Here is a 57,551-nt window from a genome sequence, read left to right as displayed (position 1 = left end):
GCGGGCTTCGACATAGACGTGCGAGCGCCGGACGAGAGTCGGATCGAGTTCGCGGGCGTCGAACCCATGAGATCCGATGGCAGCGACGACCGTCTCGTCCGACACGAGGTCACTGCTGAAGAGCGGAGTTGCTGAGGAGGTGGCACACAGAACTAGGTCGGCTCCCGCAACGTCAGAGGCTGAACCGGCTCGAATGCGACCACCCTCGGGTCGTGCATCGATGAACCGATGAGCCTTGTCCTGGGTGCGTCCGACGACGACTATGTCCTCGAGTGTGAAAACTGCTGCGAATGCATCAATATGACGGTGAGCCTGCGGACCCGTGCCGAACACCACGAGGCGCCCGACTGACGACCTGCCATCGCGATGCGGTCGGCGCCGTTCCAGCAGGTGTGAGACGGCAAGTGTGGTGACCGACGGGGTTCGGATCAAGGTCAGTTCGACCCCGTCCAACGTAGCGAGCGGGGCGAGGGTATCCGCATCGAACAGAACATACATACCCTGAATCTTCGGAAGGCCCCGAGAAGGGTTCGACGGTGCGAGTGTGAGCACCTTCGTCCCGCAGTACCGCCCCGCAGCGGTGGGCATGATCAGGAATTCTCCGTCAGGTAGCGAACTGAACAGTCGAGCGCTGTCGCGTTCCGGGTCATAACCTGAACGGAGGACTGCGCCAATGTGGCGGACAGCAGTGGGTGTGTCTACCAGCGTGGAAATCGACTGTGCGTCGAGATGGATCACGGTGACCTTTCGAAGCTTATGGGCAAGAGCGACCACTCCCAAGGCTTCAGGCTACCCGACATGGCATGTTATCGGTAACACTTTACATGTGTCTGGGGCACCCAGCAGGTCGTCGCGACGGAGAACCAGATGCTGAACTCGATGTGCTTGGCGCGCCCGGCGATGCGCGAACTGTCCTTCTCTGCGCGTCCCCAGTCTGGTCCTGTTCGCCGTCGGCTCGCGGTGGATCGGCGGCGAGGCATAGGTGGTCAGGGTCGTCTGGAGGGGCAGATCGGAGAAGGCTGCGTGCCGCATCGCGGACGCGTCCCGGTCGGCCGGGCTATCCGCCGCCGACGCGGGAGAACCGTGTGGCGAGCCGGTGCGGTCCGAATCGGACCGGGCGGGTGCCGCTCTGATCACAGCAGGTCAGATTTCCCATATTGGTGTTACAATTTGGGACAAGAGTTCGGGAAGGGGTGGGTATGACCGTCACCGATATCAGAAGTGCTCTCGCTGCCAATTCCGCGCGAGAGCACCTCCTGCGGCTGGACCGACTGCGGCTGATCGGCAAGGCGCAGAACGAGGGTTTCACGCTGCGCCAGATCGCTGATCTCCTGGAAATCTCGGCAACGCAGGTCCACCGGCTCGCGCAACGGGTCCTGCAGCAGCCCGGCGAACTCGAGCGAACCCCGCAGGAGGTGATTTACCAGCGCTCGGCCGGGGTGATCACCGATGACGAGATGATGGACACGCTGGTGCACTGGAACTACACCTACGGCTATGTCCCCACCGAAGGCGACCAGCGGGTGGACGCGTACGCCAAGGGCAGCTGGGACGAGGTGCGGCGGGCGTATCGGCGGGGTTTGCTCGCCGACGACGAGTGGGACGTCCTGTTCGATGCCACCCGCACCGCACGGCAGGCGCAGCGCGCTGCGGCCCGGCGGTGAGCGTGGCGGGAGAACCACTGCGCGAGGTGGTTTCTCGGCAATTGGTGCACCTGGGGGAGCACGGGCAGCCGCTGCACCCTGACAGTGGCCGGAGCACCCTCGACCTGTACGCGAATGATCGCCGGCGAGACCGGACGCTGCAGGAGGTCATCGAGTGGTACCTCGACCTCGCGGAGCCCGATCGCGACGGGCACTGCGCCGCGGTAATTTCTGCGGGGCCACCGGGGGCCGGCAAGTCGACGGCGCTGCGTGAGCGTCACCTGGTCGATACCAGCTACCGATATCTGGACGCGGACATCGTCAAGGACGAACTCCTGCGCCGCGCCATCGCGGACGGTCACTACGCGGACCTGCTGTCGACGACGCTCGCCGATGCGCACCCCATAGCTCCCCGGGAGCTCGCGGCCCTGGTCCACGCCGAATCCACCGAAGTCATCGACGACGTCCGCGAGGTGTGCCTGCAACGACGCGAGAACGTCGTCATCGAAGGCACCCTGCAATGGGGTCCGCTCGGGGACATCCTCATGGCCCAGCTCAGTGAGCACGACTACACCGACGTGCGCATCGTCGACGTCGAAGTACCGGCGTCGATCGCCCATGAGCAGGCGGTGCGTCGGTGGTGGGAGGGCCGGCTCCGGGGGATCAGCGGGCAGGACCGGATGGGTGGCAGGTTCACCCCGCCCGCGGCGATCGCACGGCTCTACGAAAACGGTCCGGTGAGCCGGTGCGCAGCCCACGCCCGCGCGGCGTTCGAAAGTACGCTCGCAGCGGCGATCACACAGGTCACCCTCATCCACATCGACCGCAGACTCGGCGCCGAGCCGTTGGTCTCGCGGCGTGTCGAGGGCAAACTGGTCGAAGGACGATAGCCACCGGCCCGTGCCGCCAGGGTCGGGGCATGCGCCGAGGCGCCGAGCGCGCGCGAGGAAAGGCCTGGACACAGGGCTGTCGTCGAGTGGTGGGGTGAGGTCTCGCAGTTCGTACTGCAGTCGTCGGTGTGGCCGAACACTGCAGGGTCGTCGCGACGCCGCGAGATGGGTCTGATTCGCCGTGTGGGCTGCACCACTGGGATGACTGTTCCGTGAGAGGAGGTGACGCTGCCCGGCGCGTCGGGGAGCGCTCACCCAGGCGTCGACTTACGTTGACCAGCCGGGCATTCGGTTCAGTGCAGGGACACAAGAACTACAACGGCTACCACCACGACGGCGGTGAGTTCGATGGCACCGAGGATCAGTGCGGCAACGGCGAGAGACGATCCGGTTTCGTATTCGCGTCCGCCGGTCTCGACGTAGCCGATCGCACCGAATACCAGGGCTGGAATGAACAGGCCCGTCAGGGCGCAGAACAGTGCGACGATCGCGCACAGGTTGGTGCGTTCGACCGTGTCGATGCGGAGATCCGTGTCGTCGACTGCGACCACCGGGCACGCTCCTGTCGTTGGTGTGTTGGTGCTCGGCCAGGGGACCGGTCCGGCACAGGCTGCCGGCGCCGTGCGTTGTCAGGGTCCGGGTGCCCAGGTACCGGTCCCGGTGCGACCGTTGCTGACGCAGAACAGATCCTGACCTTCGGGGGAGATCGCGATCCCGGTGGCGGCGGGGTTGCAGCTCTGCCCTTCGGCGGCTTGGCCGATGATCGGCACGGACCTCACCCAGTGTGGGCGGGTGGATCCGGCGTAGGTGCATTTGAGGAAGGTGCCGTCGGCGGAGGTGGCGTGGTTGTCGACGGATGTGTCGCAGTCCCCGGTGACCGTGGGGGATGTGGTGGGCTCGGGCTCGTCGACGGTGGTGGTGGCTTCGGGCTCGGGTTCGGTGGTGGTTGCCGCAGCGGGGGGGAACGAGGGCGGGCGGGACCGCGGACGCCGGCGTGAGGTCCTGGGCCTGCGCCGAGGGGAGGGAATAGCTGGTGGCCGGCGACGAGTCCGTGACCGCGTCCGAGAGGGAGGCCCCAGCCGAATGCAGGATCGTCCCGGCGGCAAGTGCCTCCAGGATCCCCAGGATGAGTGCCGCGACCGCGATGGTCCGCCCGGCCGGTCGCCAGAACGCGAGAATGCCGAAGACGATCGCCACGGGGAACAACCCGAGCAGTGCGGCGACGAGAGCGATGACCGCGTACGGGTTGATCGGGGCATGGTTCGGCGACGGTGTCGGCCGCCTTGGACAGGTCGACGGTCATCGGCCACCGATCCGTGTGTGAGCGGCACGGTCACGTTCGACGGGGAAGCTGCTCATCGGTCACCTCCGGTCGCAATGTGGGAGGCGACGGCACCCCTCGGCGCCGATCGTAGGGCGGATTGCGGTGTGCGCAGGCCGCGGGTGCCTGATGTTCATTTACGTGAATGGCACAGTCGGAAAAGGGATTGTGGTGTTCCCTGCGTCTGCAGGAATGCCGGATCGCGGCGGCCGGTACAGCGAAGCCGTTCCCGTGATCGCGTCACGACTCTGGGCGTCCGCCGTATCCGGCCGGACGTGCGCGAAGGTCCCGGTGCCCGCCCTGTTCCGGCGGCGGCTGCGCGAACGGGTCGTTCGCGGGGCCGGGTCCGGGGAACAGCCCGGGTGGGGATCACGGTACGAGTTGCACGCGCACTGTCACGTCGGCGCGATTGCCGGCCCGGTTGCGGCGTCTGCCGGCCAGTTGTTTCTGCTCTGGAAGTATTGGGTGGCTTCGGGTTGGTCGGTGTATTCGAGGAGGTTGCCGACGTGGGCGGCGAGGACGTCGCGGACTTGGGCGGGGGTGGCGAAGAAGAATTCGCGGCGCAGGTTGGCGTGGTTGAGGCGCTGCCCGGTGAACGCGGTGTGCAGTGCGTTTTCGAGTGTGATGGCGTCGTCGGAGAAGTAGAGGGCGTGGGTGTCGAAGGGGAAGGGCACTGAGGCGCTGCCGAGTTCGCGGACCCGGTCGGTGGGGTCGAGGCGCCGGGTCATGCCGATCTTGACGACGTTGGGGCCGAAGGCTCCTTGGTTGCTGATGACGTAGACGTAGCCGGCGCGGATGTTGGCTTGCCGGTAGTCGTTGTCCTCGATCGCCCGGTCCAGGTCGGCGAGCTTGTCGAGGATCCGCTGCTTCTCCTGCGGGTCGGCGGCGTCGAGGGAGGTGAGCACGTTCTGGTAGTGGGCGCGTTCTTTGTCGAGTTTCTCGCGTTGGGCGGCGAGTTCTTGTTCGACTTTGCGTTCTTCCCGGAGGCGTTCGCGTTCGGCACGCTGGGCTTCCTTCTCTTCCTGCACCTTCATCATGTAGTCCGCGGTCAGTTCGAGCTCACGGATCCGCAGGGCGTGATAGGCGTCGGCGACGTGCATTTCCATCATGTCGCCGAGCTTCGCGATCGTCGTTGCTGCTTTGTCGAGGCGTTTGATCGCGGTGGCGAGGTTGCCGGCGCGGATGGTGCGCACGCAGATGTCGGCTTCCGCGTTGTAGGCACGCAACATCAGCTTCGACAGGTCCGCGGTCATCTTGCGGCCCTTGGCGAGGGAGTTGTTGAAGCTGAACATGTTCGAGGAGGCGATCGCCTCACCGCTGATGACTGCCTCCTTGATCGCGGTCTGTATGTCGGTGAGTTGGTCGCGGTACTGGGCGGCGTTCTCGAGAGGGTGATGGTAGGTGTAGATGCCGACTTCCTGCAGCACCAGGCGATCGTCGGTCTCCACGATGCCCGGATCGGTACCGCCGCCCGTGGGCGCGAGGCCGCGGACGGGCTGCGCGCCGGCGCGGTGGGCGTTCTCGGTCGCCTGCGCGAGGTCGCGTTCGAGGCCGGCGATCCGGTCGAGCAGGGTATTGGCCTCGCGTTCTTTGACAACGAGCATCTCGCGTAAAGCTTTGATGGTGACGCTGGGATCCGGACTGGTCATCGGATAAACCCTTTCCGTCGGTTAGCCGCGGACGCCGCGGGTGTGGGCGACCGGAACCAGGTCGTGCGGATTCTTGGACACCCCGGCACGCAGGTGGTCCAGGGTGGCGCGGGCCTCGACCCGAGAAAGATCGAGGCGGGTGAAGGTGTCACGGTCGGTGGCCAACTGCACCAGGGTGATGGTGGTGTCGTGCCCGGTGCCGGGGTCGATCGCTCTGGTGCCGAGTTCCATCGAGATCGTCGCGATGATGCCGTCTCGGTCGGCCTCGAAGATCTCGTGCACCGATCGGATGGCCACTTCGGAGACCGCTTTGGCGTAGCGGTCCTTGCGGGCCTTCGCCGTCAGCGGGGTGCTGGTGATCGAGTCACTGGCCTTGACGTACTTGAACGCCTTCTCCGCCGGGAGGGCAGCCGGGTCTGGGACGGTGACGGTCAGCCGCAGTTCCCGATCCGCCGGGTCGAACGCGAAGTCGTGTTCGACGGGGAAGCAGTCCGGGTACACCGAGTTGCCCAGGACGATGGACACGTACTCCTCGAGAGCCCAGGGCTCGCGCTCCTGCAACGCGACCATCAGCCGCTCGAGGTTCACATTCGCCGACAGCACCGCTTCCCGGCGCTCGTGGCATTCGCGCTCGTACTGCTCCTGCGCGGCCTGCAGTTTCTGCGCACGCTCGGCCTTGAGCCGCGCATATGTGTGCTCGTTCTCCGCCTCGACCCGGTTGCGGTCGGCGAGCAGCTGCTGCCAATGATGGTGCTGCTGCCAGAACAGCGCCTGGGCGTCGGAGATCGCGGCCGCATGCTTCTTCTTGCCGCCGAGCGCCGCCCCGAGCCCGGTCGGTGCCGGGGGTTCGGTGTAGACGGGTTCGGGCGGGTAGGGCAGCGGGTCGGGGCGCGGGGTCGGGGTGGTCAGGTCCGGGCGGTCGAACGGCGGGTGTGCGATCTGCTGGCGCAGCGTCGCCAGGTCGACGTAGTCGTCGACCGCCAACGTCGCCGACAACAGACCGTCGATGGCCTCGGCGTACTCCGCCAATTCGGTGTTGAGCCGTTCCACTTCCGCGATCCGGGCCTGTTCGTGCAGCCGGGCGCGTTCCTTCGCCGCATACGCGGACTCCGCCGCCGCCTGCCGGGCACTCGCAGCCTGGGCACGTTCCCATTCCCGTTGCGCGCGCTCCGCTTCGCGGACAGCACGCGCATGCGCCTGGGCGGTCGCCCGCTGCTGCTGGCGCTTGCGTTGCTCAGCGAGCCGCGCCTGGTGTTGCATCTCCGCGAAGAATCCCCGTCGCCTGGCCATACCAGTGCCCCCTTCAGTTGAACAGCGCGTCGACCCATTGCAGGCCGTGGATGTGAGCTTCGCAGCTCATGGTGCCCGGCACTGCGTGAACGCGTAGATGATTGATATCAAACCGCCAGCGGGGCACTGCATTGTCGATCGAACAACCGACAAAGCAACCCCGAGGCGCTGTCAGACCTTGCCCGGAGACCACAAAACGCTCAGGGCAGTGCGACTGGCTGACTACGATTCGATCAGCAATATGTGAGGAGCGAGGTGTGTGATGGAATACATCACGACTCCGGAAGCGGCGGACACGGTTGCCGCTGCCCGCATGCGCGAGTTCGGCTACACCGATGCGCGAGTGACCGGCCGCGGCGCCGATGACGGTATGGATGTCATGTCCGATCGTGCGGTGGCGCAGGTCAAGCAGGAGAGCTACCAAACAGGCCGGCCCGCGCTGCAGCGGCTGTACGGTGCCCGCGGTGACGATCGTTCCCGCGACCTGTTGTTCTTCTCCGCGGCAGGGTACTCCCGGCAGGCGGTGGCCTACGCAGACACCGTGGGTATCGCCCTGTTCACCTACGACGTGCTGGGCAACATCGCCGCAGCGAACCCGGTGGGACGTCTGGTGGAGGAGTTGGCCGCTCAGGAGTATCCGAGCGAGACCGTGACTGCTGTCTCAAGCACTCTCCCGTCGAAGAAGGTCGATCGGCCGTCGCCGCCGGCGGGCGGGCCGTCGCCGTTGTCCGCAGTGCTCGTTGCCGTGCTGCTGGCGGAGATCGCGGTGTTGATCGGGTGGTACGGCTCGAGCTGGGGCGCCGTCCTCGGGGTTTTGTTTGTCGGTGCCGCCGGCTTGTTCTGTGCCGCTACCGGATACGGCGCTCATCTTCAGTGGAAGGCGGCCACACCGCGCGTAGGAAGAAAACAACTGAGGATCGAAGATCCTGATCGGGATCTATCTCTCGTTGTGGTCTCCTGCGGGAGGCTGGGTGTTCGTGGCCGAGGACGGCATGCGGCCCTACGGCGTGGTGATGTTCACGCTCGTCGGCGTGTTCGTGTGGGCGGTGCTGTGCGACATCCGTGAACGTCGTTATCGCACAATCGCGACCGCGTCCAGGTCACTCGGTAAACGGATCTGGCCGGGTCGGGTGTGAACCGCCGCTCCGAGCCCCGAGTCGTTGCCGATCTGACGAGATTGGGAAGAGCATATAGGCTGCGTAGCAAATTCATTCACGCAAAGTAATGACAGAACTGCTCAACTGTAGGGTCGGAATCATCAGTCCGCTCGGGCGACGAATAGGCGCGCAGGGTCTGCTTGACTACGCCGTATGAGGACGTTGTTCGCGGCCGGCGCCGCCCTTGCATTGTCCCGGTCGCCGTTCCCCGGGTGCTGGCCGAGCTGAAGAAGCGGTGGCAGGTGGTCGAAACCCGGCGGGCCGGCCACGCCGCCCGGAACCCGGGATTGGGTCTGGGTCAGTCGATTCGGTATTTCACCGACCGGCTCGATGCCGCGACGGTGACGCCGGAGGCACTCGGCGAATGCCGCCAGCAGGTCGCCGCACTCGACCAGGTGATCATCACCGGGAAGGACCTTCCCGAACGCGCGCACCCGGAAGCCGAGAAGCTCGACCTTCTCGCCCGCTACCTGGAGGCACGCTGCCGCGTGCTGGCTCTGGCGTGGCCCCGCCCGGGTGAGCCGGGGCTGGCGGCGGCCACCGGAGGAAGCCGAAACAGCGGTACTGCCGGTAATGCATCGTCCGCCGGTGGTGGCGGTGCGCCGATCATGTGGGGACGTGTCGTTCCCACTGGTCACAGTGCATATTGTCCGCGGTGGTTCAGAGGTTCCAGAGCCCGAGCAACGCCGTCCGCAGGTTGGGGGAGGCGATCCGGTGGTCGACCCGGAGCCGAGGGTTGGGGTGCCCGAGGTCGGCCAGGGTGTGTTCGGCGTCCGGCACCGGGATGGGGCGAGGTCGGCTCGGCTGCACAGCAGGTGCCCGACGGCGCCGTTGCTTGGAGTTCGGGATTGTCAGGGTGGGGGTGTGAGGTGGGCCCATGCCGTGCGGACGGTGCGGAGGGCATCGGGTGCGGTGATGGTGAGTCGGGTTTGGCCGGCGAGTTGTGTGTGCCATTCGTTGTCGCTGGGCGGTCGGGTGAAGACGTAGGCGCCGGGGTTTTTCCCGGTCGGCCCGTGTTTGCGGAACAGTGCGGCGGTCTCGGGGTTGATCGCACCGATGTTGGTCAGGGCCCACAGGTCCCAGAGGTCGCGGGCGGCGGCGCGGTCGCACCAGGTGGCGGTTTTGGATGCGGCGAACGCCGCAGGGTCGGCACGAGCAGCCGGGCGGGTGGGGCGTCGCTGTAGCGCTGGATGAGGGTACGCGGTTCGGTGGGCCAGAGGGTGCGGTCGGTGGAGGCGAGGAGTTGGATTTTCACCGCGAGCCCGCCGCTGGTGCGCAGGGTGGCGGCGTCCACACTCGACCCGGCGCTGAGCGGGGGCGCCCATTCGAGGCGACCGTACGCGCGTTGCACCGCTCTCGGGAGCGCTTTGTCGAGGTCGGCGGCCAGGGTGCTGCGTCGTGGGTCGAGGGCGATGAGGTCGATGTCCTCACTCAATCTTCCGTCGGGGAGGTGGGTGCGGGCGAGGGCGGTGCCGCCGATGAAGTGGAGCCGGTCGGCGAAATGATCACTGAGGTAGCCCAGGAGCAGGGAGATGAGGTGGTCTCGCTCGACCTGTTCGGGGGCGACGCCGAACAGGTCGGCAACACTATCGCGTTCGTCGAGGTTCACGAGGCTGCCTGCACCCACGTTTCGGCGCGGCTGAGGGCTGCGGTCAGCCCCTGCTCGGCGGCCAGAGTGCTGAGGCGTCCGTGGTCGCTGCGCCGGTAAAGGCGGGTGATGGCGGCGGGGATTTCGTTCTCGGCATCGCCGAGGGCCGGCCACCGTGCCAGGTCGAGAACGGTCTGTTCCGGGGTGGTCACCAGCGCCGGCCCGAGCGGGGTGTCCACCCGTTCGGCGTCGAGTTCGGGGGTGTCGCGGCGGAGGAACCGGATGGTGGCGGTCCGGTCGGTGAGGGTGATGGTCCGGTGTCGGCGGGGGACGGCGACGACCGCGGTGGCCAACGCCCGGGGGATCACGTGGTGGAGGCGGGCGGCGCTGATGCCCATCACGATCGCGTGATCGGGTCCGTAGATCGCGGCGGCGATTCCGGCGGCGGTGGCCTCCAGGTTCGGGATCCACGGGCGCCCGGCCTGTTCCGGGGGGACCACGATGTAGTAGCCGGGGGCGGCGCGGTGCAGGACGCCGCGTGTGACCAGGCGGGCGAGTTCGGGGCGGGGGTGGGCGTAGACGTCGGTGGCGTCTTGGGGACGGAAGGTGCGCAAGGGGCGGCGGGCCAGCGCTGTGGGTACGGCGGTGCTGTGCGCGACTGCCATGACCCCACCTCCTCTGTGTGTGCATTTCGTAGGGTTAGAGCCTACGAAATGCACAGAACGAAAGCAACGGGGTCAGGGCCCGCAGGGCGCCGTCGCGCACCGACTCGATCACCGACGCCCCCGCCGTCGACTTATGCCTGTGCGGATGGATCTGGCGGAGATCTTCGACCAGAGGCGCTCACCGAGCAGCTAGCGGAGCTGATCGCTGCGCATCGCTCCGGTGGACGCAGTGTCGGCAGGGGAGTGGAGCGAGTGCCTCACCGGCACTGTCCGCACCGGAGGATCTGCCCACCTCCGCCGGCGAGGAGCCCGTAGGTCGCTGCCGGTCTGCGAGCTGACTGCTGTGAAAAACATTTACGCAACGTCTCGCTCAAACCTCGAGGTCAGCATACTTTTGCTCTGCAAAGGATCGTTGCAGTGCCTGGACCGTGGATTCTGTGCAGGTGGGGACGGAAAAGTCCGTGACGGGCCGGCGCCGGGTTGGCCTCGGTAGCGACGTCGTCGCCATCGAGGCGGTGGCACGCTGGCAGCATCCCACGCCCCATCGCACCGGCCGAGTTCATCGGGGTCGCCGAACCCACCGGCCTGATCGGATTACTGGGCCTGTGGGTGCTGCGGACCGCCGCCGCGCAGGCCGCGGGTTGGCCCGTCCGCACCCCGGTGACTGCGGGGTCAATATCAGCTCACAGCAACTGCACGACCCGGCGTTCGCCAACGAGGTCACCGAGATCCTCGCCGCCGCCGGACTTCCCGCCGAATCGGCTGGGTTTCGAGATCGCCGATCGGTGTGGGCCGCCGGTATCCTCTCCGCACTGCGCGCGGCCGGAATCGCGATCCTGCGCGACGACTTCGGAACCCCAGCTCCCTCGCCCATCTCACCAGCTACCCGGTCTTCGAATCCTCAAGATCGCCGACACCTACACCGCCGCCCTGCCCTGCCCGCGTCCGAGGTGCCCGCCTTCCTCTCCACCGTGGCCTCGCCAGGCGACCGCATCACCGAGCGCCGGGCCTGACCGGACCTGCCGCGCACTACAGGCTTCAGGCGACCGGGTTCGCGCGCCGGCGCCGGAAATCTGATTGACCTCGCCGACCTCGTCGGGCCTGGCTCAACCGATCTGATACACACAGGATGACGACCTGTTGTCGCAGTCTTCCTGGTCATGCAGCACGCGTGATCCTCACGAACCTGTAGGAATCCGCAGCGCAGTCGTTGTGCCGTAAGGGATGCGCGGGTTCGTGCGGGGCCGGCTGCCCTCTCACTTGTGGGTCGAGGCGGTCTTTCGGTCTGTGTCTGCGGCCGTCCGTTCCTGCCCCTCCATCGCAACGATGTGCCGCTGTAGCTCGACGGCCATGTCGCTGTTGCGCACGAGTTGCTGAACCAGCCGGTGGAGGTCGTCGAACTCCTGAGCCGAAATACCCCCGAACTGAATGTCATTCACGCGGGACTGGATGGGGGCGAGGCTTGCCAGCGCTTCCCAACCTTTATCTGTGATGGTGATGGCGGCGACACGGGAGTCCTCGGCGCTGCGCTCTTTCCGCAGGAGCCCGAGCTTGCTCAGCGAGTTGGTTTCAACCGACACGTGGGTCGGCGTCACCTGCAGATGTTCGGCGATCTCTCGGATGAGGATCTGTCCGTATCGGCGACCCAGGTGCGCGGCCGCAACCAGGACGGTGTAGTTCGACGGTGTCAATCCGATCACCCGGGCGTGTCCTGCTCGGACTTGCTGGTGTCGGGCACTGAGCGCCATCAGCCCGTGAACGAGTTCCCGAAACTTGAGGTCACTACCGTCTCGCAGGAGTTCCTCTCGGTTGATGGTCAGCGGTGCGTGCTCGGGCTGAGAATCTGGTGCAGGTCGGTCTGCCGGCGTGTCGACCCGCATCTTCTGGGGTTTCACTCTCTCCTGAGCCTTCATTCGCGCGCCCTCACTGTCTGGTAATCAACTGCTCTGGTAATCACGGCAAGCTTCCGTTCGCGGGTACCCACGATCCGGAATCACTCACAAGCTTACGTAAGACGTTGACACATTTCGACCGGGTGCGCCCCGGGCGAATTTCCCGGCGTGGCACGGATGAAGGCTGCGCTCAGTCCTCGCCCGGGGCGCCGTGGTGTTGATCCTGCAGCATCGCCGCGTACCGCTCAGGGTGTCGTGTGCGCATCACAAGGGTGATAACCACACCTCCGAGGAAGGTGGCGGGGATGACCGACAGGATGACGGCGTTCACGGTGGACGAGGCGGCAGTGAGGATGTCGAAGTTCTCGACCATGAGTACCGCGGCGATGCCGAGGGCGGTCGCTGCGATGGTCGGCGCGATCAAACTGCTCCACAGTGATGTTTTGGCGCTCGGCCAGCGCCGGTAGTAGACGATGACGGCGACCGAGCACAGCGCTTGCAGCAGGGTGACGGAGAGGATCGGCCAGCCGCCCACCCACAGGAACAGGTTCAGGTAGGGGTCGAGGCCTGCTACGGCGAAGACGACGACCACCACGACGGACAGTCCGGTCAGCAGGAGACTGGCCGCGGTCGGCGACCCGTGCCGAGGGTGGCGGGCCGCCAGGCGTGCCGGAAGCAGCCTTTCCCGCCCCATGGTCGCGTAGTAGCGCGCCGCCGCGTTGTGAAACGACAGGATCGCGGCGAGGGTGCTGGTGAGTAGAAGCGCTTCCATCGCTTCGGCAGCTGGCTTGCCCGCGTACTGCTCGGTGGCGATGAACATCATTTCGGTCGGGCTGTTGGTCGCGACGTCGATGGCGCCTGCCGCACCGAAGGCGACCACGCCCACCCAGATCATGAAGGCATAGAACACTGCCAGGAAGCCCACCGCGATGAGTGTTGCTCGGGGGATGGTTCGGGTGGGGTTCTTCGTCTCTTCGGCGTAGATCGTCGTGGATTCGAAGCCGATGAACCCGCTGAAGGCGATGACGAGCATGGCGCCGATTCCAGCGCTGGTTACCAGGTTCGAGGGTTCGAACGGGTCGACGGTCAGGCCGTCCGGGCCGCCACCGGTGAGGATGACCGGAACGGCGAGCACCAGCAGCACACCGATCTCGGCGATCAGTGCGACACCGAGGACCTTCGCGCTGAGGCTGATCTGCCGGTATCCGAGCAAGCCGACGAGCGCGACGATGGCGAAGGAGTACAGGTACCAGGGAAGGTCCGCCCCCGTCCAGCGCTGGACTGCGGCGTCGGCGAAGGCGCCGAAGATCCCGGCCTGGGAAATCGTGGAGCAGCTGTACATCACGGTCGCCAGAAGCGCAGCACCACCGCCCAGTGGACGCCCGAGCGCCTTCCCGATGTAGGCGTAGAAGCCGCCGGGAAGCTTGACGGTGACGGCCAGCCTGGTGAAGCCGACCGCAAAGATGACGAGCACGATGCCGGCAATCAGCTGAGCGAGAGGCGCCGAGATTCCTCCGAACGCGATTCCCAGCGGGGCGATTCCTGCGACGACGAGCAGGGGGCCTGCCGCGGCCACGACGAAGAAGGCGAGCTCGAGCGTTCCGATGGTTCGGCGCGGTCCGGGGCCGCGGGTTGTCACCGTGTCCGGGGAGTCGACGCTCGCCGTGGGTGTGTGTTGATCGGGCATCACGTCAACTCCACCGCTCGGGTCCGCGTCGGGGGAGTCACGGAGCGTTGGACCGTTTCGCCGGCGGCGAGCGCGGCAACGAGTGTCAGCATCGCGAGCACGCTGACGTAGATCGAGATCGCATGCGAGGTTCCGAATGCTGCATAGAGCATCACGCCGATCATCGGGGTCAGGCCGCCACCGAGAACCGCTCCGATGTTGAAACCGATGGCGATACCGGAGTAGCGGACCTCGGTGTCGAAGAGTTCGGAGAAGTACGCACCCTCGACGCCGGAGAAGGCCCCGTGGATCGCCCCGGCGAAGACGACGGCCACGACGACGCCGGCGGTGTGGTGGCCATCGACCATCGCGAACATGAAGAATACGTAGGGGACCGTGACGATCGCGGCCGCGCAGAAGATCGGGCGCCGTCCCACCTTGTCCGAGAGCCAACCGGAGAAGGGTACGACGAAGGCCTCGACGACCGAGTTGAAGAGCAACGCAACAAGTATGAGGCCGGTCTCCATACCACCGACGTCGGTCGCATACTGCAGGATGTAGATCGCAAAGACGTAGTATCCGGCACTGGATCCGACGCGGAAGCCGGCCGCAATGAGCAGTTCGCGCCGGTATTTGGTCATCAGGATCGTGAAGGGCAACTTCCGCACGGCACCGGCGTTGGCCTGCTGCTGCTGCTCGAATGCCTTGGTCTCACCGATCTTCAAACGGATCCACAGGCCGATGATCAGCAGAATCGCCGAGAAGGCGAACGGGATGCGCCATCCCCAGGACAGGAACTGCTCTTCGGACAGGACCCCGGAGAAGATCGCCAACATCCCGGCGGCGAGCAGATTGCCCAACGGGGGTCCGAGCTGGGGAAAGCTCGCCCAGAATCCACGCCGGCGCGGATCGACATTCTCGGTCATCAGCAGGATGGCGCCGCCCCATTCGCCGCCCATCGCGAAACCCTGGACCACGCGGAGCAGCACCAGGAGGACCGGCGCCAGGACGCCGACTGCACCGTAGGTGGGCAGCAGGGCGATGAGAAAGGTCGACAACCCCATCAGCGTCAGGGCCACGACCAGTGTTTGCTTGCGGCCCAGCCGGTCACCGTAGTGGCCGAACACGGCGGCGCCGATCGGTCGGGTCAAGAACCCCACCGCAAAGGTCGAGAACGCCATCAAGGTGGAGATGAAGGCGTTGTCGCTCGGAAAGAACTGCGTGTTGAACACCAGTGCTGCGGCCGTTCCGTAGAGGAAGAAGTCGTAGTACTCGATGGTGGTGCCCATCAAGCTCGCAACAACAAGGCGCGACTTGGGTGTCGCGGTCTCGGGTTGATCGGGCCCGGAGGTCAGGGGACTGGTCATCAGCGCTCCGTTCGGCATAGAGATTGGGGAAGGGGGAATGGTCTGCCGAGATCGGCGGAGGGATGCGAGGGTGACTCGCAGCCCGGGCTTCCGGCAGGTCGGTGGAGGCGCGTCTTCGCGCTGTCGCGAACTTTCTCGGGTAACAGATTTTAGGGAAGTTACTTACGCACCTGAGATATGTAAGTAATTTACGTAGTGATGTTATATGGATCACCACCGGGCTGTAAAGGTGGCGCGTCGGACTGACCGGAAAGTGCGGCTCGTGCGTGGCCTCGGCGACGACCAGGAGCGGCCTGTTCGGCCGTGGAGGCAGGCGACGCCCCCGGCCGAGCCGAGGTGCAGTGGTGCACCGGGTTGCGTGGTGGCAGGTGGGCCTGAGCCAGGCGGCGGGTTCTCGCGCGACGCGGCAGCTACGCGCGGCGAGTGGGCGCAGCGTGATTGCCGATCGTGCGTTCGTCGCGGCGCCGTATGACGTGGTGGTCGGGACCCAGGCCGGCGGAAGCGGGCACCGGGTCGGCGAGCAGGTGCCAGACGATGACGAGGATGCGAGCGGGGGCGACCGCGACGAGCTCCCTGCCCCGTTCGAGGAAGCGCCGGCAGCATTCACCGGGGAAGGCGTCGGTCTCGGCGGTGGCATTCGCGGCCCCGCCGAGCGGGTGAGCACCGCACATTTGGCCGTGGATCCTTCGCTGCGGTCGATCGAGGATGCGAATCGGGAACCTGCATCTGCGTCCGGCGGTTCGCCTCGGGTAGGGCCACCAGGGGCTGCTCGATACGGGTGGTGAATATGCCGACCGGTGCGGTCACCGCGTCGATCTGGTCGAGCAGCATTCGCGCGGGCGCGGCGTGGTGGCCGTCGAATCGGCCGGTCAATCACCAGGGCGGCGCACTCGGGTCGCATCTTCCCCGCGCGGCCGGCCCGCCCGGCGAGCCGTCGAGGGTCGCGTTCGCCGACGATGAGCGCCTCGACCGCGTCCCGTATCGACCGAGTGTCCCTCTTCGCGGCTCGAGGACACCCTGATCAGGGCGTCGATCAGGGCGTCCTCGCCGATGCCGGTGCCGGGCGCGTTCACCGGTCAGGTCGATCCCGGCGCCGGGTGTTCTCGCGCAGCCTACGGATGGGAGCCACGAACTCCTCGGATGCGCGTCAGCGGGGCGTAGCGTGCGACGATCGCAGCGGGAATACCTCGATGGCGGCTGCAGCGCTGAGCAGCCGCAGATCGTCGAACTTGCGCCCGACGAGCTGTGCGCCGATCGGAAGCCCGGTGATCGTGCTGGCGATCGGGATGCTGATCGCCGGCATCCCCAACAGGTCGAACGGCAGCGTGGCCCGAAGAGCGGAACGTGCGCGGCGCTGCTGGCCACCGACATCGAAGGATGGGGAACCCGGCGGCCGAGCGGCAGTCGGTGCGACGGGGGCCAGGAGAACGTGGAAGGGGGCGATGGCTGCAGTCACCGCGCGGCGGAGTCGTTCGACGAGGTCGTTCACCTCGACATAGCGGGCGAGATCCCAGTTGTCGGCTGCGGTGAGCCGCGCACGCAGGACCGGGTGGAGTTGGTGCTGATGTCCCGCGATCACAGCGCGGAAGTAGGCGGATCCTTCGACGCTGTACAGGATCTCGGTCATCTCGTCCCAGTCGATGAGGGCGAGTTCGGGGATCTGCAGATCGCTGACGGTGTGGCCCCGCGCAGTGAACATCTCGGCTGCACTGTGCAGGGCCGCGTCGGTCTCGACGTCGGTGCCACCGAACTGCTGCGGTCCCAGCACGCCCACGGACAGTCGGCCCGTCGCGGGCGTCGGTGCTTCGTGTGCGACCGGGACCTCGGCGTACCAGTCGAGTCCGTCCGGTCCGCGTATCACCTCGAACGCCAGCCGCGCATCGGACACGGTGCGGGCCATGGGACCGACGTGTGCGAATCTGTCCAACGTACGAGGCCAGTGCCCGGTGAGCGGGACTGTGCCGTGCGTCGGTTTGAATCCGACAATCCCGCAGTAGTGGGCGGGGAGCCGGATGGAGCCGCTGAGGTCGCTGGCGAGTCCCAGGGGTGAGAGGTGCGCTGCGATGGCGGCCGCTTCGCCGCCGCTCGAGCCGCCCGGGCTCAGCGAGAGATCGTGCGGATTCCGTGTCGATCCGAAGAGCAGATTCTCGGTCTCGGTCCACAGGGTGAACTCCGGAAGATTGGTCTTTCCCAGCAGGATCGCACCCGCATCTCGCATGCGCTGGACCGCGGTGGAGTCGGTGTCCGGGACGTGCTCCGCGAAGAGTTTCGAGCCGCGAGTCGTCGACAGGCCGGCGGTGTCGAAGCTGTCCTTGACCGTGAAGGGCACACCGTGAAGCGGTCCGGTGGCCGAGCCGTCGCGCAGAGCCGCATCCGCCACCCGCGCGTTCTCCCGGGCCGCGGGGTCGAGGCGAATGATCGCGTTGAGGGCAGGGTTGAGTTCTTCGATTCGCGCGAGATGCGCGTCCATGACCTCTGTCGCCGACAGAGCGCCGTGTGTGATGTGCGTCGCGAGATCGGTCGCGGACAACTCGACGATGGGGTCGTTACTCGGCATGGGGCTTCCTCACACTCATTCGTCCGACGGCACTGTGACCGACCATTCGCGCAGTCGTAGGTCTCCGATGACGTTTTCGATCACGTAGGGATCTGCGTGGACGAGCTGCCAGGCGGCGGCTTCGTCGGGTGCGCGAAAGATGATGACGCCGCCGGTCGCGTCGGTGAAGGGTCCGCCCATCACGACCTTTCCCTGCTTGTGGAGATTCGCGATGTACTCGATGTGAGGGTCTCGAAACGTGGGGCGCAGATCGCGTCTGTCGTAGGCGAACTGCAGCAGGAACGTCGTCATGATGTCGACCCCTTCGGCGGCGTCTGCAGACCGGTGTGGACCGAAACGCTGCGGGGATCCCCACTGCTTGCGCTCGGGCAGGTCGACACCGCCACCAAGCAGGGTTCTTCGGCCAGGAAGGTGATCCGGTCGCCTGTGACCGCGGCCGACGGCGCGAATCCCAGCGCGCCGTGCGCATCGATTCCGGTGCGCATGAACAGGTTGAAGGGATCGTGGACGTCACGTTCACTGAATCCGTACGCGACGATGGCCGCGGTCAGGTTCTCGAAGCATCCGTTCGAGTCGAGCCCGTACCGGCGGCTTCGGTATGGGCGACTGCAGGGCGGATAGAGGATGTCGTGCCCGTGCAACGACCGGTCACTGTCGTAGTCACGTTCGTGCAGGGTGTCGAGTGTGATGGTGAGCAGCGCCCGCTCGTGCGGCGAGTTGGAGATCAGTTGATGTCCGGTCGTCAGCCTGGTGCCGTGCCGCATCCGAGTGTGCGACGCGGAGAACCGTTCACCGTGCCGCTCCGTTCCGAAGACGAGCATGTCGAGGACTTGGGGCCCGTCGTCGAGGATGACGGACAGCGTCTGTCCCGCTGCCAGTGGAAAGGCTTCGGAACTTGCCGGTGCCAGCTTCACGGTGTACCCCACGGGTTGGTCGTCTTGGTACGTAGTCACTTGTCGCCCGGTTCTGTCTCTGCTGCTGCATGGTCGTTGGAGATGTCGAGCACCAGGCTCTTGAGCTGGGTGTAGTGCTCCACCGCCGCCGATCCTAGTTCGCGGCCCAGGCCCGACGATTTCATGCCGCCGAACGGAACGGTGTGGTGGAAGATGCCGTAGGTGTTGGCCCACACCGTTCCGGCCTGGACGCGACGCGCAACACGATGGATGCGGCCGATGTCCCGTGACCACACTCCCGCGGCCAGACCGAAACTGGTGTCGTTCGCGACCGCGATGGCGTCGCGCTCGTCGGTGAAGGGCAGCACGCTCAGAACTGGGCCGAACACTTCTTCCTGGGCGATGGTCGATCCACGACGCACGTCGGTGAGGATGGTCGGCGACACGTAGAAGCCATTGTTCTGCGGGATCGGTGGGCCTGTGATCGGTTCTGCACCTTGGAAGACGGCAGTCGCCAGCAGAGACTCGATTCGGTCCCTTTGGTCCCGGGATATGACGGGTCCGATGTCGGGTTGGTCGAGCATTCCGTGCCCGATCACGAGATCCCCGGTTCGGCGGGCGAGTTCGGCGACGAACTCGTCGTGAATGGTGTCCTGCACGAGCAGGCGGCTTCCGGCGACGCACAGCTGCCCGCTGTTGGTCCAGATCCCGCCGAGCACGGCGTCGGCCGCGGACGTGAGGTCGGCGTCGGAGAACACGATGTGCGCACTCTTGCCGCCGAGTTCGAGGCCGAGTTTCTTGAGCGAGTCGGCCGCGGACCGCATGATCGACTGGCCGGTGCGCGTCGAGCCGGTGAACCCGATCTTGTCGACGTCCGGATGGCCGGCCAGGTGCTGGCCTACTGTTCCTCCACCGATGACCACGTTGACGACACCGTCGGGTACGCCGGCCTCGGCGACGAGATTGGCCAGGTACACCGTCGACAGGCTCGCGAGCTCGGATGGTTTGATGACGGTCGTGTTCCCGAACGCCAACGCGGGGGCGAGCTTGTACATCAGGATGGGAAGCGGGTAGTTCCACGGAGTGATGGCCGCGCACACACCGATCGGCTCTCGGACGGTAGCGGCGAAGAATCGTCTCGGCGCGGGCACCACGGTGCCCTCGGCCTTGTTGGCCCACCCCGCGAAGTAGCCCAACACCGCGATGGCCTCGTCGACGTCTTCGGATGCCTGATCGAGGGGTTTGCCGGTATCGAGGGACTCGAGTTCGGTGAGCGTGCGATGGTGACGTTGCATGAGGCCGACGAGAGTGTGAAGAACAGCTTCTCGTTCGTCGGCGTCTTTCTCGGACCATCGTCCGTCATCGAACGCGGTGCGGGCCGCCCCCACCGCGGCATCGACATCGTCCGCTCGCGCTGCGGGGGCGGACGCGATCGTCAGGCCACTGCCTGGGTCGATTACATCGACGATCTCCTCGGCGTGACCGGGTTGGGACCGGCCGTCGATGAGAAGGGACAGCGGTTGTCCGTCGATCCAGTTGAGGGTCGGAGCGCTCAGCGCGTCGCGAAGACGCTCACGAAGAGATGTGGTCATGGTAGGTATGCCTCGTCTGACGGGGGGATGTGGTTGCCTGCGAACTCGATGATCGAGCGAGCACGTTCGCGCCGCTCCATCGCACCGAGGGCTTCCTCGACGCCGTCGAGCGCAATGCGATGCGTGACAAGGGAGTCGATGGGAAGACGGCCCGCCAGGTAGAGCGCTTCGAGCCGGGGGAAGTCCACTTCGGGAACCGAGGCGCCGTAGTTGCAGCCGATGATTCGGTGCCCGGAGATCGGGTCGATCTGCACCCGCGGCGTGGACGATCCGATCCCCACGACCACTCCGGTGCCACCGGCGACCAGGACCTCTGTCATGAGATCGAGCGTCTCCGGCCTGCCGACGGCATCGAACACGTACTCGACGCGCCTGCCGTCCGCCGCCGCGCGCACGGCACGCGCCACTCGCGCGGTGTCCTGCCCGCTGCTCACCGTGTGTGTCGCACCGAGCTGCCATGCCAGTTGGAGGCGGTGGAACTCCAGGTCGACGGCGATGATCGGATGGGCTCCCGCGGCGGCGGCCGCCATCACCACCGACAGTCCGACCCCTCCGCAGCCCAGAACAGCCACCGAGTATCCGGGTTGGACCCGGGCGTTGTTGAACACCGCCCCCGCACCGGTGGCGACGCCGCAGCCGATGAGCGCTCCGACGTCGAATGGAAGGTCATTCGACACTCGGACGGCGGCGGATTCGGGTACCACGACGCGCTCACTGAAGGTGCCGAGTCCGAGCATCTGCCTGATCGGCTTGCCGTCCTTCGACAATCGGGTGGTCCCATCCGCGAGCAGGTGCTCTTCGGTCCGCTGCTGTGTGCAGGCCCAGCCCCTCCCGACCTGGCACTGACGGCAGCGCCGACACGGCGCCACCCACGACAAGACCACGTGGTCACCGGGTTTGAGGGTGGTCACTCCGTCACCGACCCGTTCCACAATTCCCGCACCTTCGTGGCCCAGCACGGTGGGCTCGGTGATACCCCACTCACCGCGGCGCGCATGGAGATCGGAATGGCAGACGCCACTGGCAACGATGGTCACGAGCACCTCGTCGCGTCGGGGCGGCTCGAGGTCGACGATCCACTCTTCGAGGGGTTTGTCCGCGCCGAGATGGACCAGCGCGCGCGACCGCAGGGGGTTGGTGCCGGTGATGGACTGTGTCTGGGGTGTAGCCATATCAGAGCCTTCGTCAGAGCCGTGCAAACAATGGTGTACTCAGTCGCGCAGGGCGGTCGGGCTAGGCCTCAGCGCAACCGTCACACTCTTGAGCTGGGTGTAGTGGTTGAGCGCTTCGATGCCCTTCTCGCGGCCGTATCCGCTGGCCTTCTGGCCACCGAAGGACGCCTGCACGGCTGCGGTCGACCACGTGTTCACGTAGATCTGGCCCGCCTCGATGGCTTCGGACACCCGCAGGGCCCGCGAGATGTCCTCGGTCCACACACCGCTGACCAGTCCGAAGTCGGAGTCGTTGGCAATTGCGATGGCCTCCTCCTCGGTGTCGAACGCGATCACGACGAGCACGGGGCCGAAGATCTCTTCGCGCGCGATGCGCATCGAGTTGTCGACCTGCGTGTAGATCGTGGGGTTGACGTAGAAGCCGCCGCTCAGCGATTCGGTGGTGGGGCGGTCGCCACCGAGGACCGCGGTGGCGCCCTCGGTTCGCGCGATGTCGAAGTACTCCAGCACGGTGGAGTACTGATCCGCAGTGATCATCGGCCCGACGTCCTCGCCGACCCGCAGCTTCTCTGCGACCGCCACGACTGACTTGACGAACTCGTCGTGGATGCTGCGCTGGACCAGCAGCCGCGTACCGGAGGAACACACCTGCCCTGCGTTGGTGGTGAACGCGCGGACCGCTTCGGTCGCGGCGAAGTCGAGGTCAGCGTCGTCGAACACGATGTTCGCCGACTTGCCGCCCAGTTCCAGGGTGAGCGGCAGAATGCGGTCGGCCGCGATGTGGCCGATCAGCTTGCCGACCCCGACCGACCCGGTGAACACGACCTTACGCACGAGTGGGTGGGAGACGATCTCCGTACCCACCACCCCGCCCGACCCGCAGACGACATTGAACACTCCGTCGGGCAGGCCGGCCTCGGTGGCCAGGCGTGCCAGGGCGAACGTGGTGCGGGAGGTGGCCTCGGCCGGCTTCGCGACGATCACGTTGCCCGCCGCGAGTGCCGGCGCGGCCGCCCGGGCGGCCTGGTTGATCGGCAGATTCCACGGGGTGATCACACCGATCACCCCGTAGGGCTCCCGCAGGGTGTAGACGTGCTGGTTCGGGACGACGTCGATGACATCGCCGGCCGGCAGGTTGACCAAACCGGCGTAGTACTCGAAATACTCTGCGGCACCGCGCACCTCAGCCGTGGCGGTCTTGAGCGGCTTGCCGGTGTCGAGGACTTCGAGTTCGGCCAGCTGCTGCAGGTCGCGGCGGATCAGCTGCCCGACCTGCCACAAGATGCGGGCGCGGTCGGCAGAGCCGACCTTGCGCCATCCCCAGGCGGCCGCGTGGGCCGAGCGGACGGCGGCATCGACGTCGGCAGGGGTGCCGAGGGCGACATCGGCGCCCTCACCGCCGGTGGCCGGGTCGACTCCGCGTCGGTGCTCACCGGTCAGCGAAGGAACGGCACGTCCCGAGATCCAGTGTTGAACCTCGTCGGTCGGTGCCTGTATGTGTACGGAGGTGGCTGCGTCAGTCATCGATAGCCTTTCGCTCGATCATCGGGCCTACTGTTCGGTCGTAAGGGAGGCCAGACGCTGCTGAGGCCGACCCTGGGCGGCCGCCGCCAGCGCGATGACGATCTCGTCCGGGTGCGGTGCATCCGGCAGCCGGACCTCGAAGCTCTGGTGGTGCGAGCGGATCGTGGCGTCGGTGATGTGCTTGAGCGGGATGTCGAACACGGTGCCCGCCGCCGCGCGCTTTTCGACCGCCGGCAGCAGAGTGGTCGCGTTGGCCGCGTTGCGGAAGTGATCCCCGAACTTGAGCGTGTGGATCAGGCCCGAGCCGTGCTCGATTTCACCGTTCAGGCCGACGATCGCGGCCTTGCCGTAGGCCTCGGGGGTCACGCCGAGGGCGGCGACGACCCGCGGTGCGAGCAGCTCACCGAGGCTCGACGCGTTGTCGTCGATGCCAGGCCCCAGGTTCTCGACGAAACCCTGACCGGACCAAGGGTTGTCGATGACGGCGGCCACCACGGCTACGCGGGCGACGGGTTCGACGGCGCGGCCGCCCTCGATGAGTACCTCGTCGATGATGGTGACGATTTTGCGGATGTTCACAGGAAGACTCCTTCGAGATCGGCGGAGACCACGGGTTGATCGGTTGTGCGGTCTCCGGAGCGGGGGAACGGGCGGGTGCCCGAGGATGCGGCGGCGACGATGACGATCTCGTCGGCAGCGGGTGCATCGGGGATGCGTGCGACCACGGTCTGGAAGTGGTTGCGGGTCGGTCCGGCGTCCTTGCGGCCGAGCGGAACGGTCAGGGCGGTTCCGGCGTCGCCGCGGTCGTCGGCGAACGCGATGACGGTGTCACCGGCCAGGAACTCGCGAACCAGGTTCGCGTAGTAGGGGGTGTGGATGAGCGCTGCACCGTGTTCGAGTTCGCCGGCGACGCCGATGATGGCGCCCTTACCGAACGCCTCGACACGGTCGGGGCCGCCGATGCGGTCGAGGACGCGGTCGGTGAGCAGTTTCGCCAGGCGAGGTGCGATCTCGCGGACCGGTGTGACCAGATCGGAGTCGACCGGGTTTCCGATCCAGGGGTTGCGCACCACCGCGGCCGCGGTGACACGGGTGGCACCGGCGACCGGTGCCCCGTGTTCGGACAGGATTTCCTCGGCCTGCACGACGATCTTGCGCACCCCCCATCGGGCCTCGATGGAGGACGGGTCGGTGTGCCGGAGGCGGGCGGTGGTGGTCATACCGTGACCGCCTCGGAGGCCCGGTGCGTGAGCGTGACCGCACGCTTGGGGGTGGGGGTGTTGCGGCTCTTGGTCAGGCGCACGACGCCGTCGGTGATGACGCAGGCGACGCCGGGGATGTCGCCGATGTCGAGCGCGTCGAGCGCGTCATCGGCGCTCGACCCGACCGGTGCGTCGAGGACCACCAGGTCGGCGTCGCGGCCGACCTCGAGCTTGCCGGCGTTGAGTTCATACACGTCGGCGACGTTGCCCGTGGAGGCGATGATGCCCTGCCGCGCGGTGATCGGCCCCAGGGAGGCCATTTCCGCGATCTGGCGGAGCATTCCGAGCGGAATCACACCCGTTCCCGTCGGGGTATCGGTGGCAATGAGGATCCGGTGGAACTGGTCGTGCTCGAGTGCCAGCTCCGCGTAGTGGATCGACGACCGCAGGTTGCCCGCGTGCACCAGCTGCAGCGCGATGTCGAGACCTTCGGTCACCAGCCGGCGGTTCTCGTCGCGGGTGAGGGAGGTCGGACCGCCGTTGCAGTGTCCGGAGATGTTGGGGCGGACCTCGAGCAGGGCGTCCACCGTGATCTTGCTGAGGCTGCCGGCGATGCTGCCGCCACCGGTGTGGAACATGACCTTGATGCCGTTGCGCTTGGCCGCGGCCACGACCGGTGCGTATGCCTCCGGCGAGGCGAAGGCCCCGAATCCGGCCTTGGCGAGCCAGACGCCCTGATCGTTGATCTCCCGGAAGTCGGCGTCGGTCAGGCCCGGCTCCAAGATGATCGAGCCGGCGTGCACGCGCATGCCGCCGGGCCGGTAGTTCTGGTAGCAGTGGTTGGCGGCCACGGCCAGGGCCTTCACGCCGGCGACGTCGGTCGGGCGGCCGGGGACGTGCACCTCGCTGGCCGAGATCACCGAGGTGGTTCCGCCGTGCACGTAGCTCTCGAGGAAGCCGATGGTGTTCTGGCGGGGCGTGTAGTCGCCGAACGTCGAGTGCACGTGGGAGTCGATCAGGCCGGGAACGACGGTCGCTCCCGCGACGTCGATGACCTGCTCGTGTGCCCCCCGGTCGACCTGGGTGGTGTCTCCGATCCAGCTGATGGTGCCGTTGTCGGTGACAATGGCATCACCGGGCAGGGGTGCACCGTCCCCGGTGCCGAGGACTGAGTTTCCGATGTTGATGATCGCTACGGACATGATGAACGCGCGTCCTTTCTTACTGTGCGGGTGTGACGGGCTGCGGCCCGTTGACGGTTGACGCTCGGTTGGCCAGCCGCGGAAGCGTTTCGCCGGCAATCAGGGTTGCCGTCAAGGTGAGGAGGGCGAGGACCGAGACGTAGGCCGAGAAGGCCACCGAACTGCCGAAGACCTGGTACAGCGAGAGCCCGATGATCGGGGTCAGGCCACCGCCGAGGACCGCCCCCAGGTTGAATCCCAGCGAGACGCCCGAGTACCGCACTTCGGTGTCGAACAGTTCCGAGAAGTACGCACCGTGGGTGCCGGCGAAGGCCGCGTGGATGATGCCACCGACCAGTACGACCAGGATCACTCCGACGGTCTGTCCGGCGTCGACGACCCCGAACAACAGGAAGATGTACGGGATGACCGCGATCGCTGCGCCGGCGTAGACGGGGCGCCGGCCGATGCGGTCGGTCAGGGCGCCGAACACCGGGACCAGGACCGCTTCGACGGCGACCGCGAACAGCACGGCTGCGAGAACCAGGCTCCGCGACATCTCACCCACGCTGGTCGCGTACTGCAGGATGTAGACCGTGGTGATGTAGTAGGCCGCGCTCTCACCGAGACGGAAACCCACCGCGAGCAGCAACGGCTTCCGGTACCGGGTGAGCAGCGTGACGAGCGGGATCTTGGCAGGAGTGTGCTGGCTCTGCTCCTCGCGCTTGGCCTTCTGCTCGAGGAATTCGTCGGTTTCACCGATCTGCAGGCGCACCCACAGGCCCAGGGCGAGCAACAGCGCCGAGAGCGCGAACGGAATCCGCCATCCCCAATCGAGGAACTGATCGTCGGTGAGGACCACCGAGAAGATCGCCAGAACGCCTGCGGCGATGAGATTTCCGAGTGCCGGTCCGATCTGCGGGAAACTCGCCCAGAAGCCGCGGCGCCGGGCGTCGACGTTCTCGGTCAGCAACAGCGTCGCCCCACCCCATTCACCGCCCATGGCGAATCCCTGGATCAGCCGCAACACGATCAGCGTGATCGGGGCGGCCACGCCGATCGCGTCGAAGGTCGGCAGGAACGCGATGAGGAAGGTCGAACCGCCCATCAACATCAGACTGGCGACCAGTGTCCGTTTCCGGCCGAGCCGGTCCCCGAAGTGCCCGAACACGGCCGCGCCGATCGGTCGTGCGAAGAACCCCACCGTCAGCGTCGAGAACGCCAACAGTGTTGAGACGAAGGGGTCTTCGCTGGGAAAGAACGCGACGTTGAACACCAGCGCGGCGGCCGTGCCGTAGAGGAAGAAATCGTAGTATTCGATTGTCGTGCCGATCAGGGCGGCGAACGCGAGCCGGACCTTGGACTTCGGGGGCTGTGCAGCGGTACGTGCGGGGGTCGGCGCGTTCCGTCTGTTGTGTGACATGGGGGTGTCCTCCGGGGGTGAACGAGCGGCGGAGTTCGTGGTGAGGCCGGGGCCTCACAGCCAGATGTCGAGTTCGCCGTCCGGGTCGACGAACGATCCGAATCGACCGGAGAAGAACGCCAGCGGCTCGCCGGCACGGTGCCACGCGTGGTGCACCCGCCCGAGCAGGATCATGTGATCACCGGCTTCGATCTCGCGTTCCACCGAGCATTCGAGTGTGGACAACGCCCCCGGAGCCACCGGCAGACCCGTTGCACCGCGGTGGATCTCGAGGCCGTCGAACTTGCCGTCACCCGGTCTGGCGAACGCCGAGGCGATCCGCTGCTGATGGGCACCGAGGATGCTGACCGAATAGGCGCCGGCCGCTCGTACGTCCTCGGCGACACGGCTGGTGGTCGCCAGGCTGACCAGCACCAGCGGAGGCTCGAGCGACACCCAGGTCAGCGAATTGATCGTGGCTCCGTGCGGACCGCCGGCCTCGGTTTCGGTCATCACGATTCCCACTCCCGTGAGGAATCGACCCATCGCGCGGCGCAGGTCGCTGGGCTGCGCGTCGCTCAGCTTCGGGGGCTTCTCGATCGTGGTCATGACTACACCGCCAAGGTCGGTTCGATGGAAGTGGTGACCGCGGTCTCGAGGTCGTATTCCGCGAGGAAGTCGTCGACACGTTTGATCGAGGAGGTGTAGTCGTACTGCTGGTACGCCCACATCTTGGTCAGGAAGGGAGCGCCGTTGTAGAACATCTCGTACTGCTGATGGCGGCCGGCGAACTCCGAGCCGACCACATCCCACGCCAGCTTGAACAGCTTGATCCGGTCCTCGGCGGGCACGCCGGGCGAGACGATGTACTTGTCGATCATCGGGCGAGTGATCTCGCTGCGCATGTCGGCCACACCGGACGGCACCTGCAGCGCACCGCCGCCGCACAGGTCGCGAACGATGTTGATCACCCGTGGGTAGAGGTCGGCCTGCCTTGCGACCTGCCCGTACACGGCCGGACGGCTCGGGACGGCGAACCCGTGGTCATCGACGATGGCGTCGTACTCGGCGGCGTGCAGGCTCGCCGTGACCGAGGCCGCCAGGCTGGCCAGCTCACCGAGCTTCTCGATGACGCCGGGAAACTTGTCGACCTTGTTCATCGACGCGATCTGATGGGCGATGCCCAGGATGAAGTCGAGCTTGACCGACAACCGGGCCTGTGCCTGCCAGTTGGCGAAGACGTGCGCACCGGTCGCCTGGAAGCTGCGGTTAAGCACCTCGGGGTTGCGGTCGACGAACACCCGGTCCCACGGCACGAACACGTTGTCGAAGATGGCGAAGGCGTCGGTCTCGTCGAACTGCGTGGTCAGCGGGTAGTCGTACACGCTGGTCGCCGCCGGCGCGTAGGGTCGCCGCTCGAGCAGCTTGAGCCCGGACGTGGCCATCGGGATGGCGAAACTGACGGCGAAGTCCTTGTCCTCGGCCTTCAGGGGCTTGATGCACGAGACGAACAGCTCGTCGGCGACAGCGCCGGAGGTGGCCAGCATCGCCGAACCCCGGACGGTGATGCCCTCCTCGTTGGAGTCGACCACGCCCAGCTGGAGGAAGTCCTCACCCCACCCGCTGGCGATCGTGTCCCGCGAGACCTGCGGCGGGATGATCACGTACGCGAGGAACAGCGACTCGTCGAGGACGCGCTGGTAGAAGCGCTCGATGTTGTCGCCGAACTGCGTACCCTGCTCGTCGAAGACGTGGCGGTGCGCGGCCATCGCGGAAATGGTCGACGGCACGTGATCCGGGCTGCGGCCGACAAAGCCACAGGTCAAGCCGGCCAACTTGGTGTGCGCTTCGCGCCGGGTCTTGAGGTCCTCGGCCGAACGCGGCGTCAGGAACGCCTTGTTCGCCTCACGCCCGGTTTCCGGAGCCACGTAGATCATGTCGTTCTCCGGGTCGGCGACGAAGTCGTAGATCTTCGCCACCGTCCGTGCGATGGGCGCTGTCGCCGGATGGTCGAGGACGTTCTCGACCGGCTTGCCGTCGATGAGAATGCAGCGGCCGTCGTTCAGCCCTGCGAGATAGTCAGCTCCACTACGCATTTGTGTCTCCTCTGATTGCAACTCGACGGTGCGACGTGCGCCACACCGCGACGATGAACACACAGTACATTGCGTAAGTTACTTCTGTAAATAACCTACTTATATCTTGCTGAGTACGGCGTTGACGATCCAGCGGCGATCACGGCAGACCCTGGTGGAAGGGAGGCGTTGCCCCTCGCCGGGGAGTCGGTGACGTTGCCTATCCGGTCGGCGGAGCCGAGGACATCGGCCGGGGAAGAGTCGTTGATCGAGATCATCTGTGGCTTTGTCGGCCGAGACCGTGCTGGGGCGCTGCATGCGATCGGCCGCGGTCAAGCGGTGGGCCTGGCAGCTTGGCCGGTGTCACTCATGGTTCCTGGAGTCGATGCTGCTAGACACGACCGGATCGCGGGCCTGCCGAATCCGGCAGGGAGGAACTAGTTTCCTCGACCCTGTCCGGATCCGCCGTGACTACGCCCCGCGGGCGACCGGCACGGACGCCGCGGGCACGGTTGCTGGTCGATGACGTCGTCACCATCGTCGGAGCCGCCCGGCGGGCTGTTACCGGCGGGGCCGCCGGGGTGCACGAACGCCGCGACACAGCTCTGATATTGATGGGGTTCGCCGGTGCGTTCCGGCGCGGCGAACTCGTCGCCCTCACCTGCGCGGATGTGACCGTGCACCGGATCCACGGGGTGCACGTGCGGTTGCGGAGGTCCAAGACTGACCAGGACGGCACCGGCACGGTGGGCGGTACCGTTCACCACCCACCATCACAGCTGCCCCCATGCGCATACGTGCGGTGGGCGCAGGTCGTCGCCGCATACGATCTTGCCGGCCGCCCCGGGGTGATCCGGGTTGCTGCGCACCGCACCACCGTTCGATGGCCCATGTCTGCCGATCAGCGTTGCCGCGGATGCGGGCCCGTTGTTCCCTTCGATCGCCAAGAACGGCAACCTCTCCGGCGCCGCCGCGTCCGGCTACGACGACAACGTCGTCGTAGCCAACTTGGTGGGCACTCGCTGCGCGCAGGGTTCGTCACCCGGGCGTTCCTCAACGGCACCGACGCACACGCCATCATGCGGCAGACCGGGCACCCCCGCGATGGTCGAGCCGTCACGCGAACACGCACCCCTCGTCGGAAACGACGTCACCGAGATCGGTCTCTGCGCATGTACGTCGACCTCAATACCATCGCGGGTGCGGCGGGTAACAGCCAGACGAGACGACCTCTCCGCCGAAACTGCTTACGAATCGGACCACCAGGAAGATTCATCGAAAAGTACGGACGCGTAAACCGTTTCGAGCGTAGCGGTCGTTAGCAAGCGCACGCGCGCGCTGCGGATCACTTGCTTCGGCTGAGAAAACCGAGGAGGTCGTGCCGGGTGATGACGCCCGCGGGCTTACCCTCCTCGACAACCATGAGCGCGTCGGTCTCGCCCAGGGCCTTGGTGGCGCCGTAGACGTTCTCGCCTGCACCGATGAGCGGGAGCGGCGAGCTCACGTGCTTGGCGACGGGATCGGCGAGGGTCGCGCGGCCCTCGAACACCGCGCTCAACAGGTCACGTTCGGTGACGCTGCCTGCGACCTCACCGGCCGTGACGGGCGGCTCGGCGCCGACGACCGGCATCTGCGAGACACCGTATTCGCGCATGATCTCGATGGCATCACGCACGGTCTCGGACGGGTGCGTGTGCACGAAGTCGGGCAGCGCGCCGGACTTTCCGCGCAGCACCTCCCCGACTGATGGCTCGTCGGTCTTGTCGTCCAGGCGCGAGCGCAGGAATCCGTAGGACGCCATCCAGTCGTCGTTGAAGATCTTGGCGAGGTAGCCGCGGCCGCCGTCGGGCAGGAGAACGATGACCAGGGCGTCGGGTCCTTCGCGCTCGGCCACCCGGATGGCCGCGACCGCTGCCATTCCGCACGACCCACCGACGAGGAGCCCTTCTTCACGCGCCAGACGACGCGTCATGTCGAACGAGTCGGCGTCGGACACCGCGATGATCTCGTCGGGAATCGACGGGTCGTAGGCGCTCGGCCAGAAGTCCTCGCCGACGCCCTCGACAAGGTAGGGACGCCCTGTGCCGCCGGAGTACACCGAGCCTTCCGGGTCGGCGCCGATGACCTTGACCTTGCCGCCGGAGATTTCCTTCAGGTACTTGCCGGTGCCGCAGATGGTGCCGCCGGTTCCGACGCCTGCGACGAAGTGGGTGATCCTGCCGTCCGTGTCCGCCCAGATCTCGGGACCGGTGGTCTCGTAGTGGCTCTGGGGGCCGGCGGGGTTGGCGTACTGGTTCGGCTTCCACGCTCCCTCGATCTCGCGGACGAGACGGTCGGAGACGCTGTAATAGCTGTTGGGATCCTCGGGCGCGACGGCAGTCGGGCAGACGACGATCTCGGCACCGTACGCGCGGAGCACGTTGCGCTTCTCCTCGCCGACCTTGTCGGGGCACACGAAGACGCACTTGTATCCGCGTTGCTGCGCCACGAGCGCCAGTCCGACGCCGGTGTTGCCGGATGTCGGCTCGACGATGGTTCCGCCGGGTTTCAGCTCCCCGGACGCCTCGGCGGCGTCGATCATCTTCAGGGCGATGCGGTCCTTGGACGAGCCGCCCGGGTTGAGGTATTCGATCTTGGCAGCAACCGTCGCCGCGTTGTCGCCGACAACGGAGGAAAGCTTGACCAACGGAGTGTTGCCGATGAGTTCGGTGACGTGCTGAGCAATACGCATGACCCGCATGGTTGCAGATCTGGGACGGTCGGCGCAGTCGGCAAGGGGTCGGTGACGGGCTCTTCGGACTCGAATCCGGTGTCCGGAAACCAATTTGGAGGCGACTCGAGGTTGAGGAACTGTCGGTCGAGAACGGTCACAAGTGTTGACCGCCAACAAAATCGACGAGCTAGTTACGTAACTAATTTAGGTAAGATACTGTGTGATGAGCATCGCGATGTGGCGTGAGTCGCAATCAGGAGGAGAGCCCATGCGTACAGGATCCGATTACCTGGCCGGACTGAATCATGTTCGCTGCATCTTGATCGACGGTGCCGAGCAAAAAGGGAAAGCGAAGAACACGATTCAGGGGGGTTGCGAAAGTTCCGCTGATCACCTTGTTCGCTCAGTATCCGAAACCGCTTTCGGTCGCCGCTGGGTTCCGTTTGGGTGAGATCACGGCCGTAGACCGAGGAAGCTCGACTGCGTCTCGGTCTACGCATCGGTTCTTGCGCTGCTCACACCGACCGCCACACCGCTACGTGTGAGCCAGTCACCCTTTGGCTTCGAGCGCATGCCTCTGTGAGCGGCGTTACGGATACTCCACCGAGCTTGTGCGTGCGAAAGGTCGACGGAATGGCCACAGGTCGGGTGCGCTGAGGACTCAAGCAGCATAAGGCTCATTCCTCCGTCCTATTGGTCACGTTCACCGACCAACGGTTGGACCCGCCCCGCGGGTACACAGTGTGACGAGTATCCGTGTCGGTGACCATCGCGCTCAGGGCCTCGTCGCGGGCATGGCGTTCCGGCCGTCCTTGCAGTCACTCGACGTCGCCTGCACGTCGAACGGAACGACCCCACGAATGATCTCATTTGCTCGACGACTGTCCTGCGCCATCGCGGGTTGCCGGTGCCCTCCCCGGCGTGTCTGCAGCAGATCGGTGACGCCTTCCGGCGTTCGGTCGTCTCCTACGCCGACCGCATCCCCCGTGGTCCGGTTGAAGTCCTCCGACACAACATCGAGGTGATGCGCCACTACTGTCTGTAGCGGCGCGCACCGGGCGCTCGCAGGTGGCCGCGTCGGCGTGGAGCAGGAAATCAGCGTGGCGATCATCGTGCAGGTCTCTTCTAGCAAGTTTGTGTCAGAAGATGTGTGCACCGCTCATACGAAGCCCAGTTCGGCGTGCAGTCGAGTTCCGAAACTGACAGTGGGGCGCGGCGCCGCGGGTGCTCACCGACTGGCGCCGTGTAGACCATGCCACCGCAGGTTGGGGTTGCCCCCAGTCTCGGTGGTCTTGCCGGCGCCCCTGACCGCCCCGGTCGTACCGGCTCTCTGCGCAGCTACGCCCCGGGGCGGGCTGATGTCGCCGACGCGACTATTGCTGTTGTTCGGCGTGTGCCGCGGCGACGAGGCGGTCGTGCATCCAGGTGTCGAGGCGTTGACCGGCTTTGTGGGCGGCGGCGGTGCAGAGGGCGTGTTCGGTGTCGGTGAGCCGGATGGGGGTGATGTGGGTGGGCCCGTGTCCGGGGTTCTCGGTGAGTTGGTGGTGGAGGCGTTCGCGCATGTCGGCTGCGCTCATGTCGGTGAGCCGGGTGAGGAGCTGGGTGCCGGTGGATCTGGTGTTCGCGAGGAGGCCGAGTAGTAGGTGTTCGGTGCCGATGTTCTCGTGACCGAGCAGTGAGGTCTCCTGCATGCCCTGTTCGAGGACCTTCTTGGCCTTCGGGGTGAAGGGGATGTGCCGGGCTTCGTCGAAGTCCGGTGGTGAGGGTATTTCGTCGAGGGCGGTGTCGAGTCGGCCGGTGGTGACTCCCCAGGAGGTCAGGGTGGCAGCGGCGGGGCCGCCGGCGGCGTGGATGCCGGCGAGGAGGTGTTCGGTGCCGAGGTGATCGTGGTGGTGGGTGCGGGCGGCGTCGGAGGCGAGGACGATGGCGTGGCGTGCCTGGTCACTGAATCGCTCGAACACTGTTCATCTCTCCTTCGGCGAGCCCCCTCGGCGCGGAGTTCCGCCCGGTGCCCTTTGAGTATCTCGCGACGGATGTGCCGGAACATCGGTTGCACCCGATTTGGGGGACCTGTACCCCCCCTCGGTGGCAATCGTCCGTGCCCCTGTTGTGATGGCATCTCCGGATCTAAGAATGAATATGATGCCGTTCATGCATGAGCTGTTGTGGTCACGCATCCGCCTGCTGAGCACACCGTGCGTGATCTGGTGGGCGGCTGGTTCGACGCGGGGCTGACACCGCGGGGACGTCGTGATGCCGGGGTTGGTTGCGCGGGAGCTGTGTCGTCGCCGCGAGGTGGTGGGGCGGCCGCTGCGGATTACGTCGTTCGATCTCGCATGCTGTGCGGAGACTGCGGGAATCCTTGCCGACGCGCTGGGTGCTGAGGTGCGGGTGGATGCGCGGTTGCGGGTGATCAGTTTCGGGGAGGCCGAGGGGCGACCGAACGCGTGGCTGTCCGGTCAGCAGATTCCGGCGTCGGATGCTAATCGGCTCGATCACCGGGGACCGGTCCCGGGCGCGGATTTCGACGCGAGGTCGCGACACGGGTGCAAGCGCGTGTGCGGGAGCTGATGGCGGACCGTGATCGCGACCAGGCCCGGGGCGGTGACCCATTTGCGGCTCGACGACTACTTGGCGTGACAGGGGCGGTGGTCGCTCTCGCGGATACCTCTCACCTGGACGATGGACTGCAGAATCCGCATCGAAATCGGCTGTGAACAGACGCCTCATACGGTGTGGGCGGCGCGCAATTTATCGATGGCGGCTGCGGTGTAGCCGAGTTCACGCAGCACTGACGTGGTGTGTACGCCGAGGGCGGGGACCGGGTCGAATCGTGGCTCGACTCCGGCGAGGTTCGCGGGCGGCAGCAGCGCCCTGACCGGGCCACCGGGGGTGTCGACCTCCCGCCAGCGGTTGCGGCCGGTGAGGGAGGGATGAGCGAGGAAATCGGGCACCGAGCTGAGCCGGCCGTTGGCGATGCCGATCTTCGCGAGCAGTGCGAGCGCGTCCTCGGTGGTCATCTGGCGGGTTTGTTCGGCGATCAGTGCGTTGCATTCCTCGCGATGCGCGACCCGCGCCGAGTTGCGGCAGAAGCGTGGATCGGCCTCGACCGCCGGATCACCGAGCAGCTCCGTGCAGAATGCCGACCACTCCCGATCGTTCTGCACCGACAACAGCACCGTGCCGTCGGAGGTGGGGAAGGCGCCGTAGGGGGCGATGGTGGCGTGTTCGGCGCCGACCCGGCGCGGTTGCTGGCCGCCGTACTCGGTGTAATACGCGGGCGAGCCCATCCACTCGCCCAGCGCCTCGAACAGGGCCACCTCGACTGCCCGGGCCTGTCCGGTCGTGGCGCGGGTGAACAAGGCGGCCAAGATGCCGCTGTAGGCGTACATTCCGGCGGCGATGTCGGCGATCGAGATGCCGACTCGGGATGGGCACGACTGCGGGCCGGTCAGTGCCATGACCCCTGACTCGCCCTGCACCAGCATGTCGTAGGCCTTGCGGTCCGACCACGGGCCCGTGTTGCCGTATCCCGACACATCGCAGGGGATGAGGGAGGGATAACGCTCCTGCAGCGACGTTGCGTCGAGATTCATCCGGGCCGCGGCGCCGGGAGCGAGATTTTGCACGAAGACGTCGGCCGTCGCCAACAGCTTCTCCAGGATCTCCCGCCCCGCAGAGGACTTGAGGTCGAGCGTCACCGACTCCTTGGACCGGTTGAGCCACACGAAGTAGCTCGACTCACCGTTGACGGTTTCGTCGTAACGCCGTGCGAAGTCACCGGTGTCCGGCCGCTCGATTTTGATCACCCGGGCCCCGAGGTCGGCGAGCTGCCGCGTCGCGAACGGCGCCGCGACTGCCTGCTCGACACTGACGACGGTAATGCCCTCGAGGGGCAGCGCGTCTCGGGTCGTCATGCTCTTGCTCTCCTAAAAGCTCGAATTGACAATGTTTTTCGTGTAGTCACCGCAAGTAGCCGAACACGATGGACGGCAGCCTCCCACCGGCATGGTCCGTTCCAGATGATGAAGTTCTCGAATCGATGAGCCCCAGGTTTAGGAGCGACCTGGACTGCCGCATCCCTGATCGCGTGCAGGTCCTGAACGGTGAGGTGGAGTTGAGTTTCATTGGGGTGCCATGTTGAGCCGCGTGGATAGTCCTTGTGTGGTTTCGTCGACATCTCGATATGTGCTCCAAGAACGGCTTCCACCTTGTTCGACTGGCTGAAGGTGCAGAGTTTTTGCAGTGACTCTACGAATGCTGGAAAGTCGAACGCGTAGAGTCGCCCCGGGTAAATCGTGTCGCCGGTCAGCAGCAGGCCGGTCGTGTAGTCGTAGAAGGTGATGGCTGAGGGGTGGTGCCCTGGGGTAGGTATGATCTCGAGGAGGCGACATCCAAGGTCGAGTTTCGCTGTTCCGTGCGGCCAGGAGCTGAGTCCGAAGAATTCCGCAACGTCGTCAGGATTGTGGCCCACGATCCGAGTCATGGGTCTTTCGAGAAATTGCCAGTCCGCCGCTATGTGGTCATGGTGGGCGTGGGAGTGGGCAACGATAAGTTCATAGCCGTCTTTGGGATGCTCGAGCAGCCACGACTCCAAGAGGGAATCGACCGTCTTTCTCAGTGGGAACCTCGAGCTGTCCGCCGTTGCGCCGGTGTCAAGGAGCAGGGCGCGATCTTCACCCAGCAACAGGTAGAGAAATGGGGCTTCGAAATGGTCCGAAATGCTCTGCCTCAGAATGATCGTGTTCGGCGCGACAGTATGGACCTGGATCGCAGGGGGCGACGGGGAGAATTGTGATGGTGCGCCCGAGCGCCATCGGATCCTGAGTTCCGGACTGGTCATGTTGTCACCAGCGTGTTCATGGGATGCTTCCTTTTTCGTGTTCGATCCAACGTCTGTCGTTGGGGATGGTTGGTCATGATCTCGACGACCCCTACGTGGTCAAGGTCTGGTGGAGTCCCACCGGGTTCATGTGGTGGTCTCGAAGCAACCGAGCCGAATCCGTTCGTGGGCGTTCGAAGACATCGAGCAGCCTTTCCGCCCGGTCGGCACCGATCAGCCCCGTCGCTTTCGCTACGAGATCATCGCGTGTGGCCCGGGCGCCGGGCGATCCCCGAAAGGCCTTCGTGTTGGACGTAAGGACTGTGCCGTCGACAAGCGTGACGCGAGCTTCGGCCGTCCAAGCAGTGGGGAACGTCGTTTCTACCGTGGGCGAAGTGACGCAGCGAACCTTGCGCATCAGTGGCAGTAGTCCGGGAGCAAGTTCGGCCGCATGGTCGAACTGGTCGACGGTCGCCGTGCCCGTGGTCAGGGCGAGCGCGGCAGCGAAGAACATGTTGAACTGGGCGTCGACAGCGGACTCGACCTGGAACTTGGCTTCGGCGGGCTGGCTCACGAGGCGTGCTCCGGCTTCGATGACCGCGATCTCGACGTCGTGAATGTCGTCAGAGGTGAGACAGGGCCGTTCAGTCGCGATATCGAGCAGGAGATCAAGATTGCCGTGCATGTATCGACAGCATGGGTAGAGCTTGATGCTCGTTCGCCAGGCGTACGCACCGGCTTCCAGGGGCGCGACACGGTCGGGAATGAATCCCTCTCCAAAGTTGTAGAGGAATCCATCGCGTCCTTCGAGCGCAGCCTGCGGAGCGATGAATCCGGCTCCTGCCAAGCGAACGGCCCGCACGCCGACAGCTGCGGCGTGACCGGCATTGAGGCGTTTTGTCCACGAGCCGTCCGAAAGGAATTCCAGAGATCCCGCTGCCATGGTGGCAGCAACCCCGATCGCATTTGCCGTCTGCTCTTCGGTCAATCCACGAAGTCGGGCCACGGCGGCGCTTGCCCCGATAACCCCGGCGACACCCGTCGGGTGAAACCCTCGCCCATAGCATTCGGCCGCGCCGAGAACGACCCCGACGTGGCACATGATGTCGTATCCGACGGTGGCGGCATCGAGCAGGGCTCCCAGTTCGGCACCGTGCTCTTCGGCAACCGCGAGGAGTGCGGGGAAAATAACGACGCCGGGGTGCAGCGATGCTTCCTCGAAGGTGTCGTCAAGCTCGAGTCCATGTGCAGTGATGCCATTGACCAGCGCGGCATCCTCAGCGGAAAGTCGGAAGCTGCCCCCCACGACGGATGCCGGTGACTCCGATAGCGACAGTGGAGCGTATGCCTCTCGGGCCGACTGCGCGGATTCGCGTTCGGTGCCCCCGAGGGTAACGGCCAGGTAGTCATAGAGCAGTGCGCGTATCCATTGGTTGCGCTCCGGAGAGAGCGCAATCGGTGCAAGTGCATGGCGGGCATAGGTTTGAGCGAGGGACATGCGAGTCCTTCCTGATTCATGCAGCGGGTGGCATACTGCGGCCACATAGTTGAGGCAATGGATGCACAGATGGCAGTGGGCAAGGAGCAGTTGACCTCACGTTCACTCGATGTGCGGTCGGTCAAGTTTGAAGATGCTCCAGTTCTGCGCATTAGCAAGATGTTTCATGTGACTGGCTGGTGGAGAATGTATGGAAGCTGCCGGTTGGGTTGCGCTGCCCTTCTCTCTCTCGGGCGGGGGGCGTTTCACTGGCAGGACGCCCTTTCCGGCTCGCGCCTAGTTCAGGAACCCCGCACCGCCGATGGCCTGGCAGGCATGCGCGGGAGGGAGCGTCGAGGCTGGTGGCAACGACGCAAGACGGGTGAATCATCAAGGTATAAAGGGTGTTGCGTGTTCATGCTTCGACCTCGGTACCGGCGGTTGCCGGTGCTGGCGTGTAGCCGCGGCTGACCAGGATCGCGATCAGGGCGGCCCCGGCAAGGGCGATCCAGATGGCGGAAAGTCCGGCCGTCGTGATGTGCCCGTCGGCGGCAAAGGTCGAGGAGAGCATCTTCACGACGGCCGCGCCGAACGCAATGCCTACTGTGAGGGAGAGCTCGTTCAACCCGGCGGCTCTGGCGGTCTCCCGAAGCGGGACCCCCTCGACCGACAGGGCACGCACGGCGGACTGGGAGATGCCCAGCGCCACATTGAACGCCGCGAAGCCGAGGCAGTACACGGCGAACGACCCGTGGCCCAGCGCCATCACCGCGAACCCAGCCATAAGGACCGTCCCGGCCAGCATGAGCGTGGCCCGCTCGCCGAACGCCGACAGCGCACGGGTCGTAACCAGCGAGGCACCCAGTGAGAGCAGCGAAGTCAGGGCCAGCACGACGGCGATGGCCAGTGGATTCAGGTTGAAGCCGTACCCGGTGACGGAAGGGTCGGCGTGCAGGAAGATTCCGTTGGTGCCGAAGTAGCTGAACGAGGCGAAGCCGAACAGGAACGTGGCCAGCGAAACGCGGCGCACGCGGGGCACGGCGAGCAGACGCAGGCTGACGAACTGCTTGTCGGCGCGCCTGTCGATGCGGACCCACCATGCCAGCAGGGCCACGCCCAACATTCCGGACAACAGCGTGCTGGGAGAGGCCCAGCCCCAGTCCGGGCCCATCGACAGTGCCGTGATCAGCCCGACTAGGCCCAGCGAGCAGCACAGCATCGGCAGCACCGAGATCGTCTCCCTGGTGGGAACGCCGGCATCGGGCAGCAGGAAGGTCATGGCCAGGGCCAGGACCGCGAACGGGACCCCGACCCAGAGGCCCCGAGCCGGATCGTGGGCGCCGACAAGGCCCGCGAGCAGGCCGCCGAAACCGATGGTGATCATCAGAGTGCCGATCATGACGCTGACCCCGCGGCGGGTGTCAGCGGAGCTGGTCACCCGGAGGATGCCCATCATCAGGGGCATGAAGCCGACGACGCAGGTGAGCATGACGACCCCGATGCTCACCGTGAGCAGCGTCGGCACCAGAGCCATCAGCAGCACGCCGGCGGCCACGGCGATGGTGGAGATGCGCAGCACAAGCCGGTAACCGAAGCTATCGCCGAGGCGGGAAATGATCGGGGTCATCACGGCGAACGACACATTGGAGATCAGGAAGATTCCGTTGATCGTGGGATCGTCGATGTGCAGGTCGGGCCCCATGGCCGGGAGGATCGGGGTCAGGTATCCCTGGGTGACGCCGCTGAGCGCCTCGATGAGGGCCATTACCAGGATCATGCCGGTGATGGTCCGGCGAACGGCCGGTGCCGTAGGCGGGGAGGTAGTGGGCATGGACATTCCCTTGTCGAGTGGGGACGGGGTTTCGGCGCCCGATGTGGGGTGCATCACTAAGTGTGAGCGCCTAGTATTTCTGCTTGAGAAATCCCGGTAAAATCTCACTTGGGATCGATCTGTTGAAGGAAACAGCCATGATCTCCGAACTGGATCTTAAAATCATCCATGCCCTACAAATCTCACCGCGCGTGGATTGGGGGACCTTGGCTTCGGTACTAGGTGTCTCCGCGCCGACGCTTGCCCGGCATTGGGACGCCATGCGCGACGCCGGCATCGCGTGGGTGACGCCGAGTCCGGGGCCTCGGTACCTCGATGCCGGATGGTCGGCTTTCGTCTACCTGACCTCCACCCCCTCGCTCCAGGAGGAGCTCGTGGAGCGTTTGTGCCTGAACCCCGCCTTCGCAACTGTCATGTTGGTTTCCGGGCCCCATGATCTGGTGGTGGACTGCTACGCCTCGTCCTACGACAAGCTGCTGCACACGATGACCGAGTCGTTCGCCAACCTGCCGGGGCTGGTGCACCGGGAGGTTGTGTTCGCAACGGCAATCCACCGAGGCGTCGACGCCTGGCGCAGCGGGACTCTGGAACCGGGTCAGGTGCGCCAGCTGACGGCGCCGGTCGGCGCGAGAGCCGTCGGTGGGCACGCCCCGGATGCCGTGGACACCCGATTGGTAGCCGCGCTCGCCGACGATGGTCGGGCTTCCTGGGCACACCTCGGGGCAGAGTGCGGAGTGTCCGCGCAGACTGCCAAGCGTCGGATCGAGCGGATTCTCACGGCAGGCTACTTGTCGTTGCGCTGCGATGCCGCGATGGAGATTGGTGCCGGTCAACGTGAGGTCACGTTGCTGCTCACCGCTCCGGCAGCGTCTGTGGACGCCATCGGGGCGTATGTGGCCGGCCTGCCTGGGTGCCGCCTGAACGCCGGGCTTTTGGGGCCAGCGAACCTGCTGGTGACGCTGTGGGTACATGACTTCTCCGAGGTCCACGACCTGGAACTGGAGCTCGGCCGTCGGGCGCCTGAATGCACCGTCGTCTCCCGGGAGGCTACGGTGCGCCACTATAAGAGGGCGGGCAGACTGCTGGATGCCCGGGGCCGGTCGCGCGGGCGGGTTCCCATGCCCCTGTGGCAAGCCGAAACAGTGGCTTGACGTCATCGCCCGGTCAACGCCAGTCTTGCCGTGAGACGGCGATGAGTTTGTAGCTTGAGCCAACTCCGTCCATGGGGTTCGCGGCGCGCACCGACCGTGGGTGGGTGATCAGGCAGCGTGCCGAGGTCCTCGATGGGTTGCTGGCTGAATCGTCCCGGGTTTGATGCGCACCTTCTTTCTTGGGAAGGTAATCCTTATGCCGAATGTCTATCCAGCCGAGGTGCGAGAGAAGGCCGTGCGCCTGGTCCTCGAGCACCGTGGTGACTACGCCTCGGAATACGAGGCGATCCGCACAATCGCCGAACGGATGTCACTGAAGACGGAGACCGTACGGGTGTGGGTCCGCAAGGCCGAAGCGGCGGGTGATGGCACCCATGCCGCGTCGGCGTCCGAGGCGGAGATCGAACTGCGGGCATTGCGCCGGAAGAACGCCGAGCTCGAGAAGACCATCGAAATACTCAAAGCCGCAACATCTTTCTTCGCGCGGGAGTGCGACCCGCCACGCAAGTGATCTGCCGATTCATCGCCGAACACCGCGATCAGTTCGGGGTCGTACCGATCTGCCGCGTGCTCACCGAGCACGGGTGCACGATCGCCCCGAGAACCTTCTACGCCTGGCTGGCGCGCCCGCTGTCGAAGCGCGCCCTGTGGGACGCCACCATCACCGCGGTGCTGGCCTCGTACTACGTCGAGCGGGACGAGCACGGCAGACGCAAACCGGAGTCGTTGTACGGCTCGCTGAAGATGTGGGCCCACCTGCAACGTCAGGGCATCGAGGTGGCCCGCTGCACCGTGGAGCGACTGATGCGCGTGAACGAGTGGCGCGGCACCACCCGGACGAAGAGGGTCCGCACCACCATCGCGGAGCCGTCGGCGCCGCGGCCACCGGACCTGGTCGATCGGAACTTCCGGGTCGACCGGCCCGATGCGCTCTATGTCGCCGACTTCACGTACGTGCGGATGGTGCCCTGCTTCGCGTACACCGCGTTCGTGATCGATGCGTTCGCCGGCACGATCGTCGGTTGGGAGGTGTCGACGTCGAAGGAAACCGCGTTCGTAGAGCGGGCGGTGAATCACGCCTGCATGCTGCGGTCGATGCAAGGCAATCCGTTGCGCGAGAGGACTATTCACCACTCGGATGCGGGCTCTCAAGGCGGATTCAATCGGTCGTCGCAACACCTGGCTGTTGCAGTGAGCGTAGCTGCTCGGCGAAGACCTCGGCCGGGGTTCGCCAGTCGTGGATCTTGCGGGGCCGGTTGTTGATCGCCAGGGCGACGGCTTCGAGGTCCTCGGCGGACCACCTGGACAGATCGGTGCCCTTCGGGAAGTACTGGCGCAGTATGCCGTTCGTGTTCTCGTTCGTCGGTCGTTGCCAGGGCGAGTGCGGGTCGGCGAAGAACACTCTCGTGCCGGTATCGAGGGCGAACTGGGCATGACCGGAGAGCTCCTTCCCGCGGTCCCAGGTGAGGGTCTTGCGGAGCTGCTCGGGGAGCATGGTCATCGATGTCGTCAGCGCGGCGTTCATCGCGACGGCGCCGTAGCCGCCGAGGGACGGACCGTTCTTCACGGGTGGCTTTTCGCCCCAGCCCTCCAGTCGAGGCAGGTGCACGAGGATCGTGGATCTGCTGCTGCGCTCGACGAGCGTGCCGATCGCGGATCGGCCGGTCCCGATGATGTAGGGGTCGGACCGGGGCGCGGTGCCGGGATTACTCCCGGTCCGTTTCCCCGGCCCGCCCTCCGACCGGACGTGCGACTCTCATCGCATCCGGCGCTCCACGGACTGCCACTGCTAGGCAGGGACCAAGGTCTCTGCTCTGCTGGTCCACGGTGTGGGGATGTTGCTCGCCCGCCACCGATACCGAGTGATCGGGACGGTGGTGGTGTCGAACATGATGATCCCGTTCTCTTGCGGACGATTACCTGGCCTGCCGGTCAGGAACCGCCGGTAGAGATCCGCCCACGTGATCCGTTTGTGCCGTTTGAGCAGCCATTGGGTGACCCGATGCCAGGCGAAGGCATCGAGATAACCGAACGTCGCTTTCGACACGCCGTGACGGAAATACGCACACCATCCTCAGGGCGCCTGTATTGCATCCCTCTAACCCTCTATCCTGACACGGATGGTACGCGGTACAATACTGGCACAAGTGGAGGTGATGGGAATGCTCGTCGACCGGGATCGGGCCCGTGACTCGATCCATGCCTTGTCGGATCCGGACCTCGTCGAGTTGTTGGTCGAGGAGGTCTCCCGCCGGCCGACGCTGCGTCCCGTCCGCGACGACGTGACAGCGTTGCTGTCGATGAGCCCGGCGCTGGCGCGTCAGCAGGAGCGTGCGGTCGCCAACCCGGCCGCCGCGGCGGTGGCCCGCACGCGGATCGTCGCGTCCGTGCTGAACTCGATCGTCGACCAGCACGAGATGCTCGACTCCACCGCCGTCAGCCGTGTCCTGGGGAAGGCGGCCACCAGCCGCAACACCGCCAGCCGCCTGTCGGCGGCCGGCACGGTGATCGCGCTGCCGGTCTCGGGACACAAGCTCTACCCCGCCTTCCAGTTCGATCCCGAACGCCGGCAGGTCCGCCCGATCGTCGCCGAGATCAACCGGGCCCTCGGCGCGAAAGACGACCCATGGGGTGCGGCGTCCTGGTGGCTGAACCCGACCGACTTCGCCGACGACCCACGATCCCCGGCCGCACTCGCCGCCGACGGCGGGCACGAGCAGGACCTGCGGGACATGGCCGACGACCTCACGCAGGACTGAACCAACCGTGACCTACCCGGATCCACCCACCCCGCTGCCGCCTGCCCTGATCACCACCATCCCCGCCGATACCTCGCTGTGGCGCATCCACAGCGCCACCCGCGGCGCCGCGGAGTTGAACCCCACCGCCCGGCCGAGGGCCCGGGCCGGGGGCCGGTTCGACAGTCTCGACGGCTCCTACGGATACCTGTATCTCGGTGACAGTCCGGCCGCGGCGGTCGCCGAGACGCTCTGCCGCAACCTGCCGGTCGACCAGTCCCCGCGGCTGATCCCGCGGGCGACGATCACCGACCGGGTCCTGAGTGAACTGCGGACCACCCGCACGGTGAAGGTCGTGGATCTGACCGGGACCGGGGCGTCCCGGATCAACGCCGGCGTCTGGTTGTCCAAGTGCGACCCCTCCGGGTATCTGCACACCCGCCGGTGGGTCGCCGCGATCCTCGCCGCGAACCCCGATGTCGATGGCGTGCAATTCCGGCCGCGGCACGACGAGAACACCCTGGCCTGGATGCTGGCCGATGACCCGGCCACACACACTCACCCCGCCGTCACCGCCGTCGGAGGGGTGATCGCGCTCGACTCCGCCGACGGGCACTACCTGTTGGGTGCGATCCTCACCCCGCACAACGCCGCACTCGGACCGTGATCCAGCCCCATGTCATGCGGACAGCAGTTAGCGGCACCCTGGGTGACTGGGCTTCTTTCCTGATGGCTGTCAGCTGGTCGAGGGGATCCGCCGTCGACCGTCGGATTCGGCCACATCGTGATGCGTCGCAGTCGGCGGCCATTCCCGCCTGATTCCTTGCGGGATGCAGTGTCATTTGTGTGAATGATCCTGGTGTAAAACGGGTTCGGTGGTTGCCGCACCAGAATTTCCTGGGTTCCCCACGGCTTCGTATCTCGGGTTCGTGCACCTTGGTGTCACGTCGCGCCGTGGTGTCCGTTATGCGAAACTCTGCTCGTGGATGAGCTTCGGATGGTGGGTAAGTGGTGGCTTCCAACAGCGCCGACAGCGCCGGTCGGTGGGGTACTGGAAATCGATGCGAATGGGCGCAGTCGTCTGGAGCTGACTGATTCGCTCCTCGGCAACATGGACGCGCAGGTGGTGCATGGGGCTGCCGACGGCCGGCAAGTGACGCTGTTGGAGTGCCAGCCGGCGAATGGTGGGAAGATCACCATGGGCCAAGAGCACACGGTTGTGGAGGTGGTCCAGCCACGGGTCGTGCTTGTCGGCATACACCTCGAGTCCGCTGAGGATGAAGCGTTCGATGGGCTCGAGGTGGAGATGGCGAACCTCACGGCGTGGACACGGCGGTCCGGCATCAACCGGACGGACGTCTTCAAGGGATCCGAGGATGGTTCGGATAAGCTCACATTCGCCCGGGTCGTGGTGGAGCCTAGCGTGTTGGAGAAGGTTCTTGCCCGATTAGAAGACGCAGGTGAGACGGCGACGCTGGGGTGGACTCTGAAGTGGAACACGGCCACGGAAGCGTGGGAGCGGGCCTTCACCGTTAAGGAACTCGCAACGGTGACCGTTCGGGCCGATGAGAAAAGGACATGGCGCGGGTTCAACGAAACGGTGTCCGCGGTGCGGGACCTGGTCACTTTGGCCACGCAGGTTGGCTGCCGAGTAGGAAAGAAGACTCTCCTCGTGCGGGAGGCCGAGAAGGGCGAGGGCACTCGAGACTATCCAGTCGGGCTGTACTTCGATGCGGGCTCCGGCGACGAGCGCGCCGTCTCTCCGCACGACATCATCTTCACGCTGGATGATGTGGACTGGGGCATGCTGCTGCCGGCCTGGGTGGCGCTCCGCAAGAAAGTGGGACTGCCGCTCGACGTGCTGTTCAGCCTCGACTACAACCGGGGCGACTTCTATCAGAACCAAATTTTCAACGCGGCCTCCGCCACCGAGGGTTTCCATGCCGCGTTGCGTCCCGAGTCAATCGGGATCCCGGACGAGCTGTACCAAGAGGTGAAGACCACAGCCCGCGCCCTGTTCCCCGAGAATCCAGCGGCTCGTGATTGGATCCGGGGCCGCACGGGTGACAACCGGCCCGGGCTGAAGCAGAGGATCCTGGAGATTGCGGAAATCCCGGATCAGACGGCGGTGGAGAAGCTGCTGACCGACGTAGATATGTGGGCGAAATGGTTGAAGGATGCCCGTAACGCACTTGGCCACCTCAATACTGGCGAGTTGGAGGCGAAGGTCCCCGAGCAGGCCCGGTACCGGCTCACCTACCTCACCAAGGCCTTGCTTCATCTGGTGCTCATGCAGGAGCTCGGGTTGAGTGCTGCTACGCAGCAGAAGGCCGTGGAGAACAACTTCGGCTACTCGGCCCGCGCGTTCGGGGAGGTAGTGCGCGCTGCGAAGAAGTAGCCGAGGCGGGCCTGTCGCGCGGGCTGTAGGTCATCGCAGTGTCCGTTGCTTGGATGGTCCGGACGTTCGCGGCAGCGGTTACCCAGCAACCGTCCCGACGTCCGAGCGCGCGAGAGCCACCGGGGCGACAACTTTTTGCGCGCCCTGCGAGCGGTGGGCTCTGGAATGGGTGAGGGCGGAACCGATCGGGTCCGCCCTCACCCACTTCGTTCAGATCAGCGTCCTGGTGTGGGTAGGCACAATGATCCGGTGCAGGTTGCGTTCGCACCGCCGTGGGTGATGGTGGCAACGATGTTGTCGGAGCTGGTGACGTAGGCCTTGCTGCCGTCGGGGGAGACGGCGACGCCGCCGGTGATCGCGCCGACGGGAAGATAGGTGACCTCGGTGTTGGTGGCGGTGTCGAAGACCGCGACCGCGCCGCCTTCGGAGTCGATGACGTACAGCGTGTTTCCGTCGCCGGTGACGGAAACTCCGCCGAGGGTGCCCTTCACGGGAAAGGTTGTGCTGACCGTGTTGGTGACGGCATCGATCACGAACACCTCGGTGCCGCTGCGGACGTACGCGGCCTGGTCGGTGGCGGTGACCGCGACGGGGCGGCCGGCGGCCGGGACCGGGATGGTCGCAACGACGGTGTTCGCCGCGGTGTCGATGACCGAGACGGTGTAGTCGCCGGCATTGGTGACGTACAGATGTGTCGAGTTCGTCGCGGCAAGAATCGGGAACGACCCCACCGGGATCGTGGCCGAGATCGTGTTGGTGGCGGTGTCGATCACCGAGATCGCATCTCCGGTCGGCACATAGATGTGCGCACCATCCGCGGAGGCGGCGGCTCCCCAGGACGCGCTACCGGTAATCGGGACACTGGCGGTCACCGTTTTCGTGGTGGTATCGATGACGGAGACGGTCTTGCTGGTCGCGTTGACGACGTAGAGCCCCGAACCGTCGGGGGTGATGGCGATCCCGCCGGGTGCTTCGCCGACGGGAACGGTGCCGGTGACTGTGTTGGTGGTGGTGTTGAGGATCGAGACGTCGTTGCTCTGGGCGTTGGTGACATACGCGGCGGCGCCGTCGGGGGAGACGGCGACCTGCGACGGCGCCGCGCCGACCGGCGTGGTCGCGGCGACCGCGTAGGAGTATGCCGGGGCGGCACCGGCGGTGGTGGCCACCAGGGCGAATGTCGCGGCGGTCATGGTCAGGACGGTTGATGTGCGGCGGAGAAGGCTCGGCAGAGTGGTCGGCATGTGTACCTCTTCGAATCGGCGGTTACTGGCGCGAACAAACGGACCATAACCGACCCATCGGTACGGTTGTGCCGTACCTGCGAGAACAGACAGAGGCTGCGTTGCTTCTCGACCAACAAGGAGCGGGCTGCGGCCACCACGTTCGGTCCGCGCGAAGGAGCGGCAGATTACCCAAGGGTGCCGGAGGTTGCTGCGCACAGCGACGAAAACCGCGCGCCCTGTGCCACTGTCGAGCCCTGGTTGCGCGCACAGCCGGCGCTGTCGGAGCCCGGTATGGCACTCCTGCAGGAGGAGCACTCCTGATCAAGTGTCTGTGACCCATGGGAACGTGAAAGCTGTTCGTAACGAACGGTCTCTCCGTGCCGATCTGGGGGTGACGCCGTTCGGCTCGTCCATTCCGATTGAAGGTGAAGTTCGTTGATGTCTCCGTTTGTGTCCGGGTGTCCGAAGGTGGGGCTACCGGCGTGTCCGGATGCGGAACAGCACGTGTTCAAACGCATTGGCAGGACGCGGGGTGCGTGTTCTGGTACCCGTCGATCGCACCTGCTGGTCGGAGGCTCGTGGTGAGTCAAGCAATACCGTTGACGTTCCCGCTCTGGTCGGATGAGCCCGCTGTCCAGGATCTGTTGTCATTCAAAGCCGTCGCCGCCACGGTTGCCGATGCGCTCTTCGACGATGGCCTGGACCCGGTAGCGATCGGACTGTCAGGAGCGTGGGGGAGTGGGAAGACCAGCGTCCTTGAGCTCGTCAAGGCAGAGATCGAGCAGCGCTCGCAGGAAGCAGGATTTGAAGTCCTGGTCATCCCCACCCAGCCGTGGCTGTATGACCCAGCGGTCGGACCCAAGGAAAGCTTGATCGCTGAGGTGCTCGGCGCGCTGAGTAAGGAGTTCTCCGAGACGGATCCGGCAGGCAAAGCCGCACTCGACGGAATAAAGAAGCTCATACGCAAGGTGAACTGGTCGAAGGCGGTCAAACTCGCCACCAAGACCGCAGTCACCATGCAGATCCCGAAACTCGACGATGTTCTTGGGCTGGTCAGTGATGATCCCGACACCCTCGACGGCGATAAGGGGATGGCCGGCTTCCGCGAAGACTTCGCGAAGTTGTTGTCGGACCCAGCGCTCGCGCATGTTGAGCGCACTGTTGTGTTGGTCGATGACCTGGACCGTTGCCTGCCCGACACTGTGGTCGAGACTTTGGAGGCAATTCGGCTCTTCCTCTCGGCCAAGGGCATGTCGTTCGTCATCGCGGCCGACGAGGACCGGGTTGCCGAGGCGATCCAACAGAAGTTCAAGACATCGGATGCCGTCGCCGAGGAGCACGAGTCGCCGGCCAAGTTGTACCTTCACAAGATCGTGCAGACGACCATCCCGCTGCCCGGACTCAGCCGCTTCGACACGCATGCCTACCTATTCCTACTCCTGGTGAGGAGCGAGCTCGAATCGGAGGACGCCTTCACTGCTCTCATCGAGCAGTGTGATGACCTCCGCCGTTCCGGCGACAGTATCGACGACCTCACGCTGCCTCCGGGATCAGACCTGACGCAGCATCTAGCCACGGCAGCCCGGCTGACCCCGATCCTGTACGAGAAGTTTCACGGCAACCCTCGCCGGATCAAGCGTTTCCTCAACGATCTGAACGTCCGCCAGGCGGTCGCTGGCCGGCGTGGCATCGCACTCGAGTCCGATGCCATCGCCAAGCTCATGGTGCTGGAGCGCCTGCTCGAGAACGATTTCAAGCGGGTCATCGACTGGCTGGCGACGAACCATCTGCGGGACCGTCTGGAAGCCCTCGACGCTCTCGCCAACCAGGCACCACTCGCGGCCCCGGAAACCCACACGGATACCGTCGGCGAGCAAGACGGGGAGGACTCCTCGGAGCGAAGCGCCCCGGTCGCCACGGAAGAAGCTTTCAGCGACACACTCATTCGATGGGCCAAGCTCCCGCCGACACTCGATGCAACCACCATCTCCGGCTATCTCTATCTGGCAGCATCGTTCGCCAAGATCGAGGTCATCGACACCGGACTGCCAGAGCGGCTCCGCGACCTTGCCGCCGCCCTCAGCTCGAGCCTGAAACTGGATCGTGCCGGTATCAGCGACCAGGTACTGTGCGGTCTGCCCGAGTCCGATGCCCAGACCTTGATAAGCCACCTCGGCCGACGTACACGGGACCAGCCGAGCATCCAAAAATTTACGATCGAGAGCATGCTCCGCATCGCTCGCGCCCACCCAGGCACGCAGCCGGGGGTCGTCACCGCACTGCAAGCCATTCCGGTAGTAGACGTCGAGCCCGTCACGGCGATGAAACTGCGCCCCCTCGACGCCACCTCCTACAAACCGGTGCTCGACACTTGGGAGGCGGGTCAGCCGGGCGAGGACCTCGCAAGAACCATCCAGGTTGTGCGTACAGGCTGGTTGTCGGCCAGTGGGAACTAGTGGATCCTTCGGCGGCAGCGGTGGTCGCGATGCCGCCGACCTTCGAGACTCGATTGCAGACTGGATCGACGGTCTCGACGAGGCTGGAGAGCTGACCGACGCAGCGGTTGACGGCAATCCGGCGGAAGCCGGCCCGGGTGGGGAACGTCTAGATCCGGCGGCCCCTCACCAGATCGACCTGACGCCAGCGTTGCGGGTGCTGCTGCGGTCGCGTAGCGGTGTCGGCCGCGCGGACGGCCCGAGCGGCGGCGGTGGGGGAGCCGCCGGTGGCGGTGGTGGCGGTCGTTCGTCCGGAGGAGTCAGCCGCTCAGTCGGTCGTGTCTCACGTGCGGCCGGTCGTGGTGGACGGCTCGCCGTGGCGTACTCCGCTGGGGATCGTGAAACACTGTCCCGGGCGGGGCTCAACTACGACGAGTTACGGGCTCTCGGTGACCCGGTATCGGTCGGAATCAGGATCGTCGAGGCTGCCTTCGACACACAGTCCGACAGCACCATCGATGACTCGGAATCGCGCGACATCGTGGCTGGCGTCGTGGAATGGATCCTCGAACACCCTGACGGTCAGGTGCCCAGCCTAGAGGACGTGGTGCGCAAGTCGATCGAGATCACTATCGCCGAGGTCACCCTGACCGAAGTTGCTGCCCGCATCCATGAAACCGGCGCAACTCCCGAGCGGCGCCGCGAGACTGAGCAGACGATCCGTGACCTCGCGGCCGAGATGGCGAATCAGGCAACGCTGACACCTACCGGAGCCACCGACAAGGAGATGGCGACCGCCATCGAGACCGGCGTCCGGGACCTCGGCATCATCTACGGGGTCACACCATGACCCGCTGTCTACTTGCGATTTCGGAGCAGGCCGCCGACGACGCCATGACCGCCGGCACGTTTGACGAGGTTTTCCTCTGGTCACGATCTGCCAGGTCGACGTTCACTGGCACCCTCAGCCCGTATCTGGAGAGCCTCGGCGAGGTCAATCCACGAAATGTCGACCTCGTGCGTATCGCTCTCGGCGTCCTGGCAGCGGACCGGTCCGTGCTGCGGGAGGGCGGCGGAGCCTCCTGGAACACCCGCAGCTTCGAGCTGCATGTCCAGGTAGGGGACGCACAGGCCTGGGCGCGGGAGGCGAGCAACCTCGCGACCTTGGTCGGCTTCCTGACCGGTGACTACTGGACCTTTGAGTTCACGCAGGCAGCGGCCGACGACATCGATCCCCGGCAAACGGAGGATCCTGACTTCGACCGAACAATTCTCCTCAGCGGTGGCGCGGACTCCGCAACCGGCGCGCTTATCTCCGCGCTCGATTTGACAGAAGATACCTCGCAAGCTCTTGTCTCGCAGTACAGTTCGACGGCACTCTCACCGATCCAACAGGCACTTGTGAAAATGATCACCGGCCACGCACTCAAGATCCGCCTGGCCCACCACCAGTTCCACCTCAATCGTGGCACCCGACGCCTCCACGGCACAACGTTCCGCAACGAGACGTCGACACGTTCCCGATCGCTGCTGTTTCTGGCACTCGGCCTTGCGGTGGCCCAACGCGCTGCCACGCCACTATGGATTCCCGAGAACGGCTTCGCCTCACTCAATCCGCCTCTCGGGGCCGACCGCCGCGGTGCGCTCTCAACCCACACTACGCATCCTCGATTCCTGCGTGACCTCCAGGCACTCGTCGAGCGAATCGGCGGCCACGGACAGATCAGGAATCCGTTCGAACGCCTGACCAAGGGCGAGATGTTCGCTCAGCTCAGGGAGCGCGTCGGCCGAGGCGCGGCATCGGACTACCTCAGCGCTACCAACTCCTGTTCGCACACCGATGCCCGCTACATTGGGGCCCCGCCGGCGAGTTCCTGTGGTGTCTGCTTTGGCTGCCTAGTCCGGAGGTCTTCCTTCGCCGCAGCGGACATACCGGATGGCACCGAGTACCTCTGTGATGACACCACGGGTCAGTTCTCGGACTTCGTGCAGACCAAGTCGATCATCGAGCCCATGCGCGACTTCGCAGGCCGTGGGATCCGCGCACGAGACATCATGGCCATGTCCTTGCCACCTGACTACCCGGCGAAAGACGCGCTCGAGGTGTGCCAGCGCGGCATCAGCGAACTACGGAGCTTCCTCTCATGAGACGAGAGCTTCCGCCACTGGACCTGCACGCGCACATCGAAACCGGGATCGCGCCGCGCGCGCTCGAGCAGCTAGGGGCTGTGGTGTTTGTAGCCACACGGTCTGCCGATGATTTCGAACGCACTCTGACTCGCACCGACCAGGTGACCGTATGGGGCCTGGGCTGCCATCCGGGTGTGGCCTCGGCGCTGTCTGAGTTCAGCATCGCGCGCTTCACCCAGTTGATGCAGCGCACACCCTACCTCGGCGAGATAGGGCTCGATGGGGCCGCGCGCACTGACATACAGACCCAGACGGAGACCTTTAGTTCGATCCTTGCGCTGGCAGCGCAGACCCCTCGTCTGGTTTCGGTCCATAGTAAAAGTGCCACAGGGCAGGTCCTCGACTTGATAGCGGAATACGATGCGGCAGGTGTCATCTTGCACTGGTGGCTTGGCACGGCCGAACAAACAGGTCGCGCACTGCAGCTCGGCTGCCACTTCTCAGTGAACCGAAGCATGGACTGCCGTCGCCTCCGCAATGCGGGTGTTCCGCTGACCCGGTTGCTGCCCGAGACCGACCACCCGGCCGGCAATCGAGGCGGACGTGGTCTTCGACAACCTGGTTGGACATCCGATGTGGAGGTTTCAGTCGCTGAAGCATACGAGGTGACTCCAGCGGAGGTCCGATCTCAGTTTTGGGCCACATTGGCGAGGCTATCTCAATCCATGGGGCTCGACGCCCTCTTCCCCCGTCCGGTGCGAGCGATGCTCGCCGCCGGGGGTGTCAACTAACTCTCGTCAAGTATTTTGTGCCCGTTCATCGACGACGGATCGTAGCAGCACCCGACAGTAACTGGGGGTTGTGATTCACGACGGTGTGCCGTGGTGTCTCTCCATCCTCCCGGATGTGGAGGCGCACGGAGCGTCTCAGCACCGAGGCACTCCCTCGTTGGGAACCGCTGGCGGAGCAACTCGCTCGTCGTAGTGACAAAAAGTGTGAAACATATTGTGGTTGAGTTATTTACGAATACCACCTCCGGCCCGGTAGCGGGCGTTGACGTTGCGCCAGCGCAGATAGTCCTGCAGGCGCCGGGCCAGAACGGTGTGGTTGGCGTGGTTCGAATCGCCCATCACGACGGTGCGCAACGGCCCGAACTGGGCCTCGATCGGGTTCGCCCAGGACGCCTGGTCGGCGTGAAACACAGTTTCGACGTTTTTTCCACCGCCCAGGAACGAATTTTGGGTGTCTTGTTCGCCGAAAGATTTTCCAGTATCACATAAACCGGCTCTTCCCAATCGGAAGTACATAATGCCGGTTCTGGGCTGATGGAGTGAGGCACAAGATGTAGGTGAGACCTGTGGTGTGAGAATGAAGGTTCCTACACCACCCATCGCACAACCACAGGACTCATGACCGACATTACCGGCCTCGTCGCCGACACCATCTGCCGAACCGTCGAACTCGGGCTCACCATCACCGGTGCCACCGTCGCCGAGAATCTTCACTCACATCGAATGCAGGCACGTCGAGCACGATCCGCGCTGTCCGACCTGTTTGCAGCCCGGGCGGTTGCGCGACATCGATCAGCACGAGGTTGGCGGGCTCGCCGGGTCGTGCGCTCGATCTGGCACGTCGCCCCACTCACGTCGACCGGATTCTGACCGATCTGCCGGTGGTGGGGCACCCAACCCGACTTCGGGTCCGAATTCCGCGGTTCACCTGCACCGACGACGCGTGCGAGGTGACGATCTTCCGACAGCGCATCGACACGGTCGCGGCTCCGAAGGCGTCGACCACCCGGAGGTGTTTCACGCTGGATCCTTGGGCGGTTGGCGAACGACAAGATGTCCGTCGCCGCGGTCGCGAGGGCACTCGGGGTCGGCTGGAACACCGTCAACACCCTCGCCGCCTCGGTGGCCCGTGAGCTGGTGGCGACCAGCCTGGTCACCTCGACGGAGTCCGCTACCTCGGCGTGGACGAGCGCAAGTGGAAGCACCGCCGCGGGCGGGGTGACCCGGGCGTCGTCACCGTGATCGTGGACCTGACGCCGGTGATCGACGGGACCAGCCCGGCCCGGCTACTGGACATGGTCGCCGGCCGATCGAAGACCGCACTGGCCCAGTGGCTCGGCTAGCGGGACAACAACTTCCGCAGCCGTGTGCAGGTCGTCGCCATGGATGGGTTCGCTGGCTACCGCACCACCACCGCCGAAGCGCTACCCGCAGCGCGGGCGGTGATGGACCCCTTCCACGTAGTGCACCTGGCGGCGGAGAAGCTCACAGCCTGTCGGCAACGGATCCAGCAGGCCACCTGTGGGCATCGCGGTCGAGTCGGGGACCCGCTGTACGGGATCCGGCGGATCCTGCTGCTCATCCGCACCGACCTGCTCACCGACAAGCAGAGGGACAAACTCGCCACCGCACTCGACCGCGATGATGCGCACCTGCAGGTGGAGGTCACCGCGTGGTGCTATCAGGACCTGATCGCCGCCTACGCCGACACCGACAAGCGTGCCGGGAAGTTGGCGATGTTCAAGTGCCTCAATCGGATCCGAACCGGTCTACCCGCAGGGTTGGAGGAGTTGGCGCAACTCGGCCGCAGTCTGTGGAAACGCCGTAGTGGGATCCTTGCCTACTTCGATGTCGGGGTGTCGAACGGTCCGGTGAAGGCGATCAACGGCCGTCTCGAGCATCTGTGTGGCATCGCGCTCGGGTTCCGGAATCTCGACCACTACATCTTGCGGTCGTTGATCCACTCCGGGCAGCTTCAGGAGCGGGTCAACGCACTCTGAAACGGGAAGAGCCATCAATTGCCCGGACGTCTGGGATCACACCACGGGCTCGGCGGGCGATTCCTCGGGATTGTCGACGGAGGCATCGACCTCGACCATCCCGATGGTATCCATGGTCAGGGAGATGGCCAAGCCATTGGGAACGGGGTTCGTTCGAGCGGGGTGGAGCGGTGTTGCCACATATGGTTGAGTGCTCGGTCAAGGGTCGTCTCGCCTGGAGTCATGTCGAATCCGCAGTGATCAGCGAGCAGCGTTCTTGCGGTACTTCCGACCACCGCAGAGTGATTCTCTTCGATGAGGTCGGTCATCACGCGTGCTGCGAGGGTAGAGACGAAGTCGAGTGCCGCTCCTCTCGCTGTAAACGGCGCGGTGCTCGAATCGGGATCAAGCTGGAGTGCAGTAAGTAACATTCGCGCTCCGTCCCACCGAGGATTGTGGTGTGCGTGCGCAAATTCGCCAAACGCTCGGTTGAGTGCCGCCAGCCGGCGCCAACTGGCGGCGTCGATCCAGTCCCGGGGTGTCGTTGCAGGACTCGATTCCAGGCGTTCCGCCTTGCTGCGCTTCCGATGCCACACGCGAACTCTTGCTGTCTGTTCCAATGTGCACCGGAGTATCGCCATTGCACGATCATCGTCCTCCAACCACAGCCAGAAGGCCGAACGAAGTGAGGATGAAACGGCAGAAGCTGCGGCGGCGACATTCGGATCGCTCTGACTCCAACGTGCGCACATTCCAGCTAGCTCGGAGACCAGTATGTACGACGTTCCGCGCCAAGTCAGCCCTTCCACGTCGAATGAGGAACTGCGCATCCGTTGCTCGTTCTTCAAGGCCGACTGAGCCGCTGCGGCACTGACGTTCCTGTGGGCAGCAAATACCAGGGACGTCAACTCGTCATCCCGGTAGAGCCGACCAGCAGGCCGCTTGCCGGCCAACACTGCCTTTTCGTAGACCGCTGTCATGTCCGCCAACCCACCTAGCACGGCAGGTCGAAGGCCTTCGTTCGGCATCAACGGCATGAGAGACGCCGGCGGAGGAGTGACCACGGTGCTCGAATCAGGCGCAGGTTCGAAACCAAGAGCGGCCAGTGGGTGCTGAGTATCCATCGGCTGATCCTCTGACTTCGCCGAGAACCTGTCCGGGGCGGCCGTGGCGATGTGCGCAATAGCGGCTTCGCCACGGCGCAATGCAACTGCCGCTGTCATCAATTTGATCTGGAGGATGGAAAGGGTTATCGCCTGGCCGACGAAATCGCAGGCAGTCGCGACATCATCAGCGAGCCCGCCATTTCCAAGTCGGTATATCACCTCCCAGGCGAGAGAATCCTGGCATAAGTTAGCGTGAATGATCTCGCTCAGCACCCCGTACACCAGCGACGGGCAAATCTCTGTTCCATCGGAGAGATGGACATGCTCATGTGCCTGCTCCGGCTCGTCTGTCTCCACCACTCCGTCGCCAAACGAAGTAGGCACTTCTGGAGCTTCGTCGGACGCGTTAGGTCGATAGTCGGTATGTCCGCGCTGGACGAAGCCCGTCCACGTTCTCGCGATGAATTCCTGCACTGACTCGTCGTCGCCGCGCTCTATGCCAGCGATGGATGCGGATAGGAGTGTCCACCGCTCGAGTTGTTGTCGGGCGACAACGGCGGCAGCAGGAATTTGGCCCACTAGAAGAAGGCGACAGCTCGCGACCGCGCTGTCTACGCCCCACACCAATTGGTTGAGCCAACCACCGTGAAAATTCGTGGGCAGGCGGTCGACTGGAACGCCCAGCCGCCGGTGAACCATGTCGAGTGCGATCGTCGGAACTATCGACTCAAGGGCATTCGCGCGGTACCAAGTCGGAAGCGTCGGCAAATTGTCCATGCGGATCGTGTAGCGCGAGATAAGCGTCTCTGCCAGCCGCTCAGGGCTGTGTGCTGCGACGCGCTCAAACTCTTCAATTGTGTCACCGACACGTCGAGCCCGCCGATTGGCCTTCAACGAGGCCCTCTCGGCTTCCTTCTCCGTCGGCAGGCGAACGCCGGACCGACGCAGGGCCTTGTCACGGCTGGTCCTTCCCACTTGCCCAGTATGCCGAGCAGCGCAAGCGAATTTTGCGGGAATTGGTCGGTTTCTGGTGGGCGGACGGCGTCGCGGGTTTCTGAAGAGCTGATTGTCACCGAGATGCTGCGTCACCTGTCGTCGACGACGGTGACGGATCGGCAGTGGTTTGAGTTCCTGGACGCCTGGCATCCGGTGCCGGAGGAGGTGGGTCGTGCGCGCACGATCGCGACCCGGGTGCGGGAGGAGCTGGTGGAGATGTACCGCCGTGATGTGCGGGCGAGCACCTGGCGGAGGACCGCGTTCGGGGTGGTGCAGGCGGTGAACACGTGGGCGCATCACAAGCAGTCGGTGAAGGGTGCCTCGCGGGCGGAGCGGAATCAGGAGGGTGCGATTTCGGGCCGCTTCGACAAGCTCGACGCCTCCGTGGTGAGCACCCTGGAGAAGGTCCTCACCAGCTGAGCTGATCCTTGTTCACGGTGGGCGGTCTGCATCCTGGTGCCCGGGTGCGGGCCGCCCGTGTGCGATGGGGCTGTGACCTGGTGTTCTGTTGTGTGATGTATGGGTGGAGTGAAGGGTGCCGGCGACCTGTTGGTGTGGGCGCCGGCACCGGCACCGGCGCCGGGGTGTGGAGTGTCGGTTTCGCCCGTTTCGGCATCCGATTTGAAAGTTGTTGCTTATCAATATGATTAGATAATCAATTGATAGTCAACATTTTTGAATATATCTGCACATAGCAGATCGCTAAATTTATCAAATATGTTGCTGTACAACATATTTAGATGTGACCAGATTATTTGATAGCTTGGTGCAACTCGGAGTGCGTGGTAGGCTGTGGGTATGACGGTGAAGGTGTCGGGCGGGGGAGCGGGCGACGAGTCCGGAACACAGCCGCGAGTCCCCAGCTTCGTGTCTCGGTCGGGAACGCCGCTCGCCGTACTGATCAAATACGCAGCTGAAAACCTAATCTCGGAAGCCAAGAGGAGCGAAGCGACTCGGTTGACGGCAACGGGAACCGACCCACTGCGAGCCGCGCAGCGGCTCCCTGGCGGGGAGCGCAGCGACTCGCCCCGTCTC

General features: G+C 65.3%; 46 protein-coding genes, 6 pseudogenes and 1 other annotated feature (1 of these 53 running past the window's edge). Of the genes and pseudogenes, 17 read left to right on the top strand and 35 right to left on the bottom strand.

Annotation, left to right across the window (positions count from 1 at the left end; all coding sequences use genetic code 11):
• Positions 1-738, bottom strand: partial view of an ornithine cyclodeaminase family protein gene (locus tag ACFU5V_RS33945; RefSeq protein ID WP_378704731.1) — the 5' portion only. Its footprint begins 222 nt before the window's first position; only the first 738 of its 960 coding nucleotides appear in the window; it begins with the start codon at positions 736-738; the stop codon falls past the left edge of the window.
• Positions 739-1,199: 461 nt separating this feature from the next.
• Between ACFU5V_RS33945 and ACFU5V_RS33940 the strand changes: the two genes are divergently transcribed.
• Both ACFU5V_RS33940 and ACFU5V_RS33935 read left to right on the top strand, forming a co-directional pair.
• On the top strand, positions 1,200-1,664 hold the full coding sequence (locus ACFU5V_RS33940; protein ID WP_378704555.1) for a winged helix-turn-helix domain-containing protein: 465 nt from the start codon (positions 1,200-1,202) through the stop codon (positions 1,662-1,664).
• A gap of 26 nt (positions 1,665-1,690) precedes the next feature.
• On the top strand, positions 1,691-2,533 hold the full coding sequence (locus ACFU5V_RS33935; protein WP_378704552.1) for a zeta toxin family protein: 843 nt from the start codon (positions 1,691-1,693) through the stop codon (positions 2,531-2,533).
• Positions 2,534-2,826: 293 nt separating this feature from the next.
• Here the strand turns inward: ACFU5V_RS33935 and ACFU5V_RS33930 are convergent, their stop codons facing one another.
• Both ACFU5V_RS33930 and ACFU5V_RS33925 read right to left on the bottom strand, forming a co-directional pair.
• Positions 2,827-3,084, bottom strand: coding sequence for a hypothetical protein (locus ACFU5V_RS33930; protein ID WP_378704549.1), 258 nt, complete (start codon positions 3,082-3,084; stop codon positions 2,827-2,829).
• 78 nt (positions 3,085-3,162) lie between these two features.
• Positions 3,163-3,303 (bottom strand): hypothetical protein, encoded by a 141-nt coding sequence (locus ACFU5V_RS33925; RefSeq protein ID WP_378704546.1) that lies wholly within the window; start codon positions 3,301-3,303, stop codon positions 3,163-3,165.
• Positions 3,304-3,659: 356 nt separating this feature from the next.
• On the opposite strand from ACFU5V_RS33925, the gene ACFU5V_RS33920 reads away from it, so the two are divergent.
• Positions 3,660-3,857, top strand: a complete 198-nt coding sequence (locus ACFU5V_RS33920; protein ID WP_378704544.1) for a hypothetical protein — start codon at positions 3,660-3,662, stop codon at positions 3,855-3,857.
• 392 nt (positions 3,858-4,249) lie between these two features.
• On the opposite strand, the gene ACFU5V_RS33915 is transcribed toward ACFU5V_RS33920, so the two are convergent.
• The gene (locus ACFU5V_RS33915; RefSeq protein WP_378704541.1) at positions 4,250-5,503 is read right to left on the bottom strand and encodes a DUF4041 domain-containing protein; all 1,254 of its coding nucleotides are present in this window, start codon (positions 5,501-5,503) and stop codon (positions 4,250-4,252) included.
• Between the two features lie 21 nt (positions 5,504-5,524).
• Positions 5,525-6,793, bottom strand: coding sequence for a hypothetical protein (locus ACFU5V_RS33910; protein WP_378704539.1), 1,269 nt, complete (start codon positions 6,791-6,793; stop codon positions 5,525-5,527).
• Between the two features lie 262 nt (positions 6,794-7,055).
• On the opposite strand from ACFU5V_RS33910, the gene ACFU5V_RS33905 reads away from it, so the two are divergent.
• Positions 7,056-7,859 (top strand): restriction endonuclease, encoded by an 804-nt coding sequence (locus tag ACFU5V_RS33905; protein ID WP_378704537.1) that lies wholly within the window; start codon positions 7,056-7,058, stop codon positions 7,857-7,859.
• Positions 7,860-8,610: 751 nt separating this feature from the next.
• On the opposite strand, the pseudogene ACFU5V_RS33900 reads toward ACFU5V_RS33905, so the two are convergent.
• The 3 genes and pseudogenes from ACFU5V_RS33900 to ACFU5V_RS33890 form a co-directional block, all read right to left on the bottom strand.
• Positions 8,611-8,777 (bottom strand): annotated as a pseudogene (locus ACFU5V_RS33900) (phosphatidylserine/phosphatidylglycerophosphate/cardiolipin synthase family protein); the annotation flags it as partial.
• A 24-nt stretch (positions 8,778-8,801) separates the two neighbouring features.
• Positions 8,802-9,559 (bottom strand): annotated as a pseudogene (locus tag ACFU5V_RS33895) (nucleotidyl transferase AbiEii/AbiGii toxin family protein).
• On the bottom strand, positions 9,556-10,203 hold the full coding sequence (locus ACFU5V_RS33890) for a type IV toxin-antitoxin system AbiEi family antitoxin (protein ID WP_378704535.1): 648 nt from the start codon (positions 10,201-10,203) through the stop codon (positions 9,556-9,558). The pseudogene ACFU5V_RS33895 and the gene ACFU5V_RS33890 overlap by 4 nt, the downstream one beginning before the upstream one ends.
• Before the next feature lie 428 nt (positions 10,204-10,631).
• On the opposite strand from ACFU5V_RS33890, the gene ACFU5V_RS33885 reads away from it, so the two are divergent.
• Entirely contained in the window at positions 10,632-11,216 is a 585-nt protein-coding gene (locus ACFU5V_RS33885; RefSeq protein WP_378704532.1) for an EAL domain-containing protein, read from the top strand.
• Between the two features lie 243 nt (positions 11,217-11,459).
• On the opposite strand, the gene ACFU5V_RS33880 is transcribed toward ACFU5V_RS33885, so the two are convergent.
• The 18 genes from ACFU5V_RS33880 to ACFU5V_RS33795 form a co-directional block, all read right to left on the bottom strand.
• Positions 11,460-12,083: a MarR family winged helix-turn-helix transcriptional regulator gene (locus ACFU5V_RS33880; protein ID WP_378704529.1), complete on the bottom strand. Its 624-nt coding sequence runs from the start codon at positions 12,081-12,083 to the stop codon at positions 11,460-11,462.
• Between the two features lie 202 nt (positions 12,084-12,285).
• Entirely contained in the window at positions 12,286-13,782 is a 1,497-nt protein-coding gene (locus ACFU5V_RS33875) for an APC family permease (protein ID WP_378704527.1), read from the bottom strand.
• Entirely contained in the window at positions 13,782-15,128 is a 1,347-nt protein-coding gene (locus ACFU5V_RS33870) for an MFS transporter (RefSeq protein WP_378704525.1), read from the bottom strand. The genes ACFU5V_RS33875 and ACFU5V_RS33870 overlap by 1 nt, the downstream gene beginning before the upstream one ends.
• A 410-nt stretch (positions 15,129-15,538) precedes the next feature.
• Complete coding sequence (locus ACFU5V_RS33865) at positions 15,539-15,799, bottom strand: hypothetical protein (protein WP_378704523.1); 261 nt, start codon at positions 15,797-15,799, stop codon at positions 15,539-15,541.
• 476 nt (positions 15,800-16,275) lie between these two features.
• Positions 16,276-17,685, bottom strand: a complete 1,410-nt coding sequence (locus tag ACFU5V_RS33860; protein WP_378704521.1) for an amidase — start codon at positions 17,683-17,685, stop codon at positions 16,276-16,278.
• A gap of 15 nt (positions 17,686-17,700) precedes the next feature.
• The gene (locus ACFU5V_RS33855; RefSeq protein WP_378704519.1) at positions 17,701-17,976 is read right to left on the bottom strand and encodes a YciI family protein; all 276 of its coding nucleotides are present in this window, start codon (positions 17,974-17,976) and stop codon (positions 17,701-17,703) included.
• The gene (locus ACFU5V_RS33850; protein ID WP_378704517.1) at positions 17,973-18,638 is read right to left on the bottom strand and encodes a DUF1989 domain-containing protein; all 666 of its coding nucleotides are present in this window, start codon (positions 18,636-18,638) and stop codon (positions 17,973-17,975) included. Before ACFU5V_RS33850 ends, ACFU5V_RS33855 begins: the two co-directional genes overlap by 4 nt.
• Positions 18,635-20,170, bottom strand: coding sequence for an aldehyde dehydrogenase family protein (locus ACFU5V_RS33845; protein WP_378704514.1), 1,536 nt, complete (start codon positions 20,168-20,170; stop codon positions 18,635-18,637). Before ACFU5V_RS33845 ends, ACFU5V_RS33850 begins: the two co-directional genes overlap by 4 nt.
• Entirely contained in the window at positions 20,167-21,342 is a 1,176-nt protein-coding gene (locus ACFU5V_RS33840; RefSeq protein ID WP_378704512.1) for an alcohol dehydrogenase catalytic domain-containing protein, read from the bottom strand. Before ACFU5V_RS33840 ends, ACFU5V_RS33845 begins: the two co-directional genes overlap by 4 nt.
• A gap of 39 nt (positions 21,343-21,381) precedes the next feature.
• A complete protein-coding gene (locus ACFU5V_RS33835; protein ID WP_378704509.1) occupies positions 21,382-22,866 on the bottom strand; it encodes an aldehyde dehydrogenase family protein in 1,485 nt (494 codons plus the stop codon).
• 27 nt (positions 22,867-22,893) lie between these two features.
• Positions 22,894-23,445 (bottom strand): amino acid synthesis family protein, encoded by a 552-nt coding sequence (locus ACFU5V_RS33830; RefSeq protein WP_378704506.1) that lies wholly within the window; start codon positions 23,443-23,445, stop codon positions 22,894-22,896.
• Positions 23,442-24,086, bottom strand: coding sequence for an amino acid synthesis family protein (locus ACFU5V_RS33825; protein ID WP_378704503.1), 645 nt, complete (start codon positions 24,084-24,086; stop codon positions 23,442-23,444). Before ACFU5V_RS33825 ends, ACFU5V_RS33830 begins: the two co-directional genes overlap by 4 nt.
• Positions 24,083-25,270, bottom strand: coding sequence for an amidohydrolase family protein (locus tag ACFU5V_RS33820; protein WP_378704501.1), 1,188 nt, complete (start codon positions 25,268-25,270; stop codon positions 24,083-24,085). The genes ACFU5V_RS33825 and ACFU5V_RS33820 overlap by 4 nt, the downstream gene beginning before the upstream one ends.
• A gap of 19 nt (positions 25,271-25,289) precedes the next feature.
• Complete coding sequence (locus tag ACFU5V_RS33815) at positions 25,290-26,672, bottom strand: MFS transporter (RefSeq protein ID WP_378704498.1); 1,383 nt, start codon at positions 26,670-26,672, stop codon at positions 25,290-25,292.
• Positions 26,673-26,726: 54 nt separating this feature from the next.
• Positions 26,727-27,260, bottom strand: a complete 534-nt coding sequence (locus tag ACFU5V_RS33810) for a flavin reductase family protein (RefSeq protein ID WP_378704495.1) — start codon at positions 27,258-27,260, stop codon at positions 26,727-26,729.
• A 2-nt stretch (positions 27,261-27,262) separates the two neighbouring features.
• Positions 27,263-28,747, bottom strand: a complete 1,485-nt coding sequence (locus ACFU5V_RS33805; RefSeq protein WP_378704493.1) for a 4-hydroxyphenylacetate 3-hydroxylase family protein — start codon at positions 28,745-28,747, stop codon at positions 27,263-27,265.
• Positions 28,748-30,071: 1,324 nt separating this feature from the next.
• Positions 30,072-31,457, bottom strand: coding sequence for a cystathionine beta-synthase (locus ACFU5V_RS33800; RefSeq protein ID WP_378704490.1), 1,386 nt, complete (start codon positions 31,455-31,457; stop codon positions 30,072-30,074).
• A gap of 1,355 nt (positions 31,458-32,812) precedes the next feature.
• The gene (locus ACFU5V_RS33795; protein WP_378704487.1) at positions 32,813-33,400 is read right to left on the bottom strand and encodes a Clp protease N-terminal domain-containing protein; all 588 of its coding nucleotides are present in this window, start codon (positions 33,398-33,400) and stop codon (positions 32,813-32,815) included.
• 292 nt (positions 33,401-33,692) lie between these two features.
• Here ACFU5V_RS33795 and ACFU5V_RS33790 point away from each other — a divergent pair, with 292 nt between their 5' ends.
• Positions 33,693-34,010, top strand: coding sequence for a histidine phosphatase family protein (locus ACFU5V_RS33790; protein ID WP_378704484.1), 318 nt, complete (start codon positions 33,693-33,695; stop codon positions 34,008-34,010).
• 155 nt (positions 34,011-34,165) lie between these two features.
• Here the strand turns inward: ACFU5V_RS33790 and ACFU5V_RS33785 are convergent, their stop codons facing one another.
• From ACFU5V_RS33785 to ACFU5V_RS33770, 4 genes are all read right to left on the bottom strand, one after another.
• Entirely contained in the window at positions 34,166-35,356 is a 1,191-nt protein-coding gene (locus tag ACFU5V_RS33785; protein ID WP_378704482.1) for a CaiB/BaiF CoA transferase family protein, read from the bottom strand.
• Positions 35,353-36,282 (bottom strand): MBL fold metallo-hydrolase, encoded by a 930-nt coding sequence (locus tag ACFU5V_RS33780; protein ID WP_378704479.1) that lies wholly within the window; start codon positions 36,280-36,282, stop codon positions 35,353-35,355. The genes ACFU5V_RS33785 and ACFU5V_RS33780 overlap by 4 nt, the downstream gene beginning before the upstream one ends.
• Before the next feature lie 91 nt (positions 36,283-36,373).
• Positions 36,374-37,759: an MmgE/PrpD family protein gene (locus tag ACFU5V_RS33775; protein WP_378704477.1), complete on the bottom strand. Its 1,386-nt coding sequence runs from the start codon at positions 37,757-37,759 to the stop codon at positions 36,374-36,376.
• Positions 37,760-38,153: 394 nt separating this feature from the next.
• A complete protein-coding gene (locus ACFU5V_RS33770) occupies positions 38,154-39,503 on the bottom strand; it encodes an MFS transporter (protein WP_378704474.1) in 1,350 nt (449 codons plus the stop codon).
• Positions 39,504-39,706: 203 nt separating this feature from the next.
• Here ACFU5V_RS33770 and ACFU5V_RS33765 point away from each other — a divergent pair, with 203 nt between their 5' ends.
• Both ACFU5V_RS33765 and ACFU5V_RS33760 read left to right on the top strand, forming a co-directional pair.
• Positions 39,707-40,720, top strand: a complete 1,014-nt coding sequence (locus ACFU5V_RS33765) for an Lrp/AsnC family transcriptional regulator (protein WP_378704471.1) — start codon at positions 39,707-39,709, stop codon at positions 40,718-40,720.
• A gap of 196 nt (positions 40,721-40,916) precedes the next feature.
• A pseudogene (locus ACFU5V_RS33760) lies at positions 40,917-41,983 on the top strand (IS3 family transposase).
• Positions 41,189-41,320, top strand: a sequence feature (AL1L pseudoknot). (Overlaps the previous pseudogene by 132 nt.)
• On the opposite strand, the pseudogene ACFU5V_RS33755 reads toward ACFU5V_RS33760, so the two are convergent.
• Both ACFU5V_RS33755 and ACFU5V_RS33750 read right to left on the bottom strand, forming a co-directional pair.
• Positions 41,880-42,395, bottom strand: a pseudogene (locus ACFU5V_RS33755) (IS30 family transposase); the annotation flags it as partial. The pseudogenes ACFU5V_RS33760 and ACFU5V_RS33755 overlap by 104 nt on opposite strands.
• Before the next feature lie 114 nt (positions 42,396-42,509).
• A pseudogene (locus ACFU5V_RS33750) lies at positions 42,510-42,782 on the bottom strand (group II intron maturase-specific domain-containing protein); the annotation flags it as partial.
• Positions 42,783-42,876: 94 nt separating this feature from the next.
• On the opposite strand from ACFU5V_RS33750, the gene ACFU5V_RS33745 reads away from it, so the two are divergent.
• The 3 genes from ACFU5V_RS33745 (at position 42,877) to ACFU5V_RS33735 (ending at position 45,856) form a co-directional block, all read left to right on the top strand.
• A complete protein-coding gene (locus ACFU5V_RS33745) occupies positions 42,877-43,479 on the top strand; it encodes a hypothetical protein (protein WP_378704729.1) in 603 nt (200 codons plus the stop codon).
• A 7-nt stretch (positions 43,480-43,486) separates the two neighbouring features.
• On the top strand, positions 43,487-44,125 hold the full coding sequence (locus ACFU5V_RS33740; RefSeq protein ID WP_378704469.1) for an RES family NAD+ phosphorylase: 639 nt from the start codon (positions 43,487-43,489) through the stop codon (positions 44,123-44,125).
• 315 nt (positions 44,126-44,440) lie between these two features.
• The gene (locus ACFU5V_RS33735; RefSeq protein WP_378704466.1) at positions 44,441-45,856 is read left to right on the top strand and encodes a HEPN domain-containing protein; all 1,416 of its coding nucleotides are present in this window, start codon (positions 44,441-44,443) and stop codon (positions 45,854-45,856) included.
• Positions 45,857-46,071: 215 nt separating this feature from the next.
• Here ACFU5V_RS33735 and ACFU5V_RS33730 read toward each other — a convergent pair whose 3' ends face one another.
• Positions 46,072-47,097: a beta-propeller fold lactonase family protein gene (locus ACFU5V_RS33730; protein ID WP_378704464.1), complete on the bottom strand. Its 1,026-nt coding sequence runs from the start codon at positions 47,095-47,097 to the stop codon at positions 46,072-46,074.
• Between the two features lie 581 nt (positions 47,098-47,678).
• On the opposite strand from ACFU5V_RS33730, the gene ACFU5V_RS33725 reads away from it, so the two are divergent.
• Genes ACFU5V_RS33725 through ACFU5V_RS33710 form a run of 4 tightly spaced genes read left to right on the top strand, consistent with a single transcriptional unit; the run spans position 47,679 to position 52,435 of the window.
• Positions 47,679-49,535 (top strand): P-loop NTPase fold protein, encoded by a 1,857-nt coding sequence (locus ACFU5V_RS33725; protein WP_378704462.1) that lies wholly within the window; start codon positions 47,679-47,681, stop codon positions 49,533-49,535.
• Positions 49,525-50,364: a hypothetical protein gene (locus tag ACFU5V_RS33720; protein WP_378704459.1), complete on the top strand. Its 840-nt coding sequence runs from the start codon at positions 49,525-49,527 to the stop codon at positions 50,362-50,364. Before ACFU5V_RS33725 ends, ACFU5V_RS33720 begins: the two co-directional genes overlap by 11 nt.
• Positions 50,361-51,662: a hypothetical protein gene (locus ACFU5V_RS33715; RefSeq protein ID WP_378704456.1), complete on the top strand. Its 1,302-nt coding sequence runs from the start codon at positions 50,361-50,363 to the stop codon at positions 51,660-51,662. The genes ACFU5V_RS33720 and ACFU5V_RS33715 overlap by 4 nt, the downstream gene beginning before the upstream one ends.
• A complete protein-coding gene (locus tag ACFU5V_RS33710; RefSeq protein WP_378704454.1) occupies positions 51,659-52,435 on the top strand; it encodes a TatD family hydrolase in 777 nt (258 codons plus the stop codon). Before ACFU5V_RS33715 ends, ACFU5V_RS33710 begins: the two co-directional genes overlap by 4 nt.
• 225 nt (positions 52,436-52,660) lie before the next feature.
• On the opposite strand, the gene ACFU5V_RS33705 is transcribed toward ACFU5V_RS33710, so the two are convergent.
• Positions 52,661-52,846 (bottom strand): hypothetical protein, encoded by a 186-nt coding sequence (locus ACFU5V_RS33705; protein ID WP_378704452.1) that lies wholly within the window; start codon positions 52,844-52,846, stop codon positions 52,661-52,663.
• Between the two features lie 207 nt (positions 52,847-53,053).
• On the opposite strand from ACFU5V_RS33705, the pseudogene ACFU5V_RS33700 reads away from it, so the two are divergent.
• Positions 53,054-54,435, top strand: a pseudogene (locus ACFU5V_RS33700) (ISL3 family transposase).
• A gap of 116 nt (positions 54,436-54,551) precedes the next feature.
• Here the strand turns inward: ACFU5V_RS33700 and ACFU5V_RS33695 are convergent.
• Positions 54,552-56,495, bottom strand: coding sequence for a hypothetical protein (locus tag ACFU5V_RS33695; protein WP_378704450.1), 1,944 nt, complete (start codon positions 56,493-56,495; stop codon positions 54,552-54,554).
• Between the two features lie 102 nt (positions 56,496-56,597).
• Here ACFU5V_RS33695 and ACFU5V_RS33690 point away from each other — a divergent pair, with 102 nt between their 5' ends.
• Positions 56,598-56,936 (top strand): DUF932 domain-containing protein, encoded by a 339-nt coding sequence (locus ACFU5V_RS33690; protein WP_378704447.1) that lies wholly within the window; start codon positions 56,598-56,600, stop codon positions 56,934-56,936.
• Positions 56,937-57,551 lie beyond the last annotated feature (615 nt).

The organism is Rhodococcus sp. NPDC057529, from assembly GCF_042802055.1.
Taxonomy (GTDB): Bacteria; Actinomycetota; Actinomycetes; order Mycobacteriales; family Mycobacteriaceae; genus Rhodococcus_F.
This window is presented reverse-complemented; position numbering and strand designations above follow the sequence as displayed.

What these genes read in the sequence shown, in the direction of transcription:
- ACFU5V_RS33835 (WP_378704509.1), bottom strand. Translation starts at nt 22,866, where the DNA reads ATGACTGACGCAGCCACCTCCGTACACATACAGGCACCGACCGACGAG.
- ACFU5V_RS33855 (WP_378704519.1), bottom strand. Translation starts at nt 17,976, where the DNA reads ATGACGACGTTCCTGCTGCAGTTCGCCTACGACAGACGCGATCTGCGC.
- ACFU5V_RS33745 (WP_378704729.1), top strand. Translation starts at nt 42,877, where the DNA reads ATGGGAATGCTCGTCGACCGGGATCGGGCCCGTGACTCGATCCATGCC.
- ACFU5V_RS33815 (WP_378704498.1), bottom strand. Translation starts at nt 26,672, where the DNA reads ATGTCACACAACAGACGGAACGCGCCGACCCCCGCACGTACCGCTGCA.
- ACFU5V_RS33845 (WP_378704514.1), bottom strand. Translation starts at nt 20,170, where the DNA reads ATGACCACATCTCTTCGTGAGCGTCTTCGCGACGCGCTGAGCGCTCCG.
- ACFU5V_RS33730 (WP_378704464.1), bottom strand. Translation starts at nt 47,097, where the DNA reads ATGCCGACCACTCTGCCGAGCCTTCTCCGCCGCACATCAACCGTCCTG.
- ACFU5V_RS33840 (WP_378704512.1), bottom strand. Translation starts at nt 21,342, where the DNA reads ATGGCTACACCCCAGACACAGTCCATCACCGGCACCAACCCCCTGCGG.
- ACFU5V_RS33690 (WP_378704447.1), top strand. Translation starts at nt 56,598, where the DNA reads ATGCTGCGTCACCTGTCGTCGACGACGGTGACGGATCGGCAGTGGTTT.
- ACFU5V_RS33820 (WP_378704501.1), bottom strand. Translation starts at nt 25,270, where the DNA reads ATGTCCGTAGCGATCATCAACATCGGAAACTCAGTCCTCGGCACCGGG.
- ACFU5V_RS33765 (WP_378704471.1), top strand. Translation starts at nt 39,707, where the DNA reads ATGATCTCCGAACTGGATCTTAAAATCATCCATGCCCTACAAATCTCA.
- ACFU5V_RS33800 (WP_378704490.1), bottom strand. Translation starts at nt 31,457, where the DNA reads ATGCGTATTGCTCAGCACGTCACCGAACTCATCGGCAACACTCCGTTG.
- ACFU5V_RS33805 (WP_378704493.1), bottom strand. Translation starts at nt 28,747, where the DNA reads ATGCGTAGTGGAGCTGACTATCTCGCAGGGCTGAACGACGGCCGCTGC.
- ACFU5V_RS33910 (WP_378704539.1), bottom strand. Translation starts at nt 6,793, where the DNA reads ATGGCCAGGCGACGGGGATTCTTCGCGGAGATGCAACACCAGGCGCGG.
- ACFU5V_RS33860 (WP_378704521.1), bottom strand. Translation starts at nt 17,685, where the DNA reads ATGCCGAGTAACGACCCCATCGTCGAGTTGTCCGCGACCGATCTCGCG.
- ACFU5V_RS33920 (WP_378704544.1), top strand. Translation starts at nt 3,660, where the DNA reads ATGAGTGCCGCGACCGCGATGGTCCGCCCGGCCGGTCGCCAGAACGCG.
- ACFU5V_RS33810 (WP_378704495.1), bottom strand. Translation starts at nt 27,260, where the DNA reads ATGACCACGATCGAGAAGCCCCCGAAGCTGAGCGACGCGCAGCCCAGC.
- ACFU5V_RS33710 (WP_378704454.1), top strand. Translation starts at nt 51,659, where the DNA reads ATGAGACGAGAGCTTCCGCCACTGGACCTGCACGCGCACATCGAAACC.
- ACFU5V_RS33780 (WP_378704479.1), bottom strand. Translation starts at nt 36,282, where the DNA reads ATGACCAGTCCGGAACTCAGGATCCGATGGCGCTCGGGCGCACCATCA.
- ACFU5V_RS33870 (WP_378704525.1), bottom strand. Translation starts at nt 15,128, where the DNA reads ATGACCAGTCCCCTGACCTCCGGGCCCGATCAACCCGAGACCGCGACA.
- ACFU5V_RS33875 (WP_378704527.1), bottom strand. Translation starts at nt 13,782, where the DNA reads ATGCCCGATCAACACACACCCACGGCGAGCGTCGACTCCCCGGACACG.
- ACFU5V_RS33905 (WP_378704537.1), top strand. Translation starts at nt 7,056, where the DNA reads ATGGAATACATCACGACTCCGGAAGCGGCGGACACGGTTGCCGCTGCC.
- ACFU5V_RS33825 (WP_378704503.1), bottom strand. Translation starts at nt 24,086, where the DNA reads ATGACCACCACCGCCCGCCTCCGGCACACCGACCCGTCCTCCATCGAG.
- ACFU5V_RS33785 (WP_378704482.1), bottom strand. Translation starts at nt 35,356, where the DNA reads ATGACGACCCGAGACGCGCTGCCCCTCGAGGGCATTACCGTCGTCAGT.
- ACFU5V_RS33890 (WP_378704535.1), bottom strand. Translation starts at nt 10,203, where the DNA reads ATGGCAGTCGCGCACAGCACCGCCGTACCCACAGCGCTGGCCCGCCGC.
- ACFU5V_RS33940 (WP_378704555.1), top strand. Translation starts at nt 1,200, where the DNA reads ATGACCGTCACCGATATCAGAAGTGCTCTCGCTGCCAATTCCGCGCGA.
- ACFU5V_RS33715 (WP_378704456.1), top strand. Translation starts at nt 50,361, where the DNA reads ATGACCCGCTGTCTACTTGCGATTTCGGAGCAGGCCGCCGACGACGCC.
- ACFU5V_RS33770 (WP_378704474.1), bottom strand. Translation starts at nt 39,503, where the DNA reads ATGGCCCTCATCGAGGCGCTCAGCGGCGTCACCCAGGGATACCTGACC.
- ACFU5V_RS33880 (WP_378704529.1), bottom strand. Translation starts at nt 12,083, where the DNA reads ATGCGGGTCGACACGCCGGCAGACCGACCTGCACCAGATTCTCAGCCC.
- ACFU5V_RS33865 (WP_378704523.1), bottom strand. Translation starts at nt 15,799, where the DNA reads ATGTGCGGTGCTCACCCGCTCGGCGGGGCCGCGAATGCCACCGCCGAG.
- ACFU5V_RS33915 (WP_378704541.1), bottom strand. Translation starts at nt 5,503, where the DNA reads ATGACCAGTCCGGATCCCAGCGTCACCATCAAAGCTTTACGCGAGATG.
- ACFU5V_RS33790 (WP_378704484.1), top strand. Translation starts at nt 33,693, where the DNA reads ATGCCGGGGTTGGTTGCGCGGGAGCTGTGTCGTCGCCGCGAGGTGGTG.
- ACFU5V_RS33775 (WP_378704477.1), bottom strand. Translation starts at nt 37,759, where the DNA reads ATGTCCCTCGCTCAAACCTATGCCCGCCATGCACTTGCACCGATTGCG.